Consider the following 56,498-nt stretch of genomic DNA (forward strand, 5'->3'; position numbering starts at 1 on the left):
AGGAAATATAATGGTCAGGACAGCGAAATCAGCGCCTTACTTGGGAAATGTGGGTTGAAGCCGCTTATGGTTTACACATCCCGATGAGCGCCCGCGCCCACCGGCGGCCGGGCCGTGCGACTACCGGGCGGATGGCGCAAGGATTGGAAACGATCTAGCGTGCGCGCCATCACTCCGGGAGTACGATCATGATCCTGATGCTGGCGGGGCTTGCCCTGTTCGTCGCCATTCACATCGTTGCCGCTCGGCGCAAGATGGCCGCGGCGGTGTCCGCCCAGTTCGGCGTGACAACCTATCGGATCGTGCACGGTATCCTCGCCGTCGCCGGCGTGCTGATGATCGCCTATGGCTTCGGCCAGTGGCGGGCCGAGGGCCCCGCGCAGCTCTACAACCCGCCGGTCGCGCTGCGCCATATCGCGCTGCTGCTGATGCTGTTCGCCTCCATCTTCGCCGTGGCGGCGCTGGTGCCGAGCCACATCAAGGCGCGGCTGAAGTTTCCCTTCCTCGTGGCCATCAAGACCTGGGCGCTGGCGCATCTCATCGCCAATGGCGACGCCGCGACGGTGACGCTCGCCGTTGTCATTCTCGCCTGGGCGGTGGTGATGCGGATCATGGCCAAGCGCCGTGGGGCGCCGCTGCCGGTGGCCCCGGCGAACTGGTGGGGCGACCTCGTTGCGGTCGGCCTGGGTGTCGTGCTTTATGCGGTTCTCTCTTTCTGGTTTCACCCCTACATCGTCGGGGTGCCGGTCATGGGCTGATCAAGCCCTTGCAAGAAAACGAGGAAACCGCCTGACATGTCCGTCCAGTCCGTCGCCCGCCGTCTCACCGCACCCGACATCCGTGCGAGGAAGGGCGGGGACCCCATCGTCTCGCTGACCGCGTACCACGCCCACACCGCGCGGCTCATCGACCCCCATGTCGACTTCATGCTGGTCGGCGATTCGCTGGGCATGGTCATGCACGGCATGGAGACCACCGTGCCGGTGACGGTCGACATGATGATCCTGCAGGGGCAGGCGGTGATGCGTGGTTCGGCGCGGGCGCTGGTGGTGGTGGACCTGCCTTTCGGCTCCTATGAGGGCTCGCCGCAGCAGGCCTTCGCCACCGCCTCGCGGGTGCTGAAGGAGACGGGCGCGGGCGCCATCAAGCTGGAGGGCGGGCGCCGCATGGCCGAGACGGTGCGCTTTCTCGCCGACCGCGGCGTGCCTGTCATGGGCCATGTCGGCCTCACCCCGCAGGCGATCAACACGCTCGGTTCGTTCAAGGCGCTCGGCCGCGACGAGGTGAGTGCGGCACTGATCCTCGACGACGCCCGCTCCATCGCCGATGCCGGTGCCTTCTCCATCGTGCTGGAGGCAATCTCCGAGCCGCTGGCCCGGCAGATCACGCAGGAGGTGGCGCCGCCCACCGTCGGCATTGGCGGCTCGCCCGCCTGCGACGGGCAGATACTCGTGCTTGAGGACATGCTCGGCCTGTCCGACCGGGTGCCGCGCTTCGTCAAGAAATTCGCCGAGATCGGCCCGGCCATCGGCGCGGCGGTGGAGGCCTATGCGAGCGAGGTGCGCGCCCGCAGCTTTCCCGGCCCGGAGCATGTCTACGCCCCGAAGAAAGGCTAGGAACCCCGTTCGGGAGGGCCGAACCGGCGGTGCAATGCCCGGCCCCTGCGCGATTTGCCTTGTTCAAGCCGCATCGGTAGTTTACGCGGCCCTTTCCAGTACCTGCCCCGTCTCGCGGCGGCGGCCTCCGACGAGTGGCTCACGGACGCTTCATGGCTGACATCTTCAACGAAATCGACGAGGACCTGCGCCGCGAGCGTTTCGGGCGTCTGTGGACCCGCTACGGCGCCTATCTGATCGGGCTTGCCGTGCTCATCGTGCTCGCCGTCGCCGGCTGGCGCGGTTATGAATGGTGGAAGCTGCAGCAGGACCGCGCAGCGGGCGCGCAGTTCGAGGCAGCCCAGAAACTGGCCACCGAGGGCAAGACCGCCGAGGCCGAAGCGGCGTTCGCCGCGCTGGAGAAGGACGGTACTGGCGGCTACCGCATTCTCGCGCGTTTCCGTGCCGCCGACGAGCTTGCCAAGACCGATCGCGCCGCTGCCGTCGCCGATTACGACGCGCTGGCCAAGGACCCCTCGATCAATCCGCTGATGCAGGATGTCGCCCAGGTGCGGGCGGCGCTGCTGCTCGTCGACAGCGCCTCGCTGGCCGATATCGAAAGCCGGATGAAGCCGCTCACTGAGCCGGAAGGCTCCTTCCGCAATTCGGCGCGCGAGATCATCGGCCTCGCGCAGTACAAGGCTGGCGACTACAAGGCGGCGACAGAGACCTTCACGACGATCCTCAGTGACGGCCAGACGCCGCCGGGCCTGCGTCGCCGCGCGGACCTGATGCGCACGCTGGCAGCCGCGTCCATGCCGCTGCCTGCGGCAGCCGCGGCCCCTGCAACTGCGCCGGCGCCGGCGCCGTCGGCCGCCGAGCCGGCCGCGGTGGCACCCGCCGCCGCTCCGGCTCCCGAGGCCTCTGCCCCGGCCGCACCGGCGACCGGGTCATCGTCCCCCGGTGCCGCCTCGGTTGCCGAGCCGGCAGCCCCAACTCCCGACGCGCCGTGAGGAGGTGCTGATGCGCCCTGACACGTCCTCTTTACCGTCCCGCCTGCGCCGCGCCCTGCTGCTCGTGCCGGTGCTCGGCCTGACGCTCGCTGCTGCCGGCTGCGAGACCCTCGACTCGCTGAATCCGTTCAACGAGCGCGAGAAGCCTTTGCCAGGCCCCCGCACGCCGGTATTTCCCGAAGGCGTGCCGGGCGTTGACTACAATCAGCCGCCGCCGCAGCCGGCCAATTCCAGCTATAATCCCTACCAGACGGAGCCACCCGCCGAGGGCACGGCGACGGCCGCCGATGCGGGCGCGGCTTCGCCGCAATAGAGTTGCCGGGCGCGGAGGCCCGCTTTTCCCATGACGATGACCGTCGCCATTGTCGGCCGGCCGAATGTCGGCAAGTCGACGCTGTTCAACCGTCTGGTCGGCAAGCGCCTGGCGCTGGTCGACGACCGCCCCGGCGTGACCCGCGACCGGCGCGAGGGTGACGCGCGGCTCGGTCATCTCTCCTTCCGTATCATCGACACGGCGGGCCTTGAGGAGGCGAAGGCGGAATCGCTCGAGGGCCGCATGCGCGCGCAGACCGAAGCCGCCATCGCCGATGCCGACGTGCTGCTGTTCATGATCGACGCCAAGGCCGGCCTCACGCCGAGCGACCGCGCCTTCGGAGAACTCGCCCGCCGCTCGGGCAAGCACACCATCCTCGTCGCCAACAAGGCCGAGGCGAAGGGATCGGAGAGCGGCACGCTCGATGCCTATTCGCTGGGGCTCGGCGAGCCGGTGGAACTCTCCGCCGAGCACGGCGACGGCATGGGCGATCTTCTCCGCGCGCTCGCCCTGTGCGTGCCGGACGAGGGAGACGAGGAGGACGATCCCGAGGCGGGAAGGCGCATCCGCGTCGCCGTGCTCGGCCGCCCCAATGCCGGCAAGTCCACCCTGATCAACGCATTGCTCGGCGAGGACCGGCTGCTGACCGGCCCCGAGGCCGGCATCACCCGCGATTCCATCGCGGTCGACGTGGAGCGGCACGGCGTCGAGTTGCGCGTCTTCGATACCGCCGGCATGCGCAAGCGCGCCCGCATCGACGACAAGCTGGAGAAGCTCTCGGTCGCCGATGGCCTGCGCGCCGCGCGCTTCGCCGAAGTCGTCATCGTGCTGATGGATGCGACCCATCCCTTCGAGGAGCAGGATCTGCGCATCGCCGACCTCGTCGAGCGCGAAGGACGGGCGGTGGTTCTGGCGATCTCCAAGTCGGATCTCGTGAAGGACCAGCAGGGCTTCGTCACCCGCATGCGCGAGGAGGCCGACGACCGGCTCTCGCAGGTCAAGGGGGCGCCGGTGGTGCTGGTGTCGGGCCTCACGGGCGAGGGACTCGACCGTCTCGTGCGCGCGGTCCAGCAGGCGCATGACGTGTGGAACCGGCGCGTGGCGACCAATCCGCTCAATCGCTGGCTGATCGAGACCACCGACCAGCATCCGCCGCCGGCCGTCTCGGGCCGCCGCATCAAGCTGCGCTACATCACCCAGCCCAAGGCCCGCCCGCCGAGCTTCGTGCTGTTCTGCTCGCGCGCCGATGCCCTGCCCGAGAGCTATGTACGCTATCTCGTGAACAATCTGCGCAGCAGCTTCGACTTGCCGGGCGTGCCGATCCGGCTCACGTTGCGCGAGAAGGACAATCCCTACGCGGAGAAGGAATAGGTCTGTCCGGTGGCGTCCACGCCTCGGATGGTTCCTGCGTTCGGTCGCGTGGCGTCCCGCCGGTGACTCGTTTTCCGGGTGACTTTCTTGCGGCGAAACAGATTTTATCTCGCCTCGGCTCACCCTCGCCGCTACAGTAGCGATCTCTTCCGCGCCGCGCCTTCGCCGACGCTTCTCCCTTCATTCGGCATTTGGCGGCGCGCTCCTTTGGCGCGGGCGCCCTCGATGGACGTCGCCCATGCTGATCGGCATTCTCGCTGGCCTCGTGACCGGGGCGTTGTGGGGGTTGGCCTTCGTGGCGCCGCGCGTGGTGGCGCCGTTCTCCGCCCTCGATATCTCGGTGGTGCGCTATCTGATTTTCGGGGCGGTGAGCCTGGCGCTGATGGCCATCCCACAATTTCGCCCGACCGGCCTGTCGTGGCGCATGCTGGCGATGGGCCTGTTGCTCGGCGCTATTGGCACGTTCGGCTATTTTCTCGCCATTTCCTATGCCGTGCTGCTGGCGGGCGCGGTGCTGCCGCCGCTGATCACCGGCACGGCGCCGGTGTTGCTGGCGATCGTCGCCAATGTTCGCGAGCGGTCGCTGCCCTGGCGGCGCCTCTGCCTTCCGCTTCTGCTCATCGCCGCCGGTCTCGGCGTGGTCAACCTGGCCAGCCTGCAGGAGGCGTCTTCCGGCGAGGTGGGGGGCCTGCTCGGAGGCGTCGCCCTGTCGGTCTTCGCCCTGTTGATGTGGATCGCCTATGGCATGGCCAATGCCGTGGTGATGCGCGCGCCGGACGCGCCGGACGCGCTGCGCTGGACTGGCTTGCAGGGATTGGGCTGTGGCGCGCTGGCGCTTCTGCTGCTGCCACTGGTCGCCGGCGGCTCGCCGATGCTCGATCCCGACAGCGCGGCGACGCAGCGTTTCCTGCTCTGGGCGCTGGGGCTCGGCGTCGTCAGGTCCTGGGTCGGCACCTATGGCTGGGTGGTGGCCTCGGAGCGGCTGCCCATGGTGCTCTCCGCCCAGCTCATCGTGGCGGAAACCGTGTTCGGCCTCGGCTATGGCCTGTGCTTCGAGCAGCGCTGGCCGACCGTTGCCGAAGCAGGGGGCGGGCTGCTGCAATTGGTGGGAGTCGTCGTCGCGGTGGCGATCTTCTCCCACCGCCGCATCATGCCGGAACCACAAATCCCTTGAGACCGCGCGTGGGGAAGTCATAGAGCCGGCCGGTTTCCGCGAAACCGGGCAGGCAGAGCGCGAGAATGGCCTGCGCTACTTCCTCGGGCGTCGGGAGCGTGTTCGGGTCTTCACTCGGGAACGCCTTGGCGCGCATGCGGGTGCGGACGGGGCCGGGGTTGATCAGGTTCACCTTGAGGCTGGAGATGTTCTCCACCTCGGCGGCCCAGGTGCGCGCCAGCACCTCCACCGCCGCCTTGGTGACGGCATAGGGCCCCCAGAAGGCGCGTGCCTTGTGGGCGGCGCCGGAGGAAACCAGGACGGCGCGTCCGGCCGATGAGAGCCGCAAAAGGGGATCAAGAGACCGAATGAGCCGCCAATTGGCGGTGAGGTTTACCGCCAGCGTGTCGTTCCATTCCTTGGGGTCGATCTGCGCCAGCGGCGTCATCGGGCCGAGCACGCCGGCATTGCCGACGAAGATGTCGAGCTTGCCGAAGCGCTCATAGAGCGCGCCGCCGAGCCGGTCGATGCCCTCGACATCCTTGATGTCGAGCGGCACCAGCGTGGCGGTCGAGCCGGCCCTGACGATCAGGTCGTCGAGTTCCTCCAGCGCGCCGCTGGTGCGGCCCACCGCCACGACATGGGCGCCGGCCGAGGCGAGGGCGAGGGCGGTCGCTCGGCCGATGCCGCGGGTGGCGCCGGTAACGAGGGCATGGCGGCCGGCAAGCGGACGCGCGGCAGGATCGGCCGCGGGAAGGTCGGACATGGCGATTTCCTCGGAGGTTCAGCTCTCGTCGGTCATGACCACGGAGGGCGCGGAGCGTCGCGCCGGACCGTGAAAAACCGCTTCGATGTTGTTGCCCTCGGGATCGAGCACGAAGGCGGCGTAATAGCCGGGATGATAGCCGCGCAGACCCGGCGCTCCATTGTCGCGCCCGCCGGCGGCGAGGGCGGCGGCGTGGAAGCGGCGCACCGTTTCCTCGTCGCCCGCCTGGAAGGCGAGATGCGCCCGGCCGGTGGCGGGCTCGCCGGGCGAGACGAAGAGCTCGTCGGCGAAGAAATAGCCGTCGCCCTCCACCAGCGGCACGCCCAGAATCGCGAGCACCGCCGCATAGAATCGGCGGCAGGCCTCATAGTCGGTGACGACCAGGGAAACATGGTCGATCAAGCGGCCCCGATGCCATTCCCGCAGTTCGACCATGCCGGTCAGCTCGCCTCGGCCAGCAGCGAGAGCTGGCGCGGCGAGACTTCGCCCTCGCGATCGGTGAGCGCGGTCGGGTATTCGCCGGTGAAGCAATGGTCGGTGTATTGCGGGCGCAGCGGGTCGCGCCCCTCATGGCCCATCGCCTTGTAGATGCCGTCGATGGACAGGAAGGCAAGGCTGTCGGCGCCGATATAGCGACGCATGCCTTCGAGGTCGTGGGTGGCGGCGAGCAGCTTGTCGCGATCCGGCGTGTCGATGCCGTAATAGTCGGGATGGGTGATGGGCGGCGAGGAGATGCGGAAATGCACCTCGCGCGCGCCGGCCTCGCGCATCATGCGGACGATCTTGACCGAGGTGGTGCCGCGCACGAGGCTGTCGTCGATCAGCACGATGCGCTTGCCCTCGACCACGGCGCGGTTGGCCGAATGCTTCATGCGCACGCCCTGGTCGCGCACCGACTGGGTCGGCTGGATGAAGGTGCGGCCGACATAGTGGTTGCGGATGATGCCGAGCTCATAGGGCAGGCCGGAAGCCTGGGAATAGCCGATGGCGGCCGGCACGCCGGAATCGGGCACCGGCACCACGAGGTCGGCGTCGGCCGGGGCCTCGGCGGCGAGCTGCATGCCCATGGTCTTGCGGACCTGGTAGACCGAGTGGCCGCCAATGACCGAGTCCGGACGGGCGAAATAGATGTACTCGAAGATGCAGGGGCGCGGCGGCACGCTGCCGAAGGGGCGCAGCGTCTCCACCTTGTCGGAGGAGAACACGATGACCTCGCCGGGCTCGATGTCCCGCACATGGCGCGCACCAATTATGTCGAGCGCGCAGGTCTCCGAGGTCAGGATCGGGTGGCCGTCGAGTTCGCCGAGCACCAGCGGGCGGATGCCGAGCGGGTCGCGGGCGCCGACCAGCTTCTTGTTGGTGAGGCCTACGAAGGCGTAGGCGCCCTCCAGCATCCGCAGCGCGTCGATGAATCGCTCGGTGAAGCGCGGGCGCTTGGAGCGGGCGACGAGGTGGAGGATGACCTCGGTGTCCGAGGTCGACTGGCAGATGGCGCCGTCGCGGATCAATTGCCGGCGCAGCGTGAGGCCATTGGTCAGGTTGCCATTGTGGGCGATGGCGAAGCCGCCGCCGTCGAGTTCGGCGAAGAGCGGCTGCACGTTACGCAGGACGGTCTCGCCCGTCGTCGAATAGCGGACATGGCCGACCGCGATATGCCCCGGCAGGCGCTTGATGGCTTCGCCGTCGGAGAACGCGTCGCTGACCAGGCCAAGACGTCGCTCGGAGTGAAAACGCCTGCCGTCATAGGTGGTTATGCCCGCCGCTTCCTGCCCGCGATGCTGCAGGGCATGCAGGCCGAGAGCGGTAATGGCCGCCGCGTCAGGGTGTCCGTAAATGCCGAACACGCCGCACTCCTCGCGCAGAGTGTCCCCGTATTCGTCGAAGAAGTCGTCCGCTTCCGCCGATTTCGGCGCCGCGTGATCACCCATCAGATCGGCCATAGGACCTTCGCTCCTCGGCGCAGTTCAAGGCTGCGCCCGCTCCACTGTGCTCGAATGCAACTCTGCCCGGGACGCCTTTGTCCCATGGGCGCGGTCGAATTAAGGCGCCGACGGCGCTGCCGGAGCCGGAGTAGCCGGCACCGCGCCCGGCGTGAGGGGCTCGGGTGGCGGCTCCGTCGGCTCGGCATCCTTCGAGCTGCGCATTTCGCGGATCAGGCTCTCAGGGTCTTCCGGCAGTACGGAGATGAGCCAGTCACCCGCGCTTTGCAAGACCAGCTTGGTGCGGGCATCGCGAATCCATTCCGGCTGCCCCTGCTCGTTCTGGACCAGCCAGTTGAAGAACAGGAAGGCCACAACCATGATCAGGAACCCGCGGGCGAGGCCGAACAGGAAGCCGAGGGTGCGGTCGAGCGCGCCAATGCGGCTGTCGAGCACGAGGTCGGAGATGCGCACCGTGATGATCGAGACGATCAGCAGGGTGACGATGAACACCGTGCCGACCGTGGCCGCCATCGCGAAGGTGTCATTGGCGATGTACTGCTTCGCGAAGGGCAGGGCGTGCGGATACGCATAAAGCGTGACCAGCGCCGCCGTCAGCCAGGAGGCGATGGCGAACACCTCGCGGACGAAGCCGCGCACCATGGCAAGGAGGCCGGAGACGACCATCACGGCGAGCAGGATGATGTCGAGCAGCGTCAAGACGATCTCACCGTGGTCGAGCCCGCCTTCGTGGGAAAGCGCGGCGAATCTATCGTTTCCAGCCTCCGCAGGGGGCCGGGCGAGGTATAGCGCGGCGCCGCGCGCGCGTCATCCCTCTTGGGGCCCGCGCGTGCCCCGGCGCGGGCCCTTGGCGGCGATGGCGGCGACGATATCCCCAAGAGAGGCGACGGCGTCGATGGCGAGGGGCGCCTCCGCCGGCTCGCGCGGGCCGGAGCCCGGCCCTTTGCCCGTATTCTTGGCCGGGCTCTTGGCCTCCGGCGCGACGGCTCGGGTGAAGCCGAGCTTGGCCGCCTCCTTCAGCCGTGCCATTGCGTGCGGCACGGCGCGCACCGCGCCGGTGAGGCTGATCTCGCCGAAATAGACGCTGTCGGGCGGCAGCACCGAGCCCGCGAGCGAGGAGATGAGCGCCGCCGCCACCGCGAGGTCGGCGGCCGGTTCGCTGATGCGGAAACCACCGGCGACGTTGAGATGCACGTCATGCGCCCCCAGCTTGATGCCGCAGCGCGCCTCCAGCACCGCCAGCACCATGGACAGGCGGCTCGGGTCCCAGCCGACCACCGCCCGGCGCGGCGTGCCCAGGCTGGTGGGCACGACCAGCGCCTGGATTTCCACCAGCACCGGGCGCGTGCCCTCCATGCCGGCATAGACCGCCGTGCCCGGGGCGCCGCTGTCGCGGTTGGACAGGAACAGCTCGGAGGGATTGGCGACCTCGGCGAGGCCGAGATTGGTCATCTCGAACACGCCGATCTCGTCGGTGGGCCCGAAGCGGTTCTTCTGCGCCCGCAGGATACGGAAATCATGCGCGCCGTCTCCCTCGAAGGAGAGCACGGCGTCGACCATGTGCTCCACCACGCGCGGGCCGGCGATCTGGCCGTCCTTGGTCACGTGGCCGACCAGGATCACCGCAGCGCCGGCGCGCTTGGCGTAGCGGATGAGTATCTGCGCCGAGGAGCGCACCTGCGTCACCGTTCCGGGTGCGGACTCCACGGTGTCGGTCCACATGGTCTGGATCGAATCGATCACAACCAGCACCGGCCGCCGCCCCTCGGAGAGGGTGGCGACGATGTCCTCGACATTGGTTTCGGCGGCGAGTTCTACCGGCGCGCCGGCAAGGCCCAGCCGCTCGGCGCGCAGGCGCACCTGGGCGACGGCTTCCTCGCCCGAGACATAGATGATGCGATGCCCCGCGCCCGCCAGCGCGGCGGAGGCCTGGATCAGCAGCGTCGACTTGCCGATGCCGGGATCGCCGCCGATCAGCAGCACCGAGCCCGGCACGATGCCGCCGCCGGCCACGCGGTCGAGTTCGGAGATGCCGACCCGTACCCGCGGGGCGTCTTCCGAGGCGCCGGCGAGGCTCTCCAGCGCGATCAGCCGTCCCCGGCGCCCGCCGCGCAGATTGGCCGGCAGCGTGTCGGTGGCGTTCGCTTCCTCGGCAATCGAGTTCCACGCCCCGCACGAATCGCAGCGGCCCTGCCAGCGCGAATGAACGGCGCCGCAGATCTGGCAGATATAGGTTGCGGAGCGCTTGGCCATGGGGTGAACCGATACGTTTCGCCGTGTGAGCCGCCTTCTAGCTTCACGCGGCCCTGGACAGGAAGGGATCGCGGCGAGGGTATCGGCGGAAAGGGCGGGTGGCGCAACTCTTGCCTGTGTCTGAATACAGTCGCAGTCCTGTGCGATGGTATTCCGGTCTCAACATTTGAATGTTGGAAATGCCGATCATTGCCCGTTTGAATGGAAGGTTTCTACTGTGGTTCATTGCCCTGCTGCCGCTCACCTTCGGCATCGGCAGTTTTTTATTATGGCTGCGGCGCCGCTTTCTCGTCTACCGGGTCGATGACGCGGGCATCACGCTCTGGTCGGGGCAGAGCCAGCCCTGGAACAAGGTACGCAATTTCCATTTCCGCAAGCGGTTGGAAGGGGCGGGCCCCCGCATTACCCGGGTGGAAATCCAGTTCGAGATCGGCAGCGCCTTCATCGCACCCGACTGGCTGCAAAATGGCGACGAGGTCGTCGAGGCGTTCCGCGCCGGGGTCCGTGTCCGGGTGCCAGCGAGGCGCAAGCGCTCCATCTATGCCGAGCGGCGGTGATAGCGGCGGCCGAGCGAGGTGAGTATCTCGTAGTCGATGGTGCGGGAGTGGCGAGCCAGATTGTCGAGCGTCAGCCCGTCGCCCAGCAGCGTGGCGAAATCGCCGGGCCGCACCGCGTCCTCGGCAATGTCGGTGATGTCGACGGCGAGCAGGTCCATCGAGATGCGGCCGATCAGCGGGCAGCGATGGCCGGCCACAACCGCCTCCGCTCCCGGGCACAGGTCCGAGGCGCCGGCGAGGCGCGGGATGCCGTCGGCGTAACCGGCGGAGAGGATGGCGACGCGCGAGGGGCGGATGGCGGTGTGGGCGCCGCCATAGCCGACGGTTTCGCCCTCGTGCACATGGCGAATCCGGGCGATGCGCAGTTCCAGCCGCACCACCGGCCGAAGCGGCGCGACATCCGCCCGCGGGCGCCCGCCATAGACCGCGATGCCCGGCCGGACGAGGTCGAAATGATAGGCCGGGTCGCCCAGCGCACCGGCCGAATTGGACAGCGAGGCCCGCACGCCGGGGAACAGGGCGGCTATGGCACGGAAATCTTCCAACTGGCGCGCATTGAGCGGGTGGTCGGGCTCGTCGGCGCAGGCGAGATGGCTCATCAGCAGCGACAGCGGAAAGCCGAGTTCGTCGCGGCCCTCGGCGACATGTACCGCCTCGGCCGGGGTCAGCCCCAGCCGGTTCATGCCGGTGTCGACATGGAGCGCGGCGGGCCGCGCCTCGCCGATGCGCTCGCAGAAATGCTGCCAGCGCTCGATTTCCGGCGCGCTGCCCAGCACCGGCCGCAGGTCGTGGTCCTGATAGGCGGTCTCGGTTCCGGGGAACAGGCCGTTGAGCACGAAGATCTCGGCATCCGGCAGCAGGTCGCGCAGCGCGCGGCCCTCGCTGAGCAGCGCGACGAAGAAGCTGCGCGCGCCGGCCTGCCACAGCGTGGTGGCGGCCGTCGCGAGGCCGATGCCATAGGCGTCGCCCTTCACCACGGCGGCGCAGGCGGCCGGGGCCACGCGGCGCGCCAGCTCTTGATAATTCGCGGCGAGTGCCGAGAGGTCGATGGTCAGGAGACCGCCGGCCTCGGCGAGCGGAATGTCGCGGGAGGTCACAGCGGCGTCCTCACGATGCCGGAAGCCGGTCGCCCTGCGCCAGCGAGGAGAACCGGGTGTACTGCGCCTCGAACGCCACCCTCACCGTGCCGGTCGGGCCGTGCCGCTGCTTGCCGATGATCACCTCGGCGATGCCCTGCGCCGCCTTCATGTCCTGGTCCCACTTGAACCATTCCTCGGTGCCTTCCTTCGGCTCGCGGCCCTTGAGGTAGTACTCCTCCCGGAACACGAACATCACCACGTCGGCATCCTGCTCGATCGAGCCGGATTCGCGAAGGTCGGACAATTGCGGACGCTTGTCGTCGCGGCTTTCCACCTGACGCGAGAGCTGGGAGAGCGCCATGATCGGCACGCCCAGTTCCTTCGCCAGCGCCTTGAGGCCGGTGGTGATCTCGGTGATCTCCTGCACGCGCCCCTGCGAGGAACTCTTGGACGAGCCGGTGAGCAACTGGAGATAGTCCACCACCATGAAGTCAAGGCCGCGCTGGCGCTTGAGGCGGCGGGCGCGGGCCCGCAACTGGGCGATGGAGATGCCGCCGGTATCGTCGATATAGAGCGGGATCGTCTGCATCATCTGGGCGCAACTGGCGAGCTTGTCGAACTCGTGCTCGGAGATGTCGCCGCGCCGGATCTTGTAGGAGGCGATCTCGGCCTGCTCTGCGAGGATACGGGTGGCGAGCTGTTCGGCCGACATTTCCAGCGAGAAGAAGCCGACCACGCCGCCGTCGACGGCGCGGATGGAGCCGTCCGGCAGCGTCTCCGAGCTGTAGGCCGCCGCGACGTTGAAGGCGATGTTGGTGGCGAGCGAGGTCTTTCCCATCGCCGGGCGGCCGGCGAGGATGATGAGGTCGGACGGCTGCAGCCCACCCATCATCTGGTCGAGATCGCTGAGGCCGGAGGCGGTGCCGGACAGGTGGCCCTCGCGCTGGAAGGCGCGGCTGGCCATGTCGACGGCTTCCTTCAGCGCGTCGTTGAAGCGCATGAAGCCGCCATCATAGCGGCCGGTCTCGGCGAGCTCGTAGAGGCGCTTTTCCGCTTCCTCGATCTGCTCCTGCGGCGTGGCGTCGATCGGGGCCTCATAAGCCTCGTTGACGATCTCCTCGCCGATGTGGATCAGGTCGCGGCGCACCGAGAGGTCGTAGATGGTGCGGCCATAGTCCTCGGCATTGATGATCGTGGTCGCCTCGGCGGCGAGGCGCGCGAGATATTGCGGTGCCGTCAGCCCGGCGGCGTCGAAGTCGGTCGGCAGGAAGGTCTTCAGCGTCACCGGCGTCGCCACCTTGCCGGCACGGATCAGTGCCGATGTGGTCTCGTAGATGGCGACGTGGATCGGCTCGAAGAAATGGCGTGGTTCGAGAAAGTCCGAGACCCGGTAGAATGCCTCGTTATTGACCAGGATCGCGCCCAGCAGGGCTTGTTCCGCCTCGATGTTGTGGGGGGCGGTGCGATAGGTCGCGTCGGTCTCCGCCGGGGGGCGGTTCGGAGAATCGAGCATGTCTGTTCCGGGTGCGGGTGGGTCGACGCCACAGCTAACGCCGCCCCGGGGATAAGTCCGGGGCGAATCGCGCACGCCCTATTTTGTCCTGTGGAGGGCCTGTGGAAAGCCGAATCTTGCTTGACGCGTTTCCCCCGCCGCCCCGCAGGGCCCGGGCCGTGTCCCGCCGGTAGCGAGTTACTCGCCCGCCAGCCGCAGGCCGGGGCGGCTCTCGTTCTCCATGTTGCGCAGCGCCGCCTCGCCCTGCGCGATGTAGCCGCGGGTCAGCGGCACCACACCCTCGCGCTTGGCGAGCTGGATCTGGAAAATCATCATCCCCTGGTGGCGGAAGGCCATCTCGGAGGAGGCGAGATAGAACTCGAACATCCGCACGAAACGCGGGTCGTACAGGCGCTCGACCTCCTCGCGATGGGCGAGGAAGCGCTCGCGCCAGGCCTTGAGCGTCTCGGCATAATGCAGGCGCAGAATCTCGATGTCAGTGACAAGCAGGCCCGCCTTCTCGATGGAAGGCAACACCTCGGAGAGGGCCGGGATGTAGCCGCCGGGGAAGATGTATTTCGCGATCCACGGATTGGTGATGCCCGGGCCTTCCGAGCGGCCGATGGAGTGGATCAGCGCGACGCCGTCGTCCTTGAGCAGTTCCGCCACCTTGCCGAAATACTCGTCGTAATGGCCGACGCCGACATGCTCGAACATGCCGACCGAGACGATGCGGTCGAACGGGCCGGGCACGTCGCGATAGTCCTGAAGCCGGAAGTCGGCACGACCGGCAAGGCCACGCTCCTCGGCGCGGCAGCGGGCGACGCCGAGCTGCTCCTGCGAAAGGGTGACCCCGGTTACGCGCGCACCGGCATGGCCGGCGAGGTAAAGTCCCATTCCGCCCCAGCCGCAGCCGATGTCGAGCGCGCTGAGGCCCGGCCGGTCGAACAGCAGCTTGGCCGCGATGTGCCGCTTCTTGGCCAGTTGCGCGTCGTCCAGCGTCTGGTCGGGCGCCTCGAAATAGGCGCAGGAATATTGCCGGTCGGCGTCGAGGAACAGGGAATAGAGCCGTCCATCGAGGTCGTAATGATGCGCGACGTTCTTCTGCGAGCGGGAGCGGGGGTTGAACTGCGCCAGCCGGCGGAACAGGAAGCGCAGCCGCAGGAAGAGCTTGGCGCTGGCGCTCGGCACTTCCAGGCCGACCTGCGACATCAGCAGGGCGAGCAATTGGGCGATGTCGCCCTGCTCGACCACCATGCCGCCTTCCATATAGGCCTCGCCGAACTTCAGCTCGGGGTCGAACACGATCTGGCGCTGCCAGGAATCGGAGGTGAAACGTACGGTGAGCGGATCGCCGCTGCCGTCGCCAAACACGGTGCGGGCCCCGGACGCAAAGATGACGGTAAGTGAACCGCAGCGCGTAATACGCGCGAGGATTCTGGCGAGCAACCGTTCCATCGGCAAACTCCAATGGTATCGGCAGTCGGCGACGACAAACCGCGAAGGCTCGTCTCCGCTGGAAGACTGCCTGCCCATGCACCGGGCATGTCTGTTATCTGCAAATCATTGCATCACAACCTTTCAGGCCTCGCAACATGCCCATTGCTGCTTCGCATGCAAAAAAGCCCGGCCGTGACCGGCCGGGCTGCGCCTTTGGACGTATTCCCTAGCGTAAAAACTTCAGGCCTGCTCTTCCTCCGGCGCCTCGTCGGCCTCGGCGGGGGCTTCCTCCAAGTATTCGCTCTCGTCCTCGTCCTCGTCGTCGCGGCGGACGGAGAGGTCCTCACCGCGCGACTGGCGCTGAGCTTCCTCGGCGCTGCGGGCGACGTTGGCGCGGATCGCCACCTCGACCTCGGGGTGCAGGGTGACCGGCACCTCGTGCACGCCGATCGTCTTGATCGGGTGATTGAGGATGATCTGCCGGCGCTCCACCGAGAAGCCGGCGGCGGTCAGCGCCTCGGCGATGTCGCGGGTCGACACCGAGCCGTAGAGATGACCGGTCTCGCCGGCCTGGCGGACCAGGACGATCTCCGTACCCTTCATCGTCTCGCCGACCTTGGCGGCTTCGGTCTTGAGCTCGAGGTTGCGTGTCTCGAGCTGGGCCTTCATCGAGTCGAAGCGGCCCTTGTTCTCCTTGGTGGCGCGCAACGCCTTGCCCGAGGGCAGCAGGAAATTGCGGGCATAGCCGTCGCGCACGCGCACGACTTCGCCCATCTGGCCAAGCTTGGCGACGCGCTCAAGCAGGATGACTTCCATTTCGTTTCTCCATTCAATGCGTCAAAGCGGAAAGGTTGAGTGAGGTCAGAGGTCGTTGGCCGCCGGCGGCCGCCCGGGCGGCCCGCCCTTTCGGAAGCGCCGGCGTACCCCGAACAGCGTTTCGGCAAGGCCGAGCAGGGCGAGAATGGCGAATGGCCAGCCGAGCGCGAGGGCGGCGATCCAGACGGTGGCGATCACCAGCGAACGGCCGGCGGCGCCGCGCGTGATCCAGTGGATGACGGCGAGCCCGATGAAGGCGAAGGCCATGACGAGGGTGGCGGTCAGCAGTTCCGCCATCAGCCCGACGAAGCCGCCGGCCAGATTGGTGGCGATGAAGGCGCCCACCAGCAGCACCGCGACCGGGCGCGGCACCGAAATCGTCGCGAGATCCGGCCAGGGCCGCATCAGCCGGCCGGATATGCGGGAAATATGGGCCGCCAGCCACAGATTGCCGATCTGCGTCACCATGGTGACGACGGCCGCCGCCGGTGGCATGACCAGCACCAGCAGGTCCACCAGCCGCGCGACATCCGGCCCGCCGGCCCCGGGGCGCTCCTCGAACATCGCCTGGAACAGCGTGCGCAGCGCCGCCTGGTAGCCCTCGACGCTGCCGGCCACCAGCGGGATAAGCGCCGCCACCGCCAGGCAGCCGAGAATGGCGGCGGCCAGCACGACGCGGCCGACGGGGAACCATTCAAGCGACGCACCGGGCTGCGGCTCGCGCGCCATCAGCGCGAGATAGGCCAGCACATAGGCGGGAAGGCCGACGCCGGCGACATAGGCGAGCAGCAGTTCGACGCCGAAAAACACGCCGATGGCGACGGCGGCGGCCGAGGCGGCGATCAGCGCGGCACGGTGCGTCCAGCCAAGGCCGACGATCAGCACCGGAAGCGGAGCGAGGTAGAAGAGCGGGAGCGCGAGCGGGCTGCCGGTTGCGACGGTCGCAACCAGGAGGGCGGACGCCGCACCGGCGCCAAGCGCTATAAGCCAGTTCTGAACCATCGACACGCTGTCCCGCCCTTAGCGGTTAGGGGTGGATCACCGCCCACCCCAGCCAAGGCCCCGGAAGATCCGCGGCCCGTCGGAATATTCTGTCAGGAGCGTCCCCGGCCGTAGCCGGGGACGAAAGCGTCACGCGATCAGCGGATCACGAAGGGCAGCAGGCCGAGAAAGCGCGCACGCTTGATCGCCTGGGCCAGTTCACGCTGCTTCTTGGCCGAGACGGCCGTGATGCGCGAGGGAACGATCTTGCCGCGCTCGGAAATGTAGCGCTGCAGCAGCCGCACGTCCTTGTAGTCGATCTTCGGCGCGTTGGCGCCGGAGAACGGGCAGGTCTTGCGACGGCGGAAGAAGGGGCGACGCGCGCCCGACGTGTTCGCGGCTGCGCCGCCGGTGCCACCGAAAGCCATCACTCAGTCTCCACGTTGGCCGGAGCCTCTTCACGGTCGCGGCGCGGGCCACGATCGCCACGATCACCGCCGCGGTCGCCGCCGAAGCTGCGCCCGCCGCCACCGAAGCCGCGGTCGCCGCCGAAGCCGCGATCACCGAAGCCACGGTCGCCGCGATCGTCACGGTCGCGCTTCTGCAGCATGACCGACTGGCCTTCCTCAAGCTCCTCGACGCGGATGGTGAGGTAGCGCAGGATGTCCTCGTCGATGCGCATCTGGCGTTCCATCTCGGCCACGGCGGCCGCCGGGGCGTCGATGTTCATCAGCGAGAAATGGGCCTTGCGGTTCTTGCGAACGCGATAGGTAAGCGTCTTCACGCCCCAGTACTCGGTCTTGGCAACCGAACCGCCATTCGCCTCGATCACGCCCTTGAAGCGTGTCGTGAGTTCCTCGACCTGCTGCGCCGTCACATCCTGGCGCGCGAGGAACACGTGCTCGTAAAGAGCCATGTTTCGTGCCTTTCCTTGTGTTCCGCACTATTGCGGCCGCCGTCCCGACGCCGAGCCCTTCGAGCCCGGAAAGGCTCGAATATTCTCGAAGGCGGGGACACGGGGCGACGCGAACCCTCGGATTCGCTGCCGCGTCCGGCGAAAAGCCGAGCGCAACCGCCCGTTCAGCCCCCGGCCGGGACTGACAGTGCGCGCGCTTATACGCGAAAGGAGCGGGAAATCAAGGTTCGACAGAGCCGATGGACGGCGCGCCGGCGGGACCTTCCGCACCCGTCTTCCCCTCGCGTGCGAATCTATAGGAGCACCGTGCCCACGCCTGTCTTCGCTGGGGAGCCGTTGTTCCCGCCCGGCATCCTCCGGCGAGGGGCGATCAGGCGTTGAGAACCCACGAGGTGGCCGGCCTGCGATGCCCTTGCAACTTGACACGGGACGCAGGGCGTTGTTCCTGCGCCCGCCAATTCTCAGCGTATAGGTCATCGCAACGTCATGAGCATCGCCTTCGTTTTCCCCGGTCAGGGCAGCCAGGTCGTCGGCATGGGCAAGGCCCTCGCCGACCAGTTCCCGGTAGCCCGTGCCGTGTTCGACGAGGTCGATGCGGCGCTCGGCGAGAAGCTCTCGGCGGTCATGTGGGACGGGCCGCTCGAGACCCTGACACTGACCGCCAACACCCAGCCGGCGCTTATGGCCTCGTCGCTGGCCGCGCTTCGCGTGCTGGAAGCCGAGGCGGGGTTGGACCTCGCCCGCGATGCGGCGTTCGTGGCCGGCCATTCGCTCGGCGAATATTCGGCGCTCGCCGCCGCCGGCTCGCTTTCGATCGCCGATACCGCCCGCTTGCTGCGCCTGCGCGGCATCGCCATGCAGGCGGCGACGCCGGTGGGCACCGGCGCCATGGCGGCGATTCTCGGGCTCGACTTCGACCAGGTCGCAGCGGTCGCGGCCGAGGCGGCCCAGGGCGAAATCTGCGACGTCGCCAATGACAATGCCCCCGGGCAGGTTGTCGTTTCCGGCCACGCTGCCGCGGTGGACCGTGCCTGCGTGATCGCCAAGCGCGAGGGGGCTTCGCGCGCCATTCTGCTGGCGGTGTCGGCGCCGTTCCACTGCCGTCTTATCGCCTCTGCTGCCAAGGCCATGCGCGAGGCGCTGGCCGGCGTGGAGGTGTGTGCGCCGAAGGTGCCGCTGGTCGCCAACGTCACGGCGGCGCCGGTGACCGATCCGGACCATATCCGCGACCTTCTGGTCCGGCAGGTGACCAGCACGGTGCGCTGGCGCGAATCCGTGTCGTTCATGGCCGAGCAGGGTGTGACCCGGCTGGTCGAGGTCGGCACCGGCAAGGTACTCGCCGGCCTCACCAAGCGCATCGCCCGTCAGGTGGCCGCGTCCAGTGTGGGCACGCCCGAGGACGTCGCCGCCTTTGCCGCCGCGCTGGCGCAGGCTTGAGACAGAAATTTCAGGAGGTTCCCATGTTCGATCTGACGGGGAAGACCGCACTTGTCACCGGCGCCACCGGCGGGATAGGCGGCGCCATCGCCAAGGCGCTGCACGCGCGCGGCGCCACGGTGGCAGTCTCCGGCACGCGCCGCGAGGTGCTTGAGGCGCTGGCCTCGGAGATGGGCGAGCGCACCCATGTGCTGCCCTGCGACCTGTCGAACATCGAGCAGGTGGAGCAGCTTGTGCCCCAGGCCGAGGAGGCCATGGGGGAGGTCGACATCCTCGTCAACAATGCCGGCATCACCCGCGACGGGCTGTTCGTGCGGCTGACCGACGAAATGTGGGACACGGTGATCGCGGTGAACCTCACCGCCGGCTTCCGGCTCACCCGCGCCGCCGCGCGCTCGATGATGCGCCGGCGCACCGGCCGCATCATCGGCATCACCTCCGTCGTGGGCGTGACCGGCAATGCCGGGCAGGGCAACTATGCCGCCGCCAAGGCCGGCATGATCGGCATGTCCAAGGCGCTCGCCAAGGAAGTGGCGGCGCGCGGGGTCACGGTGAACTGCATCGCGCCGGGTTTCATCGCCACGCCGATGACCGACGTGCTGAACGACAAGCAGAAGCAGGCGATTCTTTCCGCTGTCCCGGCCGCGCGGCTGGGGGCGCCGGAGGACATCGCGGCGGCTGCGGTCTATCTTGCATCGGACGAGGCCGGCTATGTCACGGGGCAGACGCTGCACGTGAACGGCGGGATGGCCATGATCTGACGCCGATCTTACGATGCCCGCCGAGACCGCCGTTAACCCGCTCTTTACCGTGCTGGTTTTGGCGTTTGAAGTGTGCTAACGACCGCCACGGCTCACAGGGGTGAACACCGCAACTCCATTGCGGAAACGTTCGGGGACCTCCTGTAATCGGGGCAGAAAACAGGCCGCCAACACCGCGTTCGCGCGGGGGCCAAATGGTACAACGTAGCAACCTCCGGATACGGACGAGGGTGAACCGATGAGCGATATTGCCGAGCGCGTGAAGAAGATTGTAGCCGAGCATCTGGGCGTCGAGCCCGAGAAGGTTACCGAGAATGCGAGCTTCATCGACGACCTCGGCGCCGACAGCCTCGATACGGTCGAGCTGGTCATGGCCTTTGAAGAAGCCTTCAACTGTGAGATTCCGGACGATGCCGCCGAAACGATCCTGACGGTCGGCGACGCCATCAAGTTCCTGGAAAAGAACGCGGCCTGATCGCCGCTCTCGCGCGCTGCGACGGTTCGCCGTCGCGGCGCCACCTGGTCAGAAGTTCTCCGGAGACATCGGATGAGGCGTGTCGTCGTTACCGGCCTCGGCATGGTGACGCCGCTCGGGTGCGGCGTTGACATTACCTGGCAGCGTCTGCTTGCCGGACAGAGCGGTGCCCGCCGCGTCGAGTCCTTCGACGTCTCGGACCTGTCGGCCAAGATCGCCTGCCAGTTGCCGCGTGGCGACGGCGCCGACGGCACCTTCAATCCCGATCAGTGGATGGAGCCCAAGGAGCAGCGCAAGGTCGACGACTTCATCATCTATGCGATGGCGGCGGCGACCCAGGCGCTCGACGATGCCGACTGGCACCCCGCTTCCTATGAGGACCAGTGCGCCAGCGGCGTGCTGATCGGTTCCGGCATTGGCGGCCTTCAGGGCATCGCCGAGACCGCCCTGCTGCTGCAGGAGCGTGGCCCGCGCCGCGTGTCGCCGTTCTTCATTCCCGGCCGTCTGATCAACCTTGCCGGCGGCTATGTGTCGATCGAGCACGGTCTCAAGGGGCCGAACCATGCGGTCGTGACCGCCTGCTCCACCGGCGCGCATGCCATTGGCGACGCGGCCCGTCTTGTGGCCTTCGGCGACGCCGACGTGATGGTGGCGGGTGGCACCGAATCGCCGATCAACCGTCTCGCGCTTGCTGGTTTCGCCGCCTGCCGGGCTCTGTCGACCAGCTACAACGACACGCCGGAAAAGGCCTCGCGCCCCTACGACAAGGATCGCGACGGCTTTGTCATGGGCGAGGGCGCCGGCGTCGTGGTGGTCGAGGCGCTCGATCACGCGCTGGCGCGCGGCGCCAAGATCTATGGCGAGATCGTCGGCTATGGCCTGTCCGGCGATGCCTACCATATCACCGCCCCTTCCGAGGATGGCGACGGCGCTTTCCGCTGCATGACGGCGGCGCTGAAGCGGGCGGGCATCACCCCGGCCGATATCGACTACATCAACGCCCATGGCACTTCGACCATGGCGGACGATATCGAGCTCGGCGCCGTGCAGCGGCTGCTCGGCAACAATGCCGCGAAGGTCTCGATGTCGTCGACCAAGTCGGCCATCGGCCATCTGCTCGGCGCCGCCGGCGCGGTGGAGGCGATCTTCTCGCTGCTGGCGATCCGCGACCAGGTCGCTCCGGCCACGCTCAATCTCGACAACCCCTCGACCGAGACCGCGATCGACCTCGTGCCGCACACGCCGCGCAAGCGCGAGATCGACTACGCGCTGTCGAACTCCTTCGGTTTCGGCGGCACCAACGCATCCGTTGTGTTCAAGCGCTACGCGAACTGAGCGCGCGGCGAACTGGACTCAAGGGGCGAATGCCGGGGAAGCTGCGGCTTTTCCGGCGGCGGTTTTCCCGCTTTCGCCATTTTTCCGGGTAGTCTGCCAGTGCGTTGCGCTGCCCGCCAACGCGAGGCGAGGCCCCCGATGACCGATCCGACTTCCCCGACGCCGCCGGGAAAGGCGCCTGACCTGCACAAGGCGTCCCGCCGCGCGAATCATCCGCTGGTCGTCGCTGGCAGCATGGTGTTCACCCTGCTGGTGGTTTTCATTGTGCTGGGTGGCGGCGCGCTGTGGATCGGCAAGGAGCGCTATTATGCGCCCGGCCCGCTGGCCGAGGACAAGGCGGTGATCGTGCCGAACGATTACGGCGTGATGGACATTGCCGAACTGCTGCTGAAGCAGGGCGTCATCGACGACAAATGGGTCTTTGTCGGCGCCGCGCTCGGCACCCGCGCCTCCGGCAAGCTGAAGGCGGGCGAATACGCCTTCGCCGGCGGTGCCTCGATCCAGCAGGTGCTGAGCACCATCGTTTCCGGCAAGGTGATCGAATACACCGTCACCATTCCCGAGGGGCTGACCAGCGACCAGATCGTCGAGCGTGTGCTGGAAGTGGCGGAGCTGTCCGGCGGCGTGCGGCAGGTGCCACGCGAAGGCAGCCTGATGCCGGACACCTACAGGATCACCCGCGGCACCTCCCGCGAGGATCTGCTGCGCCGGATGGCCCGTACCCAGGACGCCACGCTGAAGGAAATCTGGGAGAAACGCGATCCCGAGCTGCCGCTCAAATCGCCCGACGAACTGGTTATCCTTGCCTCCATCGTCGAGAAGGAGACCGGCGTGCCCGAGGAACGGACCGAGGTGGCGGCGGTGTTCGTCAACCGGCTTAACCGGAAGATGCGCCTGCAGTCCGACCCGACCATCATCTACGGGCTGGTGCGCGGCAAGGGCCGGCTGGAGCGTCCGCTAACCCGCACCGACATCTCCACGCCGACGCCCTTCAACACTTATACGATCCCCGCCTTGCCGCCGGGGCCGATCGGCAATCCGGGCCGCGCCTCGCTCGAGGCCACCGCCCGGCCGGCGAAGACCAAGAACCTCTATTTCGTCGCCGACGGTTCCGGCGGGCACGCCTTCGCCGAGACCCTCGACCAGCACAACAAGAACGTCGCGCGCTGGCGCCAGGTCGAGCGCGAGCGCAAGGTGGACCCGTCTTCGCTGCCGGCGGGTACGTCCGGCACCACCGGCGCCACAGCCGTCGACTGACCCCTCAGCCCACGACCGGCTTGAGGCGGGGGGCGCCCGCCGTTATGGTCCGCCCGCCGCCCAGAGGGCGGGGCAGGGGGACGACATGACGCTGGCCAGCATGACGGGTTTCGCACGCACCCAGGGCACGAGCGGCGCGTGGAGCTGGGCGTGGGAGCTTAAATCGGTCAATGGCAAGGGCCTCGATGTCCGCCTGCGGCTTCCCGGCGGCTGGGAGGGGCTGGAGAACGGCCTTCGCCAGACCGCCGCGCGCGTGCTGTCGCGCGGCAATGTAAACGCCAACCTTTCGCTCACCCGCACCGACCCCGAGGTCAGCGTGCGCGTCAATGAGGACGTGCTGCGCAGCATCGCGACGTCGGTACGGCGCGTCGCCGATGAACTTGGCGCGCCGCCGGTGCAACTCGAAAGCCTTCTCGGGCTCAAGGGCGTAATGGAGATCAGCGAGGCGCAGGACAGCGAGGCGGCGCGGGCCGCGCTTGAGGCGGAGATCATCGCCGGCTTCGAACGGGCGCTGGTCGAGCTTGCCGCCATGCGGGCGCAGGAGGGCGCGGCGCTCGGCATCGTGCTGGGCGAGCGGCTCGACGGCATCGCCGCGCTCACCGCCGCCGCCGAGGCCAATCCGTCGCGCCGCCCGGAGGCGATCCGCGCCAAGCTGGCCGACCAGATTCGGGTGTTGATGGACACGGGCGCCAGCTTCGATCTCGACCGGCTTCACCAGGAGGCGCTGATGATCGCTTCCAAGGTGGATGTGCGCGAGGAACTCGACCGGCTGGTGGCCCATGTCGCCGCCGCACGCGCCATGCTGAAGGAGGGTGGCGCGATGGGGCGTCGCCTCGACTTCCTGGCGCAGGAATTCAACCGCGAGACCAACACGCTGTGCTCCAAGGCCAATGACGTGTCGCTGACCGCCATCGGGCTTGAACTCAAGGGCATGGTCGAACAGTTCCGCGAGCAGGTCCAGAACATCGAGTGAGCGCCATGACCAGCCCTTCCCAGATTTCCGTCGTCCGCCGCGGGCTGATGCTGGTTCTGTCCTCGCCCTCCGGGGCAGGCAAGTCGACACTGGCGCAGATGCTGCTGAGAGAGCACCCGGAGATACACCTCTCCGTCTCAGTGACGACGCGCGAGCGACGCCCGAGCGAGGTGGAGGGCATCCATTATCACTTCATCAGGCGCGAGCGCTTCGAGAAACTGCGCGACGTCGGCGACCTGCTGGAATCGGCGGAAGTGCACGGCAATTTCTACGGCACGCCGCGCGAGCCGGTTGAGAATGCGCTGGCCGCCGGCAAGGACGTGCTGTTCGACATCGACTATCAGGGAACGCTTCAGCTTTACGAGAACATGCGGTCCGATATCGTCGGCGTGTTCATTCTGCCACCCTCCGCCGGCGAGCTGAAGACGCGGCTTGAGCGGCGGGCGGAGGACGCCTCCGGGGTGATCGAGAAGCGGTTGAAGAACGCCCGCACCGAAATCGCCCACTGGCGCGAATATGACTATGTGCTGGTGAACGAAGACCTGAACGCGACCTTCATCAATCTTCAGGCGATCCTCACCGCCGAGCGCCTGCGCCGCGAACGCCAGCTCGGCCTCGCTCCCGTCGTCGAGCGGCTCGATCAGGAACTGGCGACGCTGACGTCCTGAGCGCCGGTCCGGCGCATCGCCATCCAGGCATTGGCAAGCGCGACGAAGCCCTCCACCGGCACGCGCTCGGCACGTTCGGTCGGGGCGATTCCCGCTGCCTCCAGCAGCGCGCCGACGTCGATGCCGAGGCTTTTCAGGCTCTGGCGCAGCATCTTGCGGCGCTGGCCGAAGGCGGCCTCGGTGACGCGCTCAAGCGCCTTGCGTTCGCAGGGCGAGGGTAGGGCGCGCGGCACCAGATGCACCACCGATGAGGTGACCTTGGGTGGCGGCACGAAAGCCGAGGGCGGCACGTCGAAGGCGATGCTCGCCTGCGCCCGCCAGCCGGTGAGCACGGCGAGGCGGCCATAATGGTCCTCGCCGGGGGCGGCGACGATGCGCTCGGCCACCTCGCGCTGGAACATCAGCGTCAGGCTCTCGTACCAGGGGGGCCAGGGGTCGGCGGACAGCCAGCCGACCAGCAATGGCGTGCCGATATTATAGGGCAGGTTGGCGATGATGACGGCGCGTTCGCCCGGCGTGAGGAGGGCACGATAATCGGTCTCCAGCGCGTCGCCTTCGATGATTTCGAGCCGCCCGGGATAATGCGCGGCAACCTCGGCCAGCGCCGCCACGCAGCGCGAATCGCGCTCGATGGCGATGACACGTCCGGGCCCGAGCGCGAGCACCGCGCGGGTCAACCCGCCCGGGCCGGGGCCGACCTCGATCACCGTCAGCCCGTCGAGCCGCCCTGCCGTGCGGGCGATCTTCGAGGTGAGGTTGAGGTCGAGCAGGAAGTTCTGGCCGAGCGATTTCAACGCGGAGAGGCCATGCTCGCGGATCACGTCGCGCAGCGGCGGCAGGCTGTCGATGCTCATACGTCGGGGCTCATGGATCAGCCCGGCTGGCCATCGAGCGCCAGGTGATCGCGCACCGAAGGCTCTCGCGCATTGGCCGCGTCACGCTCGGCCAGCCGGCGCGCCAGAAGCAGCGCCTCGATCAGGCTGGACGGGTCGGCCCGCCCGGTTCCCGCGAGGCCGAAGGCGGTGCCATGGTCCGGCGAGGTGCGTACGAAGGGCAGGCCGAGCGTGACGTTCACCGCACGGTCGAAGGCCAGCGCCTTGGCCGGCGCCAGCACCTGGTCGTGATAGGCGCCGATGGCGGCGTCATAGGTGGCGCGCGCGGCGGCATGAAACAGCGTGTCGGCGGGCAGCGGCCCGCGGGCGTCGATGCCCTGTTGGCGCAGCGTCTCGACGGCGGGTCGGGTGACGTCCTCGTCCTCGCAGCCCAGCATGCCGTCTTCGCCCGCATGCGGGTTGAGCCCGCAAATGGCAAGGCGCGGGGCGGCAATGCCGAAGCGCAGGCGCAGGTCGCGGGCGGTGATCTGCGCGGTCTCGACGAGAAGCGCATGTGTGAACAGGCGCGGCACCTCGGCCAGAGGCACGTGGATGGTGGTGGGCACGACGGCGAGCTCCGGCGACCAGATCATCATGACCGGGCGCGGCGCCGGCAGGCCGGCGAGATGCGCGAGATATTCGGTATGGCCGGGAAAGCCGAAGCCGTCGGCGTAGAGCACCGCCTTGGAGATCGGGTTCGTCACCACGGCGCTTGCGCGTCCGGCCTTTACCAGCGCGACGGCGCTGTCGATTGCCGCACAGGCCGCGGCTGCGCTGCTGGCGTCTGGTTTGCCGGGATCGGCTGTGGCCGTGGGGCCCGCGTTGACGACAGGCAGTGCGTCGGGAAAGAGCGCGCGCGCCTGTTCCGGCGTGCACTCCCGCACCGGCACGGCGAGGCCGAGCTGTGCGGCGCGGCGGCGCAGCAGACCGGCATCGCCGGTCACAAAGAAGGGCGGAAGGGCGCGCGCATCGCGCAGCAGCCAGGCCGCGAGGGTGATGTCGGGGCCGACGCCCGCCGGCTCGCCCGAGGTCAGTGCCAGGACCGGCGAGGGGCGTGCCATGATCCGCTCAGCGATACTGGATCATGGCGGATCTGCGCGCGTCTTCGAGCAGCTTTTTCGAGACCGAGTCGAACTGCTTGTTCTCCAGCTCGCTGCGCACGTCACGCTTTTGGGCGCTCTCGCCGACCACCTCGCGGCGATTGCAGATCGCGATCATCTCGATGCCGGCGCGGGTGACTTCGGGCGCGGTGAGGTGGCCGATCGGCGTGTCGTCCATGACCTTGCGCGCTGCCGCACTCACATCGCCGGAGGTGCGGATCACCGGGTCGCGCACCACGGTCTCGCGCATGCCGCGCGCGGTTTCCACGCCGCTGTCGCAATCGGCGAACTGCTTGCGCAGGCCGTTCGCCTCCGCCATCCGCTGCGAGCGCTCTCCCTGGCTCGCGGTACGTCCCACGACAAGGACAATCTGGCGCACCGTGTACTCGGTGGTGCGCTGGGCGCGGGTGAGATCCTCGCCCTTTGACTGAAGGGCGGCGAAGACATCGGAATCGCGGATCGTCGCTACCGACGAGAAACGGCCTCGGACATAGTTGTTCCACACATAATCGGCACGCATCTTGGCCTTGAGCATGCCGGCATCGAGGCCTGACTGCGCCAGGGCCTGGGTCAGTTGTTCCGGCGAGCGGCCGCTGCGGCTGCCCATGCGGGCGAACATCTTCTCGATTTCGTCCTTGTCGGCGGTGATGCCGAAACGCTCGGCCGTGACGACCTTGAGGCGCTGGTCGATCAGCTCGTCGAGCGCCTGCTTTTGCGAAAGGTTGCGGCGCTCGGTGAGCTGGGCGAGCTTTATGCGCTGGGCGACGTCGAAGCTGGTGATGGGCTGGCCCTGCACCAGGACGAGTATCTGTTGCGCGCGGGCCGGCGGCGAGATAAGTGCCGTGGCGGCGAAGGCCGCGCAGCCGAGGAGCAGCGCGCAAACGATCTGCCCCGCGGCCCGATGACGGCCGGCACGCCAGCCATCCCGTATCCAAGACCGTCCGAGCATTTTCTCTCCACTCTCCCCTTCGGCGAGCCGCATCGCGTCTCTTCCGTAACGTCGCCGCCTTGTCCGCGCTGTTCTGGTCGGCGGATGTGGCGTCAATGCGACGTCACTGATCAATCGTTACTGCTGCTAGACCCGACCTGGGTCGAGAATCCGGCCTCGCCGAGGGTCTTCAGCGTGAAGGTGACGAGCACCGTGTCGACGCGCTCGCGATTGCCGCTCTCTGTATAATCCGAACGGTAGTTCAGCGCGATGCCGAAGCACTCGTCGACATAGGAAATGCCGAACAGCGTGTAGTCGATCTCGTCGAGGCTGAGATTGTAGCGCGCGGCCGCCCGCAGGTTCCAGTTCTCGTTCAGCTTCAGCGTGCCGGTGCCGAGGATGCCTTCGCGCTCCTCGTAGTAACCCAGCAGGGGCTGTGCCGTGTACAGGCCGTAGAGGGCGGAAACCGTCAGCTGCTTGTTGATTCTCGCGCGACCTTCGATTTCGTAACGCTCGACCGACCAGTCGTCATTGTCGAAGCGGAAGCGATTGATGAGCGAGAAATTCTCCGTCGGCTGGTAATAAAGGCGGGCGACATAATCCGAAGCGTCGTCTTCGAGGCCGGATTCGGCACCCGTATTGGCCATGTCGTAATTGGCGTACGAGTTCTTGCCGAAGATCTGGTAGGACTGGCCGAACAGGGCATTGATCTGGCCGCCTTCATTGAAATTGGCGGTGTACTGGATGCCCACATTGGCCCGCCCGCCGCCTTCCACGCGGTCATAGCCCGAATATTTGCTGATCTCGAACAGGTTGGTGTCGTCGAAGATCAGGCTCTGCGCGTCCTCGTTCGGGAACTTGCCGATGTCGGTCTCGTCCGGGCGGATGATGACCTGCGCGATCGGCTCGATGGTCTGGGTGCCCCAGCTCTGAACGGCGATGAAGGGGTAACGGTATTCGAGGCCGACCGCCGGCATGGCACGGATGAGCTGATTGTCGCCGCCCGGCAGCCACGGGGAGTCCTCAGTCTGCGCCTGCACCGAGGCGACATCAAGCTGCATGTTGAAGAACGGCGTCCAGGTTTGACCGGCGGCGTCGATGAAGGTCCGGCGCCAGTCGACCACGCCCGACAAGCGCGAATAGCTCCCGACCATGCCGCGCATGAGGCAGGCGTCGCGCAGGTTTGCCCCGGCCGCGGAGACCTCGGCGAGGTCGCACTGGTTGGTCGGGCCGTCGATATAGTCGGCCACAAGCGGGGGCGGTGCGAAGGCCGCCGAGGTGGCGCGCAGATCGATCTCGTCGCGGGTCAGGCTGGTGAAGTTGACGTCGTAGCTGAGCTGGCCGCCGAAAATCGATTCGCCCAGCGTCTTGCTGTAGTCGAGCACGGGGTGGATGACCGGCTGCTGGCCCTGGATGTCGTAGGAGGTCAGGCCGGTGAAATACATCGCCCGCAGGTCGAAATAGGAGCGGTCGCCCTGGCCCACGAGGTAGAGCTGCGAGGTGACCTCGCGTGTGGCGGCGTTGATCAGGTTGTAGTCCTGCAGGAAGGTCTCGTCCGACAGCAGCCAGCCGTCCCAGCCCCAGTACCAGTTCTTGTTGATGTTGAACCGGCCATGCGTCTCGATCATGCCGCGCTGGTCGCGATAGCCGGGCTCCGGATCGGGCATCCCGAAGGCGTCCGTCCCCATGAACGCGCCTTTGTCCTGCTGGTCGATGCCGGCGGCGCGGATGCTGTAGGTGCCCGTTTCCAGCCGGTGCCGGAACTCGGCATCGAGCATCACGCCCTGCTTGGAGACGATGAGCGGGGAGAACGTCACGTCCATGTTGGGCGCGATGTTCCAGAAATAGGGAATGGTTGCGCCGTAGCCGATCTCGGAGGTGTTGACGAAGGACGGGATGAGGAAGCCGGACTTGCGCTTCACCGTCGGATCGGGAGCCTCGAGGTAGGGAACCCACGCGAACGGGATGCCAAGGAATTCGAGCCTGGCGTCCTCGAAATAGATCATCTGTTCCTTTTCTTTATGGATGATCTTGGCGGCCTTCACCTGCCACATCGGCGGCTTCTGCGGGTTCTCCTTACAGGGTTCGCACGGCGTATAGGCGCCGCTGGTCAGCACCGTGGTGTCGCCATTCTCGCGATCGGCGCGCGCGGCGACGAAATGCATGCTCTCGGGCGTGTCGATGCGCAGCGAGTTCACGAATCCGTTGCTGAAGTCCTGGGACAGGTCGAGGTTGTCGGCGGCGATGATCGTGCCGTCCTTGTCCTTCAGGCGCACACCGCCTTCGGCCCGCAGCCGGTTGGCGGCGCGATCATAGACGACGCGCCGTGCCTCGAGCACCGCCCCGTCATAATAAATCTGGACGTTGCCTTCCGCGATCACCTCGTTGCGGGTGTTGTCGTAGACCAGCTCGTCGGCGGTCACCAGCATCTTGGCGTTGGGGTCGGTCTGGCGGTTGACCAGCCCAGCAGCGAGGGGGGACGGCTGTTCGGCACTCGTCTGGGCATGCGCCAGCGACGCCGGGCCCAACGCGACCAACGCAACGGAACCTGCTCCGATAATCAACGCGCAGGCGGACTGACTAAGACGGCGCTTCAGTCGCCGGATCGTCGAATCTGCCTGGCCGGCTATCACGTTGCCGACCTTCATCCGTCCTCCCGGTGAAGCAGGATGAGAATGCCCATCAATGCTCCGACGACCGCTGGAAACCACGCTGCGATAATGGGATGCACAATCCCGGCCTCACCGAGGTCCTCGGCGAGCTTGGTGAAAACATAAAGCAGAAAGCCGGCCGCGACGCCACCGAGAATCGTCTGGCCGATGCCGCCGAAGCGGAAGACGCGCAGGCTCACCGAGGCCGCAATCAGCACCATCGCCAGCAGCAGCATGGGGCGCGCCAGCAGGCTCTGATACTGCAGCCGATAGCGTTCCGCGCCAAAGCCGACGCGGGTCGCCGCGTCGATGGCGGCGGGCAGATCCCAAAACGGAACGGTCTCGCTTTGCAGCGATTCCTGAACCTGATTGGGGGTGAGATTGGTGGCGAGCATGTACACGTCGTACTCCTGCAACCCTATTGCAGGAGTTAAAACGCGCGCTTTTTCCAGCCGCCACGCGCCGGCATCCAGCTCGGCGCGACGTGCCTCGATGCGTTCGAGCAGCTTGTCGTGCTCGTCGAACAGGAAAACGTTGACCCCGGTGAGTTCGCGCCCGCCATTGCTCGTGGCCGCCGCCTGGATGATGGCCTGCCCGTCGACGCTTTGCTGGCGCAGCCAGAAGCCGCTCCTGCCGGCAGCGAACAGGCCGGTCTGGCGATTGAATATCTCCGCCTCCAGCCGGCTGGCGCGCTCCTTGAACTCGGCGGAAACCGGATTGTAGATGGCTGTGGAAAACACCCCGAGGGCGACGGCGATCAGCGCCGCCGGAGCGATGAACTGCCATGCCGAGATGCCGGCGGCGCGCGCCACCACCAGTTCCAGCCGCCGCGACAGGGTGAGAAACGTGCCGATGGCGCCGAACAGCACGGCGAACGGCAGAAGTTGCTCGGTGAAGAACGGCATGCGGTAGAACACCAGCAGCATCAGCGTGGTGAAGTCGACATCGCGTTCGCCGACCCGACGGGAGAGTTCGAGCAGGTCGATGAGCATGATCAGCCCGGCGCAGCCGAGGAAGATGCCGAGCACCGAACTGATGAACCGGCGGCCGAAATAGAAGCCGAGCGTGCGTCCGATCACGTCGCCGCTCCGCTGCCGGTGATATTTTCGTGAGGGCGCATCGCGAGGCTCAGTTTACCGTCGCGCGCACGACGCGCTGGGCGAGGCGGTCGATCCTCTCCCGAATCGCTGCCGGCATGCGCGGCTTGAAGCGCCCGCTCAGCGAAAGGGCAGAACCGAGAATGAACACGATGGGAACAAGGTACACGACGGGGACGAGGTCCGGTTCGTTGCGGACCTGGTTGATCAACCCGAAACTGGTGACCTGAAGAAAGATGACGAAGGGAGCGGTGCCGGCCAGAGCCAGTCCACGCCCTTCGCGGGTGGTGCGCGGCTCGGCCAGCGCGGCGCAGGCGATGCTGAAGAAGGCCAGTACATAAAGCGGCAGCGACAGCCGTCGGTGCAGTTCCTCGGTGAACCGGCCGCTGCCTTCGATCAAGATCACGAAGTCCTTCGGATCGGGACTCCACAGGTCGCGGAAGGAGCGCTCCGGCGCGCGATAGACTGTGGGTTCGCCGCTATTGGTGAAGGGCGAAAGATCGAAGGCATAGCGCTGGAACTCGACGACGTTGCTGTCCGCCTTGCCGGGGGTGCGCCGGTGGATGGCACCGTCCTCGAGAACGAGGAAGGTGCCTTCCTCGGAATCGATCACCTGTCCGCGCTCGGCGAGATAGGTGTTCACCTCCTTGGGGTCGCGGGCATCATTGATGAAAATTCCGCCGAGCACGCCGTTCGCATTGCGCTCGCGCACGTGGAACACCATGCCCTGGGAGAGCGTGGTGAACCGGCCCGGCTGGGCGATGAAGGCGACCACGTCGGCCCGCACCCGGGTGATCTCGTAGCGGAACTGGCGCATCGCCGCCGGCACCAGCTCCATCGACAGGGCGGCGCAGCACGCGGCCACCAGTACCGCGAGAATCACCAGGGGGCGCAGGAAACGCCAGGTCGAGATGCCGGCCGCGCTCGCCACGACGATCTCGGAATCGCTGTTCATGCGGAACAGCGTATACGTCACCGCCATGAACAGCGCCGCCGGCGCGAGGCCGAGAATGAGAGCGGGCAGGGCGAGGGCGGTGATGACGACAAAGGCAATGATCGTCTGTCCCTGAGTCGTCATGATGTCGAGTTCACGCAGTGCCTGCGTCACCCAGATCATGGCGGTCAGTACCAGCAGTGTCCCCACAAACGCCGTTGCGGCTGAGCGGAACACGTAACGGTCCAGGCGGTTCATCGAGCGGCGTATCCTGATCCCTGTCGGTGGTGCCCGCCGCCCCGGCGTGGCCTTCCCTGCGCACGATGCATAATTGGCTGCGCGTTCCGGCGCAAATCGGGCGGCGCCGCGTTAACGCCGTGACCCTTTCAGGCTCGTCGCCCGTCACGCATTCGGCTAAACAGAACAAAGACAGCCGAGACCAATCAAGGTGCCCCGATGCCCGACCATGTGAAGATCAGTTTCGCCAAGCTTCCCGCCGCTCTGGAAGGGATCGTCGTCCTGCTTGCCGCCGAGCCGGCGGAAGGCGAGACGCCAGTGTTCGCGCCGGCGGTCGAGGCGCTGCTGGCACCTTCCGGCACATTGGTGGCGAGCGCGGCCCAGGCGGACCGCTTCACCGGCAAGTCGGGCAAGGCGCTCGACATCCTGTCGCCGTCCGGGCTCGACGCGTCGCGCCTCGTCGTGATCGGGGTCGGCAAGGTTCCGGCGCTGAAGTCCTTCGACTGGCTCAAGCTCGGCGGGGCCATCATGGGGCGCCTGCCGGCCTCGGCCAAGGAAGTGAGCGTGGTCCTGGCGCTACCCGGTGGCGAGGTGCCGGCCGACGCAGCGGCGGAACTGGCGCTCGGCCTGCGCCTGCGCGCCTATTCCTTCGACCGCTACAAGACCAGGAAGAAGGCGGACGAGGCGACGGCCAAGCCGAAGGTGACCCTCTATATAGAGAACGACGCAGCGGCGAAGCGCGCATGGAAGAAGCGCGAAGGCATCGGCGAGGGCGTAGCGATGGCCCGTGACCTGGTCAACGAGCCCGCCAACGTGCTCACCCCCACGGAATTCGCCCGGCGCGCGGGCGACCTCTCCAAGGTCGGCGTGGATGTCGAGGTGCTCGGCGAGAAGGACCTGAAGAAGCTCGGCATGGGCGCGCTGCTCGGTGTCGGCCAGGGCTCCGACCAGGAAAGCCGTGTCGTGGTGATGCGGTGGAACGGCGGCAAGTCCGAGGAGGCGCCCGTGGCCTTCGTCGGCAAGGGCGTGGTGTTCGACACCGGCGGCATTTCAATCAAGCAGGCCGCCGGCATGGAGGACATGAAGGGTGACATGGCGGGCGCCGCCTGCGTGGTCGGCCTCATGCACGCGCTGGCCAGCCGCAAGGCGAAGGTCAACGCGGTCGGCCTCATCGGCCTCGTCGAGAACATGCCCGACGGCAAGGCGCAGCGCCCCGGCGACATCGTCACCTCCATGTCCGGCCAGACCATCGAGATCATCAACACCGACGCCGAGGGCCGCCTCGTGCTGGGCGACGTGCTCTGGTACGCCAAGGAGCGCTTCAAGCCGCAGTTCATGGTCGACCTCGCGACGCTCACCGGCGCCATCATCGTGGCGCTCGGCACCGAGCATGCCGGCCTGTTCTCCAACAACGACACGCTCGCCGAGCGGCTGGCCGACTCCGGGCTGACGACGGGCGAGAAGGTGTGGCGCCTGCCGCTCTCGGCGGAATACGACAAACTCATCGATTCGAAATTCGCCGACATGAAGAACACCGGCGGGCGCTTCGGCGGCTCGATCACCGCCGCGCAGTTCATCCAGCGCTTCGTCGGCGACGTGCCATGGGCGCATCTCGACATTGCCGGCACCGGCATGTCCTCTCCCGCCAGCGAGTTCAACCGGAGCTGGGGTTCGGGCTGGGGCGTGCGCCTGCTCGACGACCTGGTGGCCCGCCACTACGAATCGTGACGCCGGCGTCGGGCGACCGCTGCTGAATCAGGGAACGAAGGCGTTTCATGACGGAAGTGCTCTTCTATCACCTGCAGAACCGGCCGCTCGACGCCGCCTTGCCCCAGCTCCTGGAGAAATGCCTGGAGCGGGGCTGGCGTTGCACCGTTCAGGCGACGTCACCCGAACGGGTCGAGGCGCTGGAGCAGATTCTGTGGACCTATGACGACGCGTCGTTCCTGCCGCACGGCACAGACCGCCAGCCGGAGCCGGCGCGCCAGCCGATTCTCCTCACCGCCGACGAATCGAATCCCAACGGCGCCGTGACACGTTTCCTGATCGACGGCGCGGCGATCGCCGATGTCGGTGCCTATCAACGGGTGATCCATCTGTTTGACGGCAACGATTCCGAAGCCGTCGAGCCGGTCCGCGAGGCCTGGCGTCGCGCCCGCGCCGAGGGGCATGAGGTCACCTACTGGCAGCAGGACCCGAACGGCCGCTGGCAGCGCCGCTGATTGGGGCGGCCCGGTGGCGCCGGGCGCCACAATTTCACGGGCCGCAGCCTCGCCTTTACCGCGGCCGGCCTCATTAACCACTGATTTACAAATGGTTTTCGTGGCCGAGAGGCCGGATTTGGCGCGCCGTCGGGGCGGCGTGAAAATTGTGTCTCGATGGCAACACTTCGTTGCGGAATAGGCGGCGGGGGGCTTTGGGGGCCACTTTGGCTTTGCACCGCCGGGGTGTTTCGAACAGTATCGCTGTGGGTGCCGCGCCGTGCGGCGGGTCCTGACAATCGAAAACCCAACATTGGTCCAATTTGGGGGAGAATGAAATTGAAGACGGTCATTAAGAATGTGCTGCTCGGCTCGGTTGCCGGGCTTGCGATGGTCGGGACTGCTGCGGCGGCCGATCTGCCTGTGAAGGCGAAGGCTGCGGAATATGTGAAGATCTGCTCCACCTACGGCGCCGGCTTCTACTACATTCCCGGCACCGATACCTGCCTGAAGGTCGGCGGCTATGTGACGGCCGACACCTACTTCACGGACATCGAGGGCAAGACCCGCGTCACTGTCCCCGGGGTTTCTTATCGTCTTGATAACGATCCGGACGGGCAGAGCTACTTCCTCACCCGCGTCGGCGTTCAGCTCGATGCCCGTACGCAGACCGAATACGGCACCCTGCGTTCGTACTTCGAAGGTCGTTTCAATGCTGGTGAGAGCTACGGCTTCGGCCAGGAAATCGACACCGGCGAGTTCAGCTTCAGCGACGGCATCCGCAACTCGGCCGAAATGAAGTATGGCTACATCCAGTTCGCTGGCTTCACCTTCGGTCGCGCCACTTCGGCGTTCGACTTCTGGGCCGGCGACGGCTGGCAGGGCATTCAGCCGGGCTCGTTCTATTCGGACGTGACGCTGAACGTGATCCAGTACACCGCCGACTTCGGCAACGGCTTCTCGGCGACCATCGCCCTCGAAGACTCCTACGGTCGTGAGGACGAGTTCGCGAACTTCGAAGAGCTGAGCGGTCAGCAGGTTCCGGACATCGTCGGTAACATCGCTTATGAAGGCACCTGGGGTGCGTTCAAGGTGTCGGGCGCCTGGCACCAGATCGGTGACTGGAACCCGCTCGTGGGTCCGGATTTCGGTAATGGCCCCACCTCCCTGTTCACCAGCAACGACGACTCCGGCTGGGCCGTCCTCGCCGGCGTGCGCTTCGACTTCGCTGAGACCACCACCCTGTACGTCGAAGGCGCTTACGCCTCGGGCGCTCCGGGCTATCTCGGCCTCGACGGCACGATCCCGGTCGTCGATGCTTTCGGCAGGGCTGTCGAAGGCTGGTATGTCGGCGGTTCGCTGATCCACTACTGGACCCCCTCGGTGTTCACCACCGTGGTCGGTAGCTACACCCAGTCCGATAACTTCGCTGTCGGCTACGACATCGACGTCAACAACAACACGAACTTCACCGGCGTCTCCTCGACCGATTTCACCGGCTACAATGTCGGCGTCAACATCGGCTGGGTCCCGGTCAAGGGTCTGACCCTGGTCCTCCAGTACGACTACCTGAACGCCGAGTACTCGGGTTCGGATTTCCTCTACGGCAACGTCACCCCGATCTCCTACTCGCAGGAAGCTGCTCAGAACCGCGTGACCTTCTCGGCCAAGCGTTCTTTCTGATCTCTTCCGAGATTGGTTCTACGGAAAGCCCCGGCCTTGCGCCGGGGCTTTTTGCTGTTGCGGTGCGCTCGCCGTCGTGCCGACGAAACGCATTCCGTCCCGTCCGGACGAAGCTCATCCGCCCGCGCCAAGCGGGCAAGCGGGTATGGGCGCGTTCCGCCACGCAGGCTTCGCGCGTCCGGGGTGTTTGGGCTGCTGAGGTCGGGACCGTTGCGGTGGAGGCGGCGCCGACTTACGACGCCATCGCCTCGTCGAGGCTGGCGGAGGCGTGCAGCCAGTCCTCTTCCGCCCTGGCGAGGGACTCAGCCGCCGAGGCGCGCTCCCGGGCGAAACGCTGGGCCTCGAGCGGGGCGCGCGTATAGAGCGTCTCGTCCGCGAGCTTGGCATCGAGCGCAGCGATGCTGCGCTCCAGCTTCGCCATGGCCGCTTCCAGTTCCTTGACGCGTTTGCGCAGCGGCGCCGCCTCGGCCCGCCGGTCGGCGGCCTGGCGGCGCTCGTCGGCACGGGTGCCGGTCGTCTCCTTGCGCTGCGCGGAGGCGCTGCGGCCGATGACCAGCTTCTGATATTCGTCGAGATCGCCGTCATAGGGCCGCACCGTCCCCTCCGCCACCAGCCACAGCCGCTCGGCGCTGGCGTCGAGCAGGGTACGGTCATGGCTGATCAGGATCACCGCGCCGGGAAAATCGTTGATCGCCTCGGTCAGGGCCTGCCGGGCGGCGATGTCGAGATGGTTGGTCGGCTCGTCCAGAATAAGCAGATGTGGGCCGTGAAAGGCGGCGAGGCCGAGCAACAGCCGCGCCTTCTCGCCGCCGGACAGCGCCGCGATCGTGGTGTTGGCGGTAGCGCCGGAAAAGCCCATCTCGGCGGCGCGCGAACGCACCTTTGCCTCCGGCGCCTCCGGCATCAGCCGCCGCACATGGTCGTACACCGTCTCGTCGGCGACCAGTTCATCGAGCTGGTGCTGGGCGAGATAGGCGATCTCCAGCCCGGCGGCGCGCACCATCGTGCCGCCGAGCGGCGCCAGCCGGCCGGATATCAGTTTTGCGAAGGTGGACTTGCCATTGCCGTTCGGGCCGAGGAGGGCGATGCGGTCGTCATGGTCGATGCGGAGCGTGAGGTTCCTCAGGATCGGCCGGCCCGGCTCGTAGCCGGCCGAGACGCCGTCGAGGGTGAGGATCGGGGGCGAGGGAATCCGCTCGGGGTGCCGGATGGAGATGGCGGCGGCGGCCTCGCTGGCGAGTTCGGCGAGCGGCGCCATCCGTGCCAGCGCCTTCAGGCGCGACTGCGCCTGCTTGGCCTTGGTCGCCTTGGCCCGGAAACGCTCGACGAAGGCTTCCATATGCTTGCGCTTGGCGTCCTGCCGGGCGCGTGCCTTCTGGTCGACGGCGCGCTTTTCGGCGCGCTGGCGTTCGAAGGAATCATAGCCGCCGCGCCACAGGGTGAGCTTGCCCTGGTCGAGATGCAGGATGAACCCCACCGATTCATTCAGCAGTTCGCGATCATGGCTGACGATGAGCACGGTGCGCGGATAGCGGGCGAGGAAATCCTGCAGCCACAGCGTACCTTCGAGGTCGAGGTAATTGGTCGGCTCGTCGAGCAGCAGCAGGTCCGGCTCGGCGAACAGCAGGGCGGCGAGGGCGACGCGCATGCGCCAGCCGCCGGAGAATTCCGAGCACGGCCGCTGCTGTGCGGCGTCGTCGAAGCCAAGGCCGGCGAGGATGCGCGCGGCGCGGGCGGGAGCGGCATGGGCCTCGATGTCGACGAGGCGCAGTTCGATCTCGGCGATCCGTTCCGGATCGAGGGTTTCCTCGCGCTCCTTCAGAAGCGAGGCCCGCTCGGTGTCGGCGGCCAGCACCACGTCGATCAGCTTCTCCGGCCCGGCCGGGGCCTCTTGCGCCACCTGGCCGATGCGCGCGGCGGACGGAATGCGGATATCGCCGCTCTCCAGCGCGATATCGCCGGTGATGGCGCGGAACAGCGTGGTCTTGCCGGTGCCGTTGCGGCCGACCAGGCCGATCCGGGCGCCTTCCGGCAGCGCCACCGAGGCATGGTCGATGAGCAGCCGGCCGGCAACGCGCAGGGAAATGTCGTCGAGATTGATCATGCGGGTGTTGTGCCGCGCCGCGGCCCGGCGGGCAAGAGAGGGCGCGCTCTAGCGTGCGGGCGCGCGCTCACTCGGCGCGGGCAAGTCCGTTCTCGCGCTGGAACGCGATGAGGTCGAGCGAGGGCGCCGCCGCGTTGCCGAGATGACCGCTGATCAGGCAATGCACCTGCCCGCGATGATGGGTCTGGTGGTTGAAGACATGGTCCAGCACCGTCGCCAGCGGCTGGACGAAGCGCGCGCCGGCGATATTGGCGTAGTGCAGGTCGGTTGCCAGCGCCTGCGCGTCCAGACCCTCAATATAGGTAAGGATGCGCTCGTCCTCGGCAACCCGGGCCAGGGTGAGTTCCGGCAGAGTGTCGAACAGGATGGCGTCGAGCCGCGCGGGCGCGTCCCCGGCGCCGGTGATCCGCCGCATCCACATGCGGTCGCCGACGAGGATATGATTGAGCGTCCCATGCACGGAGCCGAAGAAGGCGCCGCGATCGGCGCGGTACTGCGCCTCGCTCAGCTCGGCCGCGGCGGCGTAGAGGCGTCGGTTGCCCCAGGAATTATAGGCCGCGAAATCGCGATAGCGGCGGCTGATGAGACGGGCGAGCGATGCGTCGGGTGAGGCGGCGGTCATCATGGCGGTGCGTTCTCCAACGGTCGGCCGGGAAGGTGAAGCCCGGGAAGACATGGGTGCCATGGTGCGCCGCCCGGCGCGGGGTTTCAAATTCGCAGTGATGATCAGTGCCATGAACCGCGCAAGGGGGTGGTCATCTCGCTGCCCGGAACCGCAGGGCTTTCGCCGGTCGGGACGACATGCACGTGCATGCGCCCCGGCCTTGCGGGCGCAGGGCCGGGGCGTTGCGTCGGACCTCCGCCGGGTCGGCGGGAACGGAAGAGGTCGTCCGATTCCGTTGCCGGAATACGTGCATTCTGCAGTCGCGCCCCCAACAGCCCCTGAACGGCCCGTTGGCCATTGTTCATACGCGCGGATCCGCCGGCAAATAGCAGCCGCCGGCAAAAAAATAGCCCCGGCTCCTTGGGGGAGAAGCCGGGGCCGATGGGCTCGCGTCGGGGCTTGGGGGAGTGGGGTGCCGCGAGCCTAACCTTTCGAAACGAATGAAGCGCGAGGAGGCATCAGGAAGAGCGCCAGACCGGTCTGACCTGTCAGTAGCAGACGGGACGTTCAACCTCGACCATGCGGCCGGCATCGCTCACCCAGCGCGACTGCATCACGCAATCACCGGCGACCTGCTCGACCGGGATCTCCACGGTCGCGGCCGGAAGCTGGCGCTTGAAGTAACCGGTGGCATCGGCCGCGCCCACGAACAGCGCGGTGAACCCCATCGCCGCGGCGACGGCACTGATGGCAATGGCCTTGTACATTTCGGCACCTCATCCACCCGCCGGTGGATGAACCACCGGATATCAACCCGTCATTACGTCACTCACACCTGCGGAAGAGAACTGGAGGCAAACCAAACGCATCGCTGCGCTGCCATATTTCATGGCAGACCCAGCGGAACGAAACGTTATGCGTTCGTTCATCCGCGCTTGCCCCGTCTCGACCGTTAACACTCCCTTAACGTGCGAACTGTTCGTGAAGTTCCAAGGGGCAATCATGAAGTCGTGATCCATCGATTATTCGGCGAATACGCAGCGCGGCGCCTTCACCCAGCGCGGCGCCCCGTCCGTGTAGACCGCGTGCCGCTCCATGAAGCAGGTCTTGTAGCCCTTGGGCATGTGCGAAGGGTCGGTCGTCGCGTCGGCCACCGGCAGGAAAGGGAAGGCAAGAAAGCTGACAAGAACAGCCACCAGCCCCAACAGGGCGACGATACATTTCTTCATGGGCGACATCCCTGCGCTGCGGTCACGAGCGGCATCCTTCGGGTAATCAGGTGAGCGCCCACGGGTTCCACCGCAAGGCCGGCCTTTCGACACCGAACGGTCGACCCATCGGGGTATCGAAGCCTTGTCGAAAACGCCGCGCGCGGTTCTCTTGTCCGGAGACGGAGGCGCCGCTATAAGCCGCTGCGAACCTTTCGCCCCCCACATTTCCAGGGAAACACGTCATGGCGCTCGAGCGCACTTTTTCGATCATCAAGCCGGACGCCACCCGTCGCAATCTCACGGGGGCGATCAACGCCACCATCGAGAAGGCGGGCCTGCGCATCGTCGCGCAGAAGCGCATTCTGCTCACCCGCGCCCAGGCCGAAACCTTCTACGGTGTGCACAAGGAGCGCCCCTTCTTCGGCGAGCTTGTGGATTTTATGATCTCCGAGCCGATCGTCGTGCAGGTGCTGGAGGGCGAGAACGCCGTCGCCGCCTATCGCGAGGTGATGGGCGCCACCAACCCGGCCAATGCGGCCGAGGGCACCATCCGCAAGGAATTCGCCCTCTCCGTCGGCGAGAACTCGGCGCATGGCTCCGACAGCCTGGAGAATGCGCAGATCGAGATCGCGCAGTTCTTCGCCGGTAACGAGATCGTCGGCTGACAGCCAAAGCGCTCCCGTAGCGGGCCTGAGCCGAGCAACGGGCCTTGTCATCAGCACCCCGTCCGGTTCTCCGGACGGGGTGTTTCTTTTGCGCAGCAGCGTAGACTAAGCGTTCGCAGCATCGATGAATCGACAAAATGCGGTATTCGGGCTTGGCCACCGCATGGATTATTATGTATGTTCCTCAAATGGGCGCTGCGGGGGTCCGGCCATGGAGAAGTGGCCCGCAGCGGGGATGCCGTTAATGGCGCGCCAAGAGCGCCCGGGAGTGGGCCCGCCGGAGCCACCTCCTCTTGCCTCACCTTAAAAAATGGCGCGCCAACGCCGAAACAACAACTTGGAGTCCCATCCGCATCCGGGTGGGAAGGTGAGGGAACGAATATCATGAGCTACCTTGAGCCGCTATTCTGGCTGGCACTTCTCAAGATCATCTGGATCAACGTCCTGCTTTCCGGCGACAATGCCGTCGTCATCGCCATGGCATGCCGCTCGCTGCCTGACAGCATGCGCCGCACCGGCATGGTGCTCGGCGCGGGTGTCGCGGTCGCCATGCGCATCGTGTTCACCGCCATCATCGCGGTGCTGCTCGGCCTGCCCTGGCTGCGCATCGTCGGCTCGCTGGCGCTGCTCTACATCGCGGTTGATCTTGTGCTGCCGGAAGACGCCGAGGATGGCGGCGTCGCCGCTCATGACAATCTGTGGCGCGCGGTCGGCACCATTGCCGTCGCCGACCTGGTCATGAGCCTCGACAACGTGGTCGCCATCGCTGCCGTCGCCGACGGCAACTGGACGCTGATCATCATCGGCCTGGTCATCTCGATTCCGATGATCATCGCCGGCGCGGCGCTGATCATGAGCCTGCTCTCGCGCTTCCCCTTCCTGGTGTGGGCCGGCGCGGCGCTGCTCGGCTGGGTCGCCGGCGAGATGTTCGTCTCGGACATCAAGGTGCTGGACTATTTCGGCGAGGCCGCCGTGCACCACTATGAATACGCGGCCGCGGCTGCCGGCGCCGTGATCGTGCTGGCCACTGGCTGGGCCATTTCCCGGCTCAAGGGCTCGGCGCACACGGTGGGCCCGCACGGTTCGTGATGTGATCGGGAATTCCCTCCCCGTCGGCGCCCGCGATGTCATCGTCGCGGGCGCTCGGCGTTCAGGGGGTGGGTTCTGGCGTAAATAATAAGGTATGCCAGAACGTGCCCGGTGGGGAGTTCTTCCCTGACGCCTTGGATTTCGACGATCAGAGAGGACACGATGGATTTTTCAAGCCCGATCTTCTGGGTGGCGTTGCTCCAGATCATCTGGATCGACCTGCTGCTTTCCGGCGACAATGCGGTCGTCATCGCGCTCGCCTGCCGTTCGCTGCCCGAGAAGCAACGCAAATGGGGCATCCTGCTCGGCGCCGGCGCCGCGGTGGGCCTGCGCATCATCTTCGCCCTTGTGGTGTCGTACATGCTCGGCGTGCCGTTCCTGAAGGTGGTCGGCGGCGTGTTGCTGTTCTGGATCGCCATCAAGCTGGTGCTCGACGAGGGCGGCGAGGGGCATCATGTCGAGGGCGCCGACAGCCTGTGGAAGGCGGTGCGCACCATCGCCATCGCCGACGCTGTGATGAGCCTGGACAATGTCGTGGCCATCGCCGCCGCGGCGCGCGGCCATGCCGAACTGTTCATCTTCGGCCTGCTGCTCACCATCCCGCTGATCGTCTTCGGCTCGCAGCTCATCCTGAAGCTGATCTCGCGCTTCCCGATCCTCATCTGGTTCGGCGCGGCCCTGCTCGGCTGGATCGCCGGCGAGATGCTGGTCAGCGACAAGGTGGTGCTGGAGACCATGCAGGGCATGGCCCCGTGGCTGGTCGATGTCATTGCCGACCCCGAGGACCCCGTCGGTCTGAAGCCCTCGGCCCTGCCGCACTATCTCGCGGCCGTGGTCGGCGCGATCTTCGTCATCAGCTTCGGCTGGATCGTGAAGAACCGCCGCCGCGAGGCGACCGCGCACTGAGCCTGACGGTGCAGGTGTAAAAAGCGAGGCGCTCCGCTAGGATACTGGCGGAGCGCCTTTTTCATGAATCAGCACATCCCGCCGACCCGTACCGGCTATTCCGCCTGCCCGCACGATTGCCCCTCCACCTGCGCGCTGGAGGTCGAGGTCACCGATGGCCGGATCGGCCGGGTGCGCGGCTCGCGCGACAACAGCTTCACCGCGGGCGTCATCTGCGCCAAGGTTGCGCGCTACGCCGAGCGGGCGAACCATCCCGACCGGCTGACCCGTCCGCTACGCCGCATCGGACCGAAAGGCGAGGGCGCCTTCGCCCCGATCTCCTGGGACGAGGCGCTGGACGAGATCGCCCACCGGTTCCGCGAGGCGGAGAGCCGGCATGGCACTGAGGCCGTCTGGCCCTATTACTATGCCGGCACGATGGGGCTGGTGATGCGCGACGGCATCAACCGGCTGACCCGCGCCAAGGGCTATTCGCGCTTCTTCTCCTCGATCTGCGTCAACCCGGCCTGGAGCGGATTCATGGCCGGCACCGGCAAGCTCGCCGGGCCGGACCCGCGCGAGATGGCCAAGAGCGACCTCGTCGTCATCTGGGGCACCAACCCGGTCTCGACCCAGATCAATGTGATGACCCATGCGATACGGGCCCGCAAGGAACGCGGGGCAAAGATCGCCGTGGTCGATGTCTATCGCTCGCCGACCATGGAGCAGGCCGACATTCCGATCCTGATCCGTCCCGGCACGGATGGGGCGCTGGCCTGCGCGGTGATGCATGTGCTGTTCAGGGACGGCTTTGCCGACCGCGCCTATCTCGCTGAATTCGCGGATGATTCCGCCGGCCTTGAATCACATCTTGAAGGACGCACGCCTGCATGGGCTGCTGCCATCACCGGACTGCCAGCTGCAGAGATCGAGGCGTTCGCGCAGTCCATCGGCCGCACCGCGCGCACCTTCATCCGCGCCGGCTACGGCTTCACCCGCTCGCGCAACGGCGCGGTGGCGATGCACGCGGTGAGCTGCATCCCCACCATTACCGGCGCCTGGAAGCATGAGGGCGGCGGCGTGTTCCATTCCAACAGCGCGATCTATCGCTGGAACAAGACCATGGTCGAGGGGCTGGACATTCCGACCGGCGCTCGCGAACTCGACCAGTCGCGCATCGGCGACATCCTCGCCGGAGACCCCGAGGCGCTGCGCGGCGGCCCGCCGGTCGCCGCCATGCTGATCCAGAACACCAACCCGGTCTCCATTGCCCCGGACCAGGAGACGGTGCGGCGCGGCTTCGCCCGCGAGGACCTGTTCGTCGCCGTGCACGAGCAGTTCATGACCGAGACCGCGCGCATGGCCGACATCGTGCTGCCGGCCACCATGTTCACCGAGCATGACGACCTCTACCAGGGCGGCGGTAATCAATATGTGATCCTCGGCCCCAAGCTGGTCGAGCCGCTGGGCGAATGCCGCAGCAATCACGCAGTGATCGGCGCGCTGGCCGACCGGCTCGGCGCCGCGCATGAGGGGTTCCAGATGACCCCGCGCGACCACATCGACTGGATGCTGCGTTCCGCCGGGCGCGGCACGGTGGAGGAGCTGGAGGAGAAGCGCTTCCTCGACGTGCAGCCGGATTTCGAGAGCGCGCATTACCTCAAGGGCTTCGACTGGCCGGATGGAAAGTTCCGCCTGAAGCCGGACTGGGCGCGCTCGCGCTTCTCCGCTCCGGACAAGTTCGGGCCGTACCGGGACATGCCGGAATGGCCGGACCACTGGGCGGTGATCGAGGAAGCGACCGAGGACTATCCGTTCCGTCTCGTCACCGCGCCGGCGCGCTCCTTCCTCAATTCCAGCTTCACCGAGACGGAAGGCTCGCGCGCCCGCGAGAAGCGGCCGGAACTGCTGATCCACCCGGAGGACGCGGCATCGCTCGGTGTCGCCGAGGGCGACCTCGTGCGCGTCGCCAGCGCGCGGGGCGAGGTGCGCCTCCACGCCCGGCTGTTCGAGGGGCTGCGGCGCGGCGTGGTGGTGGCGGAATCGATCTGGCCGAACCGCGCCCATGAAGGCGGGCGCGGCATCAACAGCCTCACCGGCGCCGACCCCGTCGCCCCCGCCGGCGGCGCGGCGCTGCACGACAACCGGGTGCGCATCGCGCGGGGGTGACGGCGCCGCGATCCGGCCCTGCAGACACCGCGATTGATCATGTCGTGCTGGGAATCGGCAAGACATGACGCGGCAGCGCGTGTGATCAAGGTCGCCCTTGGTTGCTTTGCTTGGCGACCGGTCTGTTGGTGTCGATGAGGTATCGCCAATGAAAGGGCTTCGCCCCTCGCGGATCGTCGATCTCTCCAAGGAGATCGCCGAAAATCCCCAAGACCCGTTTTTCATGCGCGTGAAGGTGAAACACCACCCGCATGGTCGGGCCCGCTGGCTGGTGCGGCTGCTCGGACTGCCATTCCGCCTGTTCCCGCTGGATTTTGACGGCTGGGCCGACGACACCATCACCCGAATGGGCGTGCATGCGACGACCCATATCGACGCCCCCTGGCATTACGGGCCGACCGACGCAGAAGGGGGGCGGCTGCCAACGATCGAGCAGATGCCGCTGGAGCTTGGCTTCGGACCGGGCGTGGTGTTCGACATGAGCCACAAGGGCGATGGCGAGGAGATCGCCATCGCCGACCTGGAGGCCAGCCTTGCCGCGAGCGGGGCGTCGATTGGGCCGGGCACCATCGCCTTGATCCGCACCGGGCGCGACCGGTTTCAAGGCCAGCGGGACTACTGGAAGCTGGGCACCGGCATGAGTGTCGCCGCCACGGAATGGCTGATCGATCACGGCGTGAAGGTGATGGGCATCGACCAGTGGGGATGGGACGTGCCGTTCCACCACCAGATCCGTCGCAGCCGCGAGCAGGGCAATTCCCGGCTGTTCTGGGCCGGCCATCTGGTGGGCCGGCGCAAGCCGTTCTGGCATATGGAGCAACTGCGTGGGCTCGACCTGCTTCCCACGCATGGATTCGACCTCGCCGTCTTCCCGCTGCGCCTCAAAGGCGCTTCGGCGGCACCGGCGCGCGTGGTGGCGTTCCTTTACGACTAGCCTCCGGCCGCGGCACCGGCCCCGAATCGGCTAACGCGCCGGCGGCACCACCAGCGCCGGCGGGGCGAGGATGAATTCGTCCACGCTGACGCGGCCATCCACCAGCCGGGCGCGGCCATCGGCGACGAGGCGCAGCGCGGCGGGATAGATCACATGCTCCTGCGCCAGCACGCGGGCACTGAGCGTGTCCGGCGTGTCGCCGTCCAGCACCGGCACCGCGGCCTGCATGATGATCGGCCCGACATCCATCTCCGGCGTCACGAAATGCACGGTGCAGCCATGGATGCGCACCCCCTCGGCCAGCGCCCGCTCATGGGTGTGCAGGCCCTTGAAGCTGGGCAGCAGCGCCGGGTGGATGTTGATCATCCGCCCGGCCCATTTCTGCGTGAAGCCGGGGGTGAGCAGCCGCATGAAGCCGGCGAGGCAGACGAGGTCGGCCTGTTCTTCCTCCAGCACCGCGTCGAGCGCGGCGTCGAAGTGGGCGCGGTCGGCATAGGCCTTGTGGTCGACGGTGCGGGTGGCGATGTTGCTGGCCTGCGCGCGGGCGAGGCCGTGGGCGTCCGGCCGGTTGGAGATCACCACCGCGATCTCGGCCGGGAAATCCGGGGCGCTCGCCGCCTCGATCAGCGACATCATGTTGGAGCCGCGCCCGGAGATGAGGACGGCCACGCGGGGTTTCTTGGACACGGGCATGCTCTGCTTCAACATCCTTCGAGGCTCGCTGTGCTCGCACCTCAGGATGACGGGGATCTCTCAAGCAAGGTCATCCTGAGGTGCCCGGCGGTGCCGGGCCTCGACGGATGGTCGTCAAAGCGGCGCGTCGAGCGCGAGCGTGCCGTCATAGACGGTGTGCGCCGCGCCTTCGCCGGGCTCGATGACACCGAGATGGATCACTTCCTCGCCGCCATCGGCGAGGGCATCGGCCACGGTCTCGGCATCCTCCGGCGCGCAGACCACAACCATGCCGATGCCGCAGTTGAAGGCGCGCAGCATTTCCTCCGGCGCGACCTTGCCCACTTGCGCCAGCCAGCGGAACACGGGCGGAACGGTCAGCCCGTCGAGATCGACGCGGCCGATCGTGTGCTTCGGCAGCACGCGCGGCAGGTTCTCGGTCAGCCCGCCGCCGGTGATGTGGGCCAGCGCCTTCACCCTGGCCGTCGAGCGGATGGCGGCGAGCGCCGACTTCACATAGAGCCGGGTGGGGGTGAGCAGCGCCTCGCCCAGCGCCTTCTCGGGTGCGAAGGGGGCCGGGGCGTCCCAGCCGAGGCCGGACAGCTCGACGATGCGGCGCACCAGCGAATAGCCGTTGGAATGCACGCCCGAGGAGGCGAGGCCGAGCAGCACGTCGCCGGGGCGCACATTGGGCGAGGGCAGGAGTTCGCCGCGCTCCACCGCGCCGACCGAGAAGCCGGCGAGGTCGTAGTCGCCCTCGGCATACATGCCGGGCATTTCCGCCGTCTCGCCGCCGATCAGCGCGCAGCCGGCCTCGGCGCAGCCGCGCGCGATGCCGGCGACGATGGTGGCGCCGACCTCCGGGGCCAGCTTGCCGGTGGCGAAATAGTCGAGGAAGAACAGCGGCTCGGCGCCCTGCACCACAAGGTCGTTGACGCACATGGCGACGAGGTCGATGCCGATGGTCTCGTGCCGGCCGGTCTCGATGGCGATCTTCAGCTTGGTGCCGACGCCGTCGGTGGTGGCGACGATCAGCGGATCCTTGAAGCCGGCGGCCCTGGGGTCGAACACCCCGCCGAAACCGCCGATGTCGGCGTCGGCGCCCGGACGGCGGGTCGCCTTGACCAGCGGCTTGATGAGATCGACCAGCCGGTTGCCGGCGTCGATGTCGACGCCCGCATCGCGGTAGCTGAGGCCTTTATCGGTACCGGTCATCTCATGCCCTCCGGGAGTGCTGGCGGATTAGCCGCTTATCGGGCGGCGGGCAAGGTCGCGGGCGGTTTTCCTCACGCCCGCCGTCCCGCATGGTCGATGCCGAGCGCGATCAGGCCGGCGGCGAGGCCCCAGAAGGCGGAGCCGAGCCCGAACAGCGACAGGCCGGACGCGGTGACCGCTAGGGTCAGCACGGCGGGAAAGCGCCTGGCCCCATCGCCCATGGCGGAGGCAAGCGCGTTGACCAGCGGGCCGAGCAAGGCGAGCCCGGCGAAGGTCGCCACCAGCTCGGGCGGCAGGGCGGCGATCAGCGCCACCGCGCCGGCGCCGAAGCCGGCGAGCACGACGTAGCTCAGCGCATAGAACGGCGTCGCCAGCCAGCGCTTTTCCGGGTCGGGATGGGTGTCCGGCCCGGTGCAGATGGAGGCGGTGATGGCGGCGAGGTTGCTGGTCAGCGAGCCGAACGGGGCGGTGATGAGCGAGGCGAGGGCGGTCGAGGCCAGGATCGAGGGCGCCGGCGGCTTGTAGCCGGCCGCTTGCAGCACCGCGAAGCCCGGCAGGTTCTGCGAGGCCATGGTGACGATGTAGAGCGGAATCCCGACACCGATCATCGTCTGCAGGTCGAACTGCGGCACGATGAGTTCCAGCGTCGGCCAGGGCACACCTGCGGGAAGCGGGCCGACGCGGCCGAGCATGAAGGCCATCGCGATGCCGATGGCGAGCACCGCCAGCACCGCACCGAACGGGCTGATACGCCGCGCCACCAGGAAGATCAGCACCAGCGGCAGCACCAGCAGCGGGTCGGCCTGACCGGCGGTGAACACCGCGGTGCAGAAGCGGAACAGCACGCCCGCCAGCATGGCGGCGGCGATCGCCACCGGCAGGCGCTGCACCAGCGCGCCGAGCGGCTTCACCGCGGCGGTGACGAGGATCAGCACGCCGGCGATGATGAAGGCCCCGACCGCCGGTTCGATGGCGAGGCCGTGCGAGGCGGCGATCAGCGCCGCGCCGGGCGTCGTCCAGGCGGTGATGATCGGCATGCGGTGGCGCCAGCCCAGCCAGGCCGAGGTCGCCGCCATGGACAGGCACAGGCCGATGACGCCCGACGTGATCTGCCCCGGCGACGCGCCCACCGCCTGCGCGGCGGCCACGATGAGGGTGAGGGTGCCGCCGAAACCGACGAGGGCGGCGACGATGCCGGACGTGACGAGGGAGGAGCGCATGCGGACGGCCATCTGGGCATCGGGAGAAGGGATGCCGGGCGCCTTGTGCCACGGCGGAACGCCGAAGGCCACGGCTGCGTTCGTAGGATGCGCTGTGAATGGCGGGGGCGACGTGGCGTGCGCGCCCGCTTGTGCATCGCACACGCTGAATTTTGATGTATCTATGAGCCCATGATGGTGGCCCGGTCGAGAGGCGGTTCTGGAATGGCGTGGCACAAGCAGGTGACGTTCTGGCTGACCGTGCTCGGGCTGTTCATCGCGGCCGCATGGCTGCTGTCGAGCGTGTTGCTGCCTTTCGTCGCCGGCCTCGCGCTCGCCTATTTCCTCAATCCGGTGACGACGCGGCTGGAGCGCTGGGGCGTCAACCGGCTGATAGCCTCGCTGGTGACCATCAGCCTCACGCTTCTGCTCGCCATACTGCTGATGCTGCTGGTGGTGCCGATCTTCGGCTCTCAGCTCGCCGCCTTCATCCAGCGCCTGCCCGAATATATCAGCAAGCTGCAGAACATGCTGACGGGCGAAGGCGCCAACGCGGCGTGGCTGCGCGATTTCGTCGGCGACCGTATGCCGAGCGTCCAGAGCGGGCTCAACGAACTGGTCTCGCAGGGCGCCACCTACATGCTGACCCTGATCCAGGGGCTGTGGACCGGCGGACAGGCGCTGCTCTCGGTGTTCTCGCTGCTGGTCATCACGCCCGTGGTCGCCTTCTACATTCTCAACGACTGGGAGCACATGGTCGACAAGGTGGATTCCTGGCTGCCGGTGCGGCACCGCGGCACCATTCGCGACCTTGCCGGGCAGATGGACCGCGCCATCGCCGGCTTCGTGCGCGGCCAGTCGCTGGTCTGCCTGATTCTGGGCAGCTTCTATGCGATCAGCCTCACCATGTCCGGGCTGAATTTCGGTTTCGTCATCGGTTTCGTGTCGGGGATCATCACCTTCATCCCCTATGTCGGCTCGTTGACCGGGCTGGTGCTCGCCGGCGGCGTCGCCATCGTCCAGTTCTTCCCGGACTATTCGATGATCGCCATCGTCATCGGCATCTTCGTGTTCGGCCAGTTCATCGAAGGCTACATCCTCTCGCCCAAGCTGGTGGGCGACAGCGTCGGCCTGCACCCGGTGTGGCTGATGTTCGCCCTGCTCGCCTTCGGCTATCTGCTCGGTTTCCTCGGCCTGCTGCTCGCCGTGCCGCTGGCGGCGGCGGTGGGCGTGCTGGTGCGCTTCGCCATCAACCAGTATCTGGAGAGCCCGCTTTATACGGGGGAGGACGAGGCCGAGCTGCACAGCGCCCCCGCGCCGGTTCCCTATCTGCCCGAGAGCCGGGTCCGCTGACCATGGCGACGCGGCAGCTTGCCCTCGATCTTCCCCACGCCGACAGCCGGTCGCGGGACGACTTCCTGCCCGGCCTCGCCAATGAGGCGGCTCTGTCCCTGATCGATTCCTGGCCGGACTGGCCGGCGCGGGCGGTGGTGCTGGTGGGGCCGAGGGGGTCGGGCAAGTCGCATCTCGCCGCCATTTTCGCCGAGACTTCCGGCGCGCGGGTGGTGCCGGCGGCGGCGCTCGACATCGCGGCGGTGCCCGCCCTGCTGGCCGACGGGGCGCTGGTGGTGGAGGACCTCGGCGGCGGCCCGATTCCGGAGGCGGCGCTGTTCCATCTGCTCAATCTCGCCACCGAGCAGAAGGTGGGCCTTTTGATAACCTCCACCCGGCTGCCCTCCGGCCTGTCCGAGACCGTGGCCACGCGCGATCTGGCCTCGCGGTTGCGGGTGTTGCCGGTGGTCACGCTCGGCGCGCCGGACGAGGAATTGCTGGCGGCGGTGGCGCTGAAGCTTTTCGCCGACCGGCAGGTATTGCCTGACGAGGGCCTGCTGCACTACCTACTGCCCCGCGTCGAGCGGTCCATTGCGGGGTTGCGCGATGTCGTTGCCGAACTGGATCGCGAGGCGCTGGCGCGCAAGCGGCCGCTGACCCGGGCGCTGGCTTCCGAGCTGCTGCGCGGGCGGGCCGAGCGTTCCGACGAGCCGGCCCTGCCGCCGGACCGGACTGCCCTTAACGACTTGACGATAGGTTAATCCCAGCATGTCATCCAGCCGTCACGATGCCCGGCGACCTTCGCGCCGGACCAAGCGGGTACCCCCCAAGAAGGACGGAGTGGCGACGGTGAGCGAGACGGAAACGCAGGTCGAGCAAGAAGTCGTGCTGACGGAAATGCCCATTCAGGCGGTGGTGCCGCCTCGTCCGCTCGAGGACGAGCTGATGAATTCGCCGGAGCGTTTCATCAACCGCGAGCTGTCCTGGCTGCAGTTCAATCGCCGCGTGCTGGAGGAGGCCTCCAACACCGAGCACCCGATGCTGGAGCAGCTGCGCTTTCTCTCGATCTCGGCCAACAATCTCGACGAGTTCTTCATGGTCCGCGTCGCCGGCCTGAAGGAACAGGTGCGCGAGGGCTACAGCGCCCGCAGCCCGGACGGGCTGAGCCCGGTGGAGCAACTCGCCCGCATCGGCGTGGCGGCGGCCGAACTCGCCGAGGACCAGCAGGCGCGCTGGCGCGGGCTGCGGCAGTCGCTGGTGGGCTGCGGCATCGTGCTGGTGGACGGCGCCGATGTCGTGAAGGGCGACCGGGCGGTGCTCGACGACTTCTTCCTCTCCCATGTCTTTCCGGTGCTGACGCCGCTCGCCATCGACCCGGCGCATCCCTTCCCGTTCATTCCCAATCTCGGCTTCTCGCTGGCACTGCAGCTGGCGCGCATCCATGACGGGCGGGCGATGAACGCGCTCATCCGCGTGCCGGCCAAGATCGACCGCTTCATCCGCCTGCCCGACGGCGAGAACGACGTGCAGCGCTTCATCACCCTCGAACAGATGATCGGCCTGTTCATCGGCCGCCTGTTCCCGGGCTATCAGGTGAAGGGACAGGGCGGCTTCCGCGTCATCCGCGACAGCGACCTCGAAGTGGAGGAAGAGGCCGAGGACCTGATGCGCCAGTTCGAGACGGCGCTGAAGCGCCGGCGGCTGGGGCAGGTCATCCGCCTCGAGATCGACGCCTCCATGCCGGAGGAGCTGCGCAATTTCGTCCGGCGCGAACTGGGCGTGATGGAGGACGAGATCTTCCTCGTCGACGGCGTGCTGGCGCTGAACGAGTTCAGCCAGCTTGTCGGCATCGACCGGCCGGACCTCAAGTTCAAGCCGTACAATCCGCGCTTCCCCGAGCGCATCCGTGACCATGCCGGCGACTGCTTCGCGGCGATCCGCGAGAAGGACCTGGTGGTCCACCATCCCTACGAGTCCTTCGACGTGGTGGTGCAGTTCCTGCGCCAGGCGGCGCGCGACCCCAATGTCGTCGCCATCAAGCAGACGCTCTACCGCACCTCCTCCGACAGCCCGATCATCAAGGCGCTGGCGGAAGCGGCGGAGGCGGGCAAGTCGGTGACCGCGCTGGTCGAATTGAAGGCGCGCTTCGACGAGGAGGCCAATATCCGCTGGGCGCGCGACCTGGAGCGTGCCGGCGTGCAGGTGGTGTTCGGCTTCCTGGAGCTGAAGACCCACGCCAAGCTGTCGCTGGTGGTGCGTCGCGAGGGCGGCGCGCTGGCAAGCTACTGCCATGTCGGCACGGGCAATTACCACCCGATCACCGCCCGCATCTACACCGACCTCTCGTTCTTCACCGCCGACCCGGCGATCGGCCGCGACGTGGCGCGCATCTTCAACTTCATCACCGGCTATGCCGAGCCGGCGGGGCTGGAGAAGCTGGCCATCGCGCCGCTGTCGCTGAAGACGCGCATTCTCGACCATATCGACGCCGAGATGGAGTACGCCAAGGCCGGCAAGCCGGCGGCGATCTGGCTCAAGATGAACTCGCTGGTCGACCCCATGATCATCGACGCGCTCTACCGGGCCAGCCAGGCCGGCGTGCCGGTGGAGGTCATCGTGCGCGGCATATGCTGCCTGCGCCCGGGCGTGCAGGGGCTGTCGGAGAACATCCGCGTCAAGTCGATCGTCGGCCGCTTCCTGGAACATGAGCGCATTTACGCCTTCGGCAACGGCCATGGCCTGCCCCATGCCGAGGCGGCCATCTACATCTCCTCCGCCGACCTGATGCCGCGTAATCTCGACCGCCGCGTCGAATCCTTGTGCCCGATCACCAACCCGACGGTGCACATGCAGATTCTCGACCAGATCATGGTCGCCAACCTGCAGGACAACCAGCAGAGCTGGCGCGTGTTGCCGGATGGCTCCGCCGAGCGCATGGTCCCCGGCGAGGGCGAGGAAAAGTTCAACGCCCAGCAGTATTTCATGACCAATCCGAGTCTCTCCGGCCGTGGCAAATCGCTCAAGGATTCCTCGCCGCGCAACCTCCTCCGCCGTCGCGATCGCGCGTGACCGCATGAGCGAAGCCTTGCGTGATGCCGGACACGGCCTGGTGTCCGGCGGTCCTGTCGCGGTCATCGACATCGGCTCGAACTCGGTCCGCCTCGTCGTCTATGAGCGGCTGTCGCGCAGCCCGACGCCGATCTTCAACGAGAAGGCCTCCTGCGGCCTTGGCCGGGAAGTGCTGACCACCGGCCGCCTCAACCCGGACGCGGTGGAGAAGGCGCTCGCGGCGCTGCGGCGCTTCCGCGTGCTGTGCGACCGCATGGGGGTGGGCAAGGTCCATGTGCTCGCCACGGCGGCGGCGCGCGACGCCGCCAACGGACCCGACTTTGTCGCCGCCTGCACGGAAATCTGCCGCACCGAGGTCGAGGTGCTCTCGGGCAAGCGCGAGGCGCAGCTGTCCGCCCTCGGCATCCTCTCCGGCGTGCACCATGCCAATGGCGTGGTGGGCGACCTCGGTGGCGGCTCGCTCGAACTCGCCGACCTGCACGGCCAGCGCATCGGCTCCGGCGTGACCTTCCCGCTCGGCGGCCTCGCTTTGCAGGACACATCCGGCCGCTCGCTCAAGAAGGCCGACAAGATCGTCAAGGACCTGCTGGCGAACGAGCCGCACCTCGAACACCTCAAGGGACGGACCTTCTACGCCGTCGGCGGCACCTGGCGCGCGCTGGCGCGGCTGCACATGTTCCAGCGCGGCTACCCGCTGCATGTCATGCATGGCTACATCATCCCCGCCAAGGAGGCGCTGGAGTTCTGCCGGCTGGTGCGGCGGGTGCCGATCGACACGCTCTCGCGCATCGACACGGTGTCGGATGTGCGCCGCCCGCTGCTGCCCTATGGCGCGCTGGTGCTGGAGCACATTCTCCGCATCGGCAAGCCGGCCAGCGTCTTCGTCTCGGCGCAGGGCGTGCGCGAGGGGTTGCTCTACGAACTGCTGGAGCCCGACGAGCGCCAGCACGATCCGCTGACCACGGCGGCGGCCGAACTGAACGAGGTCCGTTCGCGCTCCCCGGCCCATGGCTGGGAACTGATCGACTGGACCGACGCGTTCATGAAAAGCTCCGGCATCGACGAGAGCGTCGAGGAGAAGCGGCTGCGCCACGCCGCCTGCCTGCTCTCGGACATCAGCTGGCGTGCGCATCCCGACTATCGCGGCGAGCAGAGCCTGAACCTCATCGCCCATGCCGCCTTCATCGGCGTCGACCATCCCGGCCGCGCCTTCCTCGCCCTGGCGATCTATTACCGGCACATGGGGCTGATCGACGAGGACCTGTCCCCGCGCATCCGCGAACTGGTGTCGGCGCGGCTGCTCGACCGGGCGCGCATTCTCGGCGCGGCGATGCGGGTGGGCTACATCCTCTCGGCGGCGATGCCGGGCACGCTGCCGCTGACGCCGCTCACCGTCGAACGCGGCAAGCTGGCCCTGCAGCTCAGCGGTGAACTCGCCCCGCTCAGCGGCGACCGCATCGCCAACCGGCTGCGCTCGCTGGCCCGGCTGATCGGCCGTGAATCGGTGGTGCTGGCCGGCTGAACGCCGGCGCGGAATGGCGGCTTCGCGCCGTCACTCTTCCAGAGCGGTACGTTCCAGCGCGATGACGCGCCCGCGCTGCATGGCCAGCGCCAGCCGGCCGGACTTCAGCGCCAGCGCCCGCTCGCCGAACAGCTCCCGTCGCCAGCCGTGAAGGGCGCCGACCTCCGGCTCGTCCTCGGAGGCGATGCGCTCCAGATCGTCGACCGTGGCGATGACCTTGGCGGCGACGCCGTGCTGCTCGGAGGTCATGCGCAGCAGCACCTTCAGCAGTTCCACCGTCGCCGAGGCGCCGTTGGACAGCGGCTTGTCGCGGTCGATGCGCGGCAGCGTCCTGGGGTCGCGGGCGAGGCCGGCCTTCACCGCCTCGACGATCATCTCGCCGGCACGGGAGCGCTCGAACCCCTTGGGGATGGCGCGCAACTGCCCCAGCTTCTCGATCGAGGTAGGGTGCTGCGAGGCGATCTCGCCGATCACGTCGTCCTTGAGGATGCGCGAGCGCGGCGTGTCGCGGGCCTGCGCCTCGCGCTCGCGCCAGGCGGCGACCTCCATCAGCACGGCGAGGTCCTTGGGCTTGCGGGCGCGCGAGCGCAGCCGCTCCCAGGCCCGCTCGGGCTCCTGCCGGTAGGTTTCGGGCGAGGTGAGCACCGCCATCTCCTCGCCAACCCATTCGGCGCGCCCGCGCTTCTTCAGATCGGCGTCGAGCTTGAGGAACACGTCGCGCAGATGCGTGACGTCGGCCTCGGCATAGGCGACCTGCGCGGTGGAGAGCGGGCGGCGCGACCAGTCGGTGAAGCGCAGCGACTTGTCGAGCACTTCGCCGGTGATCCGCTGCACCAGCTGGTCATAGGAAATGGAATCGCCATGGCCGAGCACCATGGCCGCGACCTGGGTGTCGAATACCGGGTGCGGGATTATGCCGGCGAGGTGCCAGATGATCTCGATGTCCTGCCGGCCGGCGTGGAACACCTTCAGCACGTTGGTGTCCGACATCAGCGCGAACAGCGGCGCGAGGTCGATGCCCTCCGCCAGCGCGTCGACCACCAGCGCCTCGTCGAGACTGGCGAGCTGCACCACGCAGAGCTTCGGCCAGAAGGTGGTCTCGCGCAGGAACTCGGTGTCGATCGTGATGAACGGATGGCGGGCCAGTCTTTCGCAGGCCGCGGCGAGGGCGTCGGTGGTGGTGATCATGTTCATGTCGATTTTTACATATCGGAGTCTCGGCGCCGTTTCGACCCCGAAACATGCCGCAATTGCGCGAAAGGATTAACCGTTCGCGGCTACGAGTCGCAAAGCCATTCCGGCGGCGCGCCGCCATCTCTGGGGGAAATACATGAAACAGGCCGTCTTCGCTCTCGCCACCACCGCTCTGGCTCTGTCCTTCGTGCCGGCTTCGGCCGCGGATCGCGTGAAGGCCGGCGTGCTGGTGTGCAATGCCGGCGCCAGCATCGGCATGCTGATCGAGTCGAAGCAGGAGCTGACCTGCACCTACACCCCGGCCGACAACGGCCCGGAACAGCGCTATGCCGGCACCATC

The 56,498-nt window shown here is 67.3% G+C and carries 53 protein-coding genes (1 of these 53 running past the window's edge); 27 read left to right on the top strand and 26 right to left on the bottom strand.

From position 1 onward, the window contains the following. Positions 1-188: 188 nt before the first annotated feature. The 6 genes from KHC23_RS18890 to KHC23_RS18915 all read left to right on the top strand — a co-directional run bounded on the left by KHC23_RS18890 (position 189) and on the right by KHC23_RS18915 (position 5,466). Positions 189-758: an NnrU family protein gene (locus KHC23_RS18890; RefSeq protein ID WP_213374687.1), complete on the top strand. Its 570-nt coding sequence runs from the start codon at positions 189-191 to the stop codon at positions 756-758. A 36-nt stretch (positions 759-794) separates the two neighbouring features. Then, entirely contained in the window at positions 795-1,616 is an 822-nt protein-coding gene (gene panB, locus KHC23_RS18895; RefSeq protein WP_213374689.1) for a 3-methyl-2-oxobutanoate hydroxymethyltransferase, read from the top strand. A gap of 152 nt (positions 1,617-1,768) precedes the next feature. Then, positions 1,769-2,608, top strand: a complete 840-nt coding sequence (locus KHC23_RS18900; protein ID WP_213374691.1) for a tetratricopeptide repeat protein — start codon at positions 1,769-1,771, stop codon at positions 2,606-2,608. Positions 2,609-2,618: 10 nt separating this feature from the next. Further along, a complete protein-coding gene (locus KHC23_RS18905) occupies positions 2,619-2,921 on the top strand; it encodes a hypothetical protein (protein ID WP_246544774.1) in 303 nt (100 codons plus the stop codon). A 30-nt stretch (positions 2,922-2,951) separates the two neighbouring features. Continuing rightward, the gene (gene der / locus KHC23_RS18910) at positions 2,952-4,292 is read left to right on the top strand and encodes a ribosome biogenesis GTPase Der (RefSeq protein ID WP_213374695.1); all 1,341 of its coding nucleotides are present in this window, start codon (positions 2,952-2,954) and stop codon (positions 4,290-4,292) included. A gap of 238 nt (positions 4,293-4,530) precedes the next feature. Continuing rightward, complete coding sequence (locus KHC23_RS18915; RefSeq protein WP_213374698.1) at positions 4,531-5,466, top strand: DMT family transporter; 936 nt, start codon at positions 4,531-4,533, stop codon at positions 5,464-5,466. Here the strand turns inward: KHC23_RS18915 and KHC23_RS18920 are convergent. The 5 genes from KHC23_RS18920 to radA all read right to left on the bottom strand — a co-directional run bounded on the left by KHC23_RS18920 (position 5,441) and on the right by radA (position 10,404). Beyond that, positions 5,441-6,211, bottom strand: a complete 771-nt coding sequence (locus KHC23_RS18920) for an SDR family NAD(P)-dependent oxidoreductase (protein WP_213374700.1) — start codon at positions 6,209-6,211, stop codon at positions 5,441-5,443. The genes KHC23_RS18915 and KHC23_RS18920 overlap by 26 nt on opposite strands. Positions 6,212-6,229: 18 nt before the next feature. Next, positions 6,230-6,646, bottom strand: coding sequence for a VOC family protein (locus KHC23_RS18925; protein WP_213374702.1), 417 nt, complete (start codon positions 6,644-6,646; stop codon positions 6,230-6,232). A 5-nt stretch (positions 6,647-6,651) separates the two neighbouring features. Continuing rightward, positions 6,652-8,151, bottom strand: coding sequence for an amidophosphoribosyltransferase (gene purF, locus KHC23_RS18930; protein ID WP_373878518.1), 1,500 nt, complete (start codon positions 8,149-8,151; stop codon positions 6,652-6,654). Positions 8,152-8,250: 99 nt separating this feature from the next. After that, positions 8,251-8,856 (bottom strand): CvpA family protein, encoded by a 606-nt coding sequence (locus tag KHC23_RS18935; RefSeq protein ID WP_271188670.1) that lies wholly within the window; start codon positions 8,854-8,856, stop codon positions 8,251-8,253. Between the two features lie 102 nt (positions 8,857-8,958). Then, positions 8,959-10,404 (bottom strand): DNA repair protein RadA, encoded by a 1,446-nt coding sequence (gene radA / locus KHC23_RS18940; RefSeq protein ID WP_213374706.1) that lies wholly within the window; start codon positions 10,402-10,404, stop codon positions 8,959-8,961. A 179-nt stretch (positions 10,405-10,583) separates the two neighbouring features. On the opposite strand from radA, the gene KHC23_RS18945 reads away from it, so the two are divergent. Next, positions 10,584-10,961, top strand: a complete 378-nt coding sequence (locus KHC23_RS18945; protein ID WP_246544775.1) for a hypothetical protein — start codon at positions 10,584-10,586, stop codon at positions 10,959-10,961. Here KHC23_RS18945 and alr read toward each other — a convergent pair. The 7 genes from alr to rpsF form a co-directional block, all read right to left on the bottom strand. Then, on the bottom strand, positions 10,943-12,058 hold the full coding sequence (alr, locus tag KHC23_RS18950) for an alanine racemase (protein ID WP_213374708.1): 1,116 nt from the start codon (positions 12,056-12,058) through the stop codon (positions 10,943-10,945). The two genes, KHC23_RS18945 and alr, sit on opposite strands and share 19 nt — an antisense overlap. Positions 12,059-12,068: 10 nt before the next feature. Further along, on the bottom strand, positions 12,069-13,553 hold the full coding sequence (locus KHC23_RS18955) for a replicative DNA helicase (protein WP_213374710.1): 1,485 nt from the start codon (positions 13,551-13,553) through the stop codon (positions 12,069-12,071). Positions 13,554-13,730: 177 nt separating this feature from the next. After that, a complete protein-coding gene (locus KHC23_RS18960; protein WP_213374712.1) occupies positions 13,731-14,990 on the bottom strand; it encodes a cyclopropane fatty acid synthase in 1,260 nt (419 codons plus the stop codon). Between the two features lie 222 nt (positions 14,991-15,212). Further along, positions 15,213-15,788, bottom strand: coding sequence for a 50S ribosomal protein L9 (rplI, locus tag KHC23_RS18965; protein ID WP_213374715.1), 576 nt, complete (start codon positions 15,786-15,788; stop codon positions 15,213-15,215). Between the two features lie 45 nt (positions 15,789-15,833). Then, entirely contained in the window at positions 15,834-16,790 is a 957-nt protein-coding gene (locus KHC23_RS18970; protein ID WP_213374716.1) for a DUF2232 domain-containing protein, read from the bottom strand. 137 nt (positions 16,791-16,927) lie between these two features. Continuing rightward, positions 16,928-17,197, bottom strand: coding sequence for a 30S ribosomal protein S18 (gene rpsR, locus KHC23_RS18975; RefSeq protein ID WP_018390316.1), 270 nt, complete (start codon positions 17,195-17,197; stop codon positions 16,928-16,930). Beyond that, positions 17,197-17,685, bottom strand: coding sequence for a 30S ribosomal protein S6 (gene rpsF / locus KHC23_RS18980; protein WP_213374717.1), 489 nt, complete (start codon positions 17,683-17,685; stop codon positions 17,197-17,199). The genes rpsR and rpsF overlap by 1 nt, the downstream gene beginning before the upstream one ends. 486 nt (positions 17,686-18,171) lie before the next feature. On the opposite strand from rpsF, the gene fabD reads away from it, so the two are divergent. The 7 genes from fabD (at position 18,172) to gmk (ending at position 24,591) form a co-directional block, all read left to right on the top strand. Further along, a complete protein-coding gene (fabD, locus tag KHC23_RS18985; RefSeq protein WP_213374718.1) occupies positions 18,172-19,122 on the top strand; it encodes an ACP S-malonyltransferase in 951 nt (316 codons plus the stop codon). A 23-nt stretch (positions 19,123-19,145) separates the two neighbouring features. Then, a complete protein-coding gene (fabG, locus tag KHC23_RS18990) occupies positions 19,146-19,883 on the top strand; it encodes a 3-oxoacyl-[acyl-carrier-protein] reductase (RefSeq protein ID WP_213374720.1) in 738 nt (245 codons plus the stop codon). A gap of 238 nt (positions 19,884-20,121) precedes the next feature. Next, complete coding sequence (locus KHC23_RS18995) at positions 20,122-20,358, top strand: acyl carrier protein (RefSeq protein WP_013165911.1); 237 nt, start codon at positions 20,122-20,124, stop codon at positions 20,356-20,358. A gap of 72 nt (positions 20,359-20,430) precedes the next feature. After that, on the top strand, positions 20,431-21,693 hold the full coding sequence (gene fabF, locus KHC23_RS19000) for a beta-ketoacyl-ACP synthase II (RefSeq protein ID WP_213374722.1): 1,263 nt from the start codon (positions 20,431-20,433) through the stop codon (positions 21,691-21,693). 138 nt (positions 21,694-21,831) lie between these two features. Next, positions 21,832-22,950, top strand: coding sequence for an endolytic transglycosylase MltG (mltG, locus tag KHC23_RS19005; RefSeq protein WP_213374725.1), 1,119 nt, complete (start codon positions 21,832-21,834; stop codon positions 22,948-22,950). Between the two features lie 85 nt (positions 22,951-23,035). After that, the gene (locus KHC23_RS19010) at positions 23,036-23,923 is read left to right on the top strand and encodes a YicC/YloC family endoribonuclease (RefSeq protein WP_213374727.1); all 888 of its coding nucleotides are present in this window, start codon (positions 23,036-23,038) and stop codon (positions 23,921-23,923) included. Between the two features lie 5 nt (positions 23,924-23,928). Further along, on the top strand, positions 23,929-24,591 hold the full coding sequence (gmk, locus tag KHC23_RS19015; RefSeq protein WP_213374729.1) for a guanylate kinase: 663 nt from the start codon (positions 23,929-23,931) through the stop codon (positions 24,589-24,591). On the opposite strand, the gene rsmA is transcribed toward gmk, so the two are convergent. From rsmA to lptF, 6 genes are all read right to left on the bottom strand, one after another. Continuing rightward, positions 24,564-25,445: a 16S rRNA (adenine(1518)-N(6)/adenine(1519)-N(6))-dimethyltransferase RsmA gene (gene rsmA, locus KHC23_RS19020; protein WP_213374731.1), complete on the bottom strand. Its 882-nt coding sequence runs from the start codon at positions 25,443-25,445 to the stop codon at positions 24,564-24,566. The genes gmk and rsmA overlap by 28 nt on opposite strands. A gap of 17 nt (positions 25,446-25,462) precedes the next feature. Further along, positions 25,463-26,524: a 4-hydroxythreonine-4-phosphate dehydrogenase PdxA gene (pdxA, locus tag KHC23_RS19025; protein ID WP_213374733.1), complete on the bottom strand. Its 1,062-nt coding sequence runs from the start codon at positions 26,522-26,524 to the stop codon at positions 25,463-25,465. A 7-nt stretch (positions 26,525-26,531) separates the two neighbouring features. Continuing rightward, entirely contained in the window at positions 26,532-27,512 is a 981-nt protein-coding gene (locus KHC23_RS19030; RefSeq protein WP_213374735.1) for a SurA N-terminal domain-containing protein, read from the bottom strand. Positions 27,513-27,622: 110 nt separating this feature from the next. Beyond that, complete coding sequence (locus tag KHC23_RS19035; RefSeq protein WP_213374737.1) at positions 27,623-30,028, bottom strand: LPS-assembly protein LptD; 2,406 nt, start codon at positions 30,026-30,028, stop codon at positions 27,623-27,625. Between the two features lie 107 nt (positions 30,029-30,135). Further along, complete coding sequence (lptG, locus tag KHC23_RS19040) at positions 30,136-31,221, bottom strand: LPS export ABC transporter permease LptG (RefSeq protein ID WP_213374739.1); 1,086 nt, start codon at positions 31,219-31,221, stop codon at positions 30,136-30,138. A gap of 49 nt (positions 31,222-31,270) precedes the next feature. Next, a complete protein-coding gene (lptF, locus tag KHC23_RS19045) occupies positions 31,271-32,431 on the bottom strand; it encodes an LPS export ABC transporter permease LptF (protein ID WP_213374741.1) in 1,161 nt (386 codons plus the stop codon). Between the two features lie 198 nt (positions 32,432-32,629). On the opposite strand from lptF, the gene KHC23_RS19050 reads away from it, so the two are divergent. The 3 genes from KHC23_RS19050 to KHC23_RS19060 all read left to right on the top strand — a co-directional run bounded on the left by KHC23_RS19050 (position 32,630) and on the right by KHC23_RS19060 (position 36,294). Then, a complete protein-coding gene (locus tag KHC23_RS19050) occupies positions 32,630-34,138 on the top strand; it encodes a leucyl aminopeptidase (protein ID WP_213374743.1) in 1,509 nt (502 codons plus the stop codon). A gap of 47 nt (positions 34,139-34,185) precedes the next feature. Beyond that, positions 34,186-34,632, top strand: coding sequence for a DNA polymerase III subunit chi (locus KHC23_RS19055; RefSeq protein ID WP_213374745.1), 447 nt, complete (start codon positions 34,186-34,188; stop codon positions 34,630-34,632). Positions 34,633-34,944: 312 nt separating this feature from the next. Next, the gene (locus tag KHC23_RS19060; protein ID WP_213374747.1) at positions 34,945-36,294 is read left to right on the top strand and encodes a porin; all 1,350 of its coding nucleotides are present in this window, start codon (positions 34,945-34,947) and stop codon (positions 36,292-36,294) included. Between the two features lie 232 nt (positions 36,295-36,526). Here KHC23_RS19060 and KHC23_RS19065 read toward each other — a convergent pair whose 3' ends face one another. The 4 genes from KHC23_RS19065 to KHC23_RS19080 form a co-directional block, all read right to left on the bottom strand. Beyond that, positions 36,527-38,398: an ABC-F family ATP-binding cassette domain-containing protein gene (locus KHC23_RS19065; protein WP_213374749.1), complete on the bottom strand. Its 1,872-nt coding sequence runs from the start codon at positions 38,396-38,398 to the stop codon at positions 36,527-36,529. A 67-nt stretch (positions 38,399-38,465) separates the two neighbouring features. Continuing rightward, on the bottom strand, positions 38,466-39,023 hold the full coding sequence (locus KHC23_RS19070; RefSeq protein WP_246544776.1) for a DinB family protein: 558 nt from the start codon (positions 39,021-39,023) through the stop codon (positions 38,466-38,468). A 527-nt stretch (positions 39,024-39,550) separates the two neighbouring features. Then, positions 39,551-39,769, bottom strand: a complete 219-nt coding sequence (locus tag KHC23_RS19075; protein ID WP_213374751.1) for a hypothetical protein — start codon at positions 39,767-39,769, stop codon at positions 39,551-39,553. Between the two features lie 255 nt (positions 39,770-40,024). After that, a complete protein-coding gene (locus KHC23_RS19080) occupies positions 40,025-40,231 on the bottom strand; it encodes a hypothetical protein (RefSeq protein WP_213374753.1) in 207 nt (68 codons plus the stop codon). A 224-nt stretch (positions 40,232-40,455) separates the two neighbouring features. Between KHC23_RS19080 and ndk the strand changes: the two genes are divergently transcribed. From ndk to KHC23_RS19105, 5 genes are all read left to right on the top strand, one after another. Further along, the gene (gene ndk / locus KHC23_RS19085; protein ID WP_213374755.1) at positions 40,456-40,878 is read left to right on the top strand and encodes a nucleoside-diphosphate kinase; all 423 of its coding nucleotides are present in this window, start codon (positions 40,456-40,458) and stop codon (positions 40,876-40,878) included. A 384-nt stretch (positions 40,879-41,262) separates the two neighbouring features. Next, positions 41,263-41,967: a TerC family protein gene (locus KHC23_RS19090; RefSeq protein WP_213374757.1), complete on the top strand. Its 705-nt coding sequence runs from the start codon at positions 41,263-41,265 to the stop codon at positions 41,965-41,967. 162 nt (positions 41,968-42,129) lie between these two features. Continuing rightward, positions 42,130-42,873, top strand: coding sequence for a TerC family protein (locus KHC23_RS19095; protein WP_213374759.1), 744 nt, complete (start codon positions 42,130-42,132; stop codon positions 42,871-42,873). Between the two features lie 63 nt (positions 42,874-42,936). Further along, positions 42,937-45,021: a molybdopterin-containing oxidoreductase family protein gene (locus KHC23_RS19100; protein ID WP_213374761.1), complete on the top strand. Its 2,085-nt coding sequence runs from the start codon at positions 42,937-42,939 to the stop codon at positions 45,019-45,021. A gap of 97 nt (positions 45,022-45,118) precedes the next feature. After that, positions 45,119-45,955 carry a cyclase family protein gene (locus KHC23_RS19105; RefSeq protein WP_246544777.1) on the top strand — a complete coding sequence of 279 codons (837 nt, stop codon included), beginning with the start codon at positions 45,119-45,121 and terminating at the stop codon, positions 45,953-45,955. A gap of 30 nt (positions 45,956-45,985) precedes the next feature. Here the strand turns inward: KHC23_RS19105 and purN are convergent, their stop codons facing one another. From purN to KHC23_RS19120, 3 genes are all read right to left on the bottom strand, one after another. After that, the gene (purN, locus tag KHC23_RS19110) at positions 45,986-46,648 is read right to left on the bottom strand and encodes a phosphoribosylglycinamide formyltransferase (RefSeq protein WP_213374763.1); all 663 of its coding nucleotides are present in this window, start codon (positions 46,646-46,648) and stop codon (positions 45,986-45,988) included. 114 nt (positions 46,649-46,762) lie between these two features. Continuing rightward, a complete protein-coding gene (gene purM / locus KHC23_RS19115) occupies positions 46,763-47,842 on the bottom strand; it encodes a phosphoribosylformylglycinamidine cyclo-ligase (RefSeq protein WP_213374765.1) in 1,080 nt (359 codons plus the stop codon). Between the two features lie 71 nt (positions 47,843-47,913). Further along, positions 47,914-49,062: a benzoate/H(+) symporter BenE family transporter gene (locus tag KHC23_RS19120; RefSeq protein ID WP_213374924.1), complete on the bottom strand. Its 1,149-nt coding sequence runs from the start codon at positions 49,060-49,062 to the stop codon at positions 47,914-47,916. A gap of 204 nt (positions 49,063-49,266) precedes the next feature. On the opposite strand from KHC23_RS19120, the gene KHC23_RS19125 reads away from it, so the two are divergent. The 4 genes from KHC23_RS19125 (at position 49,267) to ppx (ending at position 54,964) form a co-directional block, all read left to right on the top strand. Continuing rightward, positions 49,267-50,394: an AI-2E family transporter gene (locus KHC23_RS19125; RefSeq protein WP_213374767.1), complete on the top strand. Its 1,128-nt coding sequence runs from the start codon at positions 49,267-49,269 to the stop codon at positions 50,392-50,394. 2 nt (positions 50,395-50,396) lie between these two features. Next, positions 50,397-51,134, top strand: a complete 738-nt coding sequence (locus KHC23_RS19130) for a P-loop NTPase family protein (RefSeq protein WP_213374769.1) — start codon at positions 50,397-50,399, stop codon at positions 51,132-51,134. 136 nt (positions 51,135-51,270) lie between these two features. Further along, positions 51,271-53,442, top strand: a complete 2,172-nt coding sequence (locus KHC23_RS19135; RefSeq protein ID WP_246544786.1) for an RNA degradosome polyphosphate kinase — start codon at positions 51,271-51,273, stop codon at positions 53,440-53,442. A gap of 4 nt (positions 53,443-53,446) precedes the next feature. Then, positions 53,447-54,964, top strand: coding sequence for an exopolyphosphatase (gene ppx / locus KHC23_RS19140; protein ID WP_213374773.1), 1,518 nt, complete (start codon positions 53,447-53,449; stop codon positions 54,962-54,964). A gap of 30 nt (positions 54,965-54,994) precedes the next feature. On the opposite strand, the gene rnd is transcribed toward ppx, so the two are convergent. Beyond that, positions 54,995-56,158: a ribonuclease D gene (gene rnd, locus KHC23_RS19145; protein WP_213374774.1), complete on the bottom strand. Its 1,164-nt coding sequence runs from the start codon at positions 56,156-56,158 to the stop codon at positions 54,995-54,997. Between the two features lie 136 nt (positions 56,159-56,294). Between rnd and KHC23_RS19150 the strand changes: the two genes are divergently transcribed. Further along, positions 56,295-56,498, top strand: partial view of a DUF992 domain-containing protein gene (locus KHC23_RS19150; RefSeq protein WP_213374775.1) — the start only. The gene runs 267 nt beyond the window's last position; the window shows 204 of its 471 coding nt (coding positions 1-204); the start codon lies at positions 56,295-56,297; its stop codon lies beyond the right edge, outside the window.

Origin of the sequence: Ancylobacter dichloromethanicus (genome assembly GCF_018390645.1) — a bacterium.
In the GTDB taxonomy this organism is placed as follows: domain Bacteria; phylum Pseudomonadota; class Alphaproteobacteria; order Rhizobiales; family Xanthobacteraceae; genus Ancylobacter; species Ancylobacter dichloromethanicus.

Excerpts from the sequence above, each read along its gene's own strand:
- KHC23_RS18890 (WP_213374687.1), top strand. The coding sequence starts at position 189 with ATGATCCTGATGCTGGCGGGGCTTGCCCTGTTCGTCGCCATTCACATC.
- panB (WP_213374689.1), top strand. The coding sequence starts at position 795 with ATGTCCGTCCAGTCCGTCGCCCGCCGTCTCACCGCACCCGACATCCGT.
- KHC23_RS18900 (WP_213374691.1), top strand. The coding sequence starts at position 1,769 with ATGGCTGACATCTTCAACGAAATCGACGAGGACCTGCGCCGCGAGCGT.
- KHC23_RS18905 (WP_246544774.1), top strand. The coding sequence starts at position 2,619 with ATGCGCCCTGACACGTCCTCTTTACCGTCCCGCCTGCGCCGCGCCCTG.
- der (WP_213374695.1), top strand. The coding sequence starts at position 2,952 with ATGACGATGACCGTCGCCATTGTCGGCCGGCCGAATGTCGGCAAGTCG.
- KHC23_RS18915 (WP_213374698.1), top strand. The coding sequence starts at position 4,531 with ATGCTGATCGGCATTCTCGCTGGCCTCGTGACCGGGGCGTTGTGGGGG.
- KHC23_RS18920 (WP_213374700.1), bottom strand. The coding sequence starts at position 6,211 with ATGTCCGACCTTCCCGCGGCCGATCCTGCCGCGCGTCCGCTTGCCGGC.
- KHC23_RS18925 (WP_213374702.1), bottom strand. The coding sequence starts at position 6,646 with ATGGTCGAACTGCGGGAATGGCATCGGGGCCGCTTGATCGACCATGTT.
- purF (WP_373878518.1), bottom strand. The coding sequence starts at position 8,151 with ATGGCCGATCTGATGGGTGATCACGCGGCGCCGAAATCGGCGGAAGCG.
- radA (WP_213374706.1), bottom strand. The coding sequence starts at position 10,404 with ATGGCCAAGCGCTCCGCAACCTATATCTGCCAGATCTGCGGCGCCGTT.
- KHC23_RS18945 (WP_246544775.1), top strand. The coding sequence starts at position 10,584 with ATGCCGATCATTGCCCGTTTGAATGGAAGGTTTCTACTGTGGTTCATT.
- KHC23_RS18955 (WP_213374710.1), bottom strand. The coding sequence starts at position 13,553 with ATGCTCGATTCTCCGAACCGCCCCCCGGCGGAGACCGACGCGACCTAT.
- KHC23_RS18960 (WP_213374712.1), bottom strand. The coding sequence starts at position 14,990 with ATGGAACGGTTGCTCGCCAGAATCCTCGCGCGTATTACGCGCTGCGGT.
- rplI (WP_213374715.1), bottom strand. The coding sequence starts at position 15,788 with ATGGAAGTCATCCTGCTTGAGCGCGTCGCCAAGCTTGGCCAGATGGGC.
- KHC23_RS18970 (WP_213374716.1), bottom strand. The coding sequence starts at position 16,790 with ATGGTTCAGAACTGGCTTATAGCGCTTGGCGCCGGTGCGGCGTCCGCC.
- rpsR (WP_018390316.1), bottom strand. The coding sequence starts at position 17,197 with ATGGCTTTCGGTGGCACCGGCGGCGCAGCCGCGAACACGTCGGGCGCG.
- rpsF (WP_213374717.1), bottom strand. The coding sequence starts at position 17,685 with ATGGCTCTTTACGAGCACGTGTTCCTCGCGCGCCAGGATGTGACGGCG.
- fabD (WP_213374718.1), top strand. The coding sequence starts at position 18,172 with ATGAGCATCGCCTTCGTTTTCCCCGGTCAGGGCAGCCAGGTCGTCGGC.
- fabG (WP_213374720.1), top strand. The coding sequence starts at position 19,146 with ATGTTCGATCTGACGGGGAAGACCGCACTTGTCACCGGCGCCACCGGC.
- KHC23_RS18995 (WP_013165911.1), top strand. The coding sequence starts at position 20,122 with ATGAGCGATATTGCCGAGCGCGTGAAGAAGATTGTAGCCGAGCATCTG.
- fabF (WP_213374722.1), top strand. The coding sequence starts at position 20,431 with ATGAGGCGTGTCGTCGTTACCGGCCTCGGCATGGTGACGCCGCTCGGG.
- mltG (WP_213374725.1), top strand. The coding sequence starts at position 21,832 with ATGACCGATCCGACTTCCCCGACGCCGCCGGGAAAGGCGCCTGACCTG.
- KHC23_RS19010 (WP_213374727.1), top strand. The coding sequence starts at position 23,036 with ATGACGCTGGCCAGCATGACGGGTTTCGCACGCACCCAGGGCACGAGC.
- gmk (WP_213374729.1), top strand. The coding sequence starts at position 23,929 with ATGACCAGCCCTTCCCAGATTTCCGTCGTCCGCCGCGGGCTGATGCTG.
- rsmA (WP_213374731.1), bottom strand. The coding sequence starts at position 25,445 with ATGAGCATCGACAGCCTGCCGCCGCTGCGCGACGTGATCCGCGAGCAT.
- pdxA (WP_213374733.1), bottom strand. The coding sequence starts at position 26,524 with ATGGCACGCCCCTCGCCGGTCCTGGCACTGACCTCGGGCGAGCCGGCG.
- KHC23_RS19030 (WP_213374735.1), bottom strand. The coding sequence starts at position 27,512 with ATGCTCGGACGGTCTTGGATACGGGATGGCTGGCGTGCCGGCCGTCAT.
- lptF (WP_213374741.1), bottom strand. The coding sequence starts at position 32,431 with ATGAACCGCCTGGACCGTTACGTGTTCCGCTCAGCCGCAACGGCGTTT.
- KHC23_RS19050 (WP_213374743.1), top strand. The coding sequence starts at position 32,630 with ATGCCCGACCATGTGAAGATCAGTTTCGCCAAGCTTCCCGCCGCTCTG.
- KHC23_RS19055 (WP_213374745.1), top strand. The coding sequence starts at position 34,186 with ATGACGGAAGTGCTCTTCTATCACCTGCAGAACCGGCCGCTCGACGCC.
- KHC23_RS19060 (WP_213374747.1), top strand. The coding sequence starts at position 34,945 with ATGAAATTGAAGACGGTCATTAAGAATGTGCTGCTCGGCTCGGTTGCC.
- KHC23_RS19065 (WP_213374749.1), bottom strand. The coding sequence starts at position 38,398 with ATGATCAATCTCGACGACATTTCCCTGCGCGTTGCCGGCCGGCTGCTC.
- KHC23_RS19070 (WP_246544776.1), bottom strand. The coding sequence starts at position 39,023 with ATGATGACCGCCGCCTCACCCGACGCATCGCTCGCCCGTCTCATCAGC.
- KHC23_RS19075 (WP_213374751.1), bottom strand. The coding sequence starts at position 39,769 with ATGTACAAGGCCATTGCCATCAGTGCCGTCGCCGCGGCGATGGGGTTC.
- KHC23_RS19080 (WP_213374753.1), bottom strand. The coding sequence starts at position 40,231 with ATGAAGAAATGTATCGTCGCCCTGTTGGGGCTGGTGGCTGTTCTTGTC.
- ndk (WP_213374755.1), top strand. The coding sequence starts at position 40,456 with ATGGCGCTCGAGCGCACTTTTTCGATCATCAAGCCGGACGCCACCCGT.
- KHC23_RS19090 (WP_213374757.1), top strand. The coding sequence starts at position 41,263 with ATGAGCTACCTTGAGCCGCTATTCTGGCTGGCACTTCTCAAGATCATC.
- KHC23_RS19095 (WP_213374759.1), top strand. The coding sequence starts at position 42,130 with ATGGATTTTTCAAGCCCGATCTTCTGGGTGGCGTTGCTCCAGATCATC.
- KHC23_RS19100 (WP_213374761.1), top strand. The coding sequence starts at position 42,937 with ATGAATCAGCACATCCCGCCGACCCGTACCGGCTATTCCGCCTGCCCG.
- purN (WP_213374763.1), bottom strand. The coding sequence starts at position 46,648 with ATGCCCGTGTCCAAGAAACCCCGCGTGGCCGTCCTCATCTCCGGGCGC.
- purM (WP_213374765.1), bottom strand. The coding sequence starts at position 47,842 with ATGACCGGTACCGATAAAGGCCTCAGCTACCGCGATGCGGGCGTCGAC.
- KHC23_RS19120 (WP_213374924.1), bottom strand. The coding sequence starts at position 49,062 with ATGCGCTCCTCCCTCGTCACGTCCGGCATCGTCGCCGCCCTCGTCGGT.
- KHC23_RS19125 (WP_213374767.1), top strand. The coding sequence starts at position 49,267 with ATGGCGTGGCACAAGCAGGTGACGTTCTGGCTGACCGTGCTCGGGCTG.
- KHC23_RS19130 (WP_213374769.1), top strand. The coding sequence starts at position 50,397 with ATGGCGACGCGGCAGCTTGCCCTCGATCTTCCCCACGCCGACAGCCGG.
- KHC23_RS19135 (WP_246544786.1), top strand. The coding sequence starts at position 51,271 with ATGCCCATTCAGGCGGTGGTGCCGCCTCGTCCGCTCGAGGACGAGCTG.
- ppx (WP_213374773.1), top strand. The coding sequence starts at position 53,447 with ATGAGCGAAGCCTTGCGTGATGCCGGACACGGCCTGGTGTCCGGCGGT.
- rnd (WP_213374774.1), bottom strand. The coding sequence starts at position 56,158 with ATGAACATGATCACCACCACCGACGCCCTCGCCGCGGCCTGCGAAAGA.